The sequence below is a fragment of the Angustibacter sp. McL0619 genome, from assembly GCF_049994355.1.
In the GTDB taxonomy this organism is placed as follows: Bacteria; Actinomycetota; Actinomycetes; order Actinomycetales; family Angustibacteraceae; genus Angustibacter.
Map to the genome: position 1 here is coordinate 3,232,288 of NZ_CP188257.1, position 57,671 is coordinate 3,289,958.

Annotated in this window: 43 protein-coding genes (2 of these 43 only partly in view); 14 read left to right on the forward strand and 29 right to left on the reverse strand. The window is 72.5% G+C overall.

The window, feature by feature from the left end:
• Positions 1 to 572, forward strand: partial view of a hypothetical protein gene (locus ACPPVT_RS15035; protein ID WP_426561605.1) — the 3' portion only. The gene continues 76 nt to the left of window position 1, outside the view; 572 of the gene's 648 nt are visible here — the last part of the coding sequence; its start codon lies off the left edge, out of view; the stop codon is at positions 570 to 572.
• A gap of 660 nt (positions 573 to 1,232) precedes the next feature.
• Here the strand turns inward: ACPPVT_RS15035 and ACPPVT_RS15040 are convergent.
• Genes ACPPVT_RS15040 through ACPPVT_RS15050 form a run of 3 tightly spaced genes read right to left on the reverse strand, consistent with a single transcriptional unit; the run spans position 1,233 to position 3,602 of the window.
• Complete coding sequence (locus ACPPVT_RS15040) at positions 1,233 to 1,517, reverse strand: ubiquitin-like small modifier protein 1 (protein ID WP_426561607.1); 285 nt, start codon at positions 1,515 to 1,517, stop codon at positions 1,233 to 1,235.
• Position 1,518: 1 nt separating this feature from the next.
• Entirely contained in the window at positions 1,519 to 2,619 is a 1,101-nt protein-coding gene (locus tag ACPPVT_RS15045; protein ID WP_426561609.1) for an exo-alpha-sialidase, read from the reverse strand.
• Positions 2,616 to 3,602: a 2-hydroxyacid dehydrogenase gene (locus ACPPVT_RS15050; RefSeq protein WP_426561611.1), complete on the reverse strand. Its 987-nt coding sequence runs from the start codon at positions 3,600 to 3,602 to the stop codon at positions 2,616 to 2,618. The genes ACPPVT_RS15045 and ACPPVT_RS15050 overlap by 4 nt, the downstream gene beginning before the upstream one ends.
• A 52-nt stretch (positions 3,603 to 3,654) precedes the next feature.
• Between ACPPVT_RS15050 and ACPPVT_RS15055 the strand changes: the two genes are divergently transcribed.
• Entirely contained in the window at positions 3,655 to 4,836 is a 1,182-nt protein-coding gene (locus ACPPVT_RS15055; protein WP_426561613.1) for a PQQ-dependent sugar dehydrogenase, read from the forward strand.
• Between the two features lie 72 nt (positions 4,837 to 4,908).
• On the opposite strand, the gene gatB is transcribed toward ACPPVT_RS15055, so the two are convergent.
• The 11 genes from gatB to ACPPVT_RS15110 form a co-directional block, all read right to left on the reverse strand.
• On the reverse strand, positions 4,909 to 6,441 hold the full coding sequence (gene gatB / locus ACPPVT_RS15060) for an Asp-tRNA(Asn)/Glu-tRNA(Gln) amidotransferase subunit GatB (RefSeq protein WP_426561615.1): 1,533 nt from the start codon (positions 6,439 to 6,441) through the stop codon (positions 4,909 to 4,911).
• Positions 6,438 to 7,961 carry an Asp-tRNA(Asn)/Glu-tRNA(Gln) amidotransferase subunit GatA gene (gene gatA / locus ACPPVT_RS15065; RefSeq protein WP_426561617.1) on the reverse strand — a complete coding sequence of 508 codons (1,524 nt, stop codon included), beginning with the start codon at positions 7,959 to 7,961 and terminating at the stop codon, positions 6,438 to 6,440. The genes gatB and gatA overlap by 4 nt, the downstream gene beginning before the upstream one ends.
• Positions 7,961 to 8,302, reverse strand: a complete 342-nt coding sequence (gatC, locus tag ACPPVT_RS15070) for an Asp-tRNA(Asn)/Glu-tRNA(Gln) amidotransferase subunit GatC (RefSeq protein WP_426561619.1) — start codon at positions 8,300 to 8,302, stop codon at positions 7,961 to 7,963. The genes gatA and gatC overlap by 1 nt, the downstream gene beginning before the upstream one ends.
• 10 nt (positions 8,303 to 8,312) lie before the next feature.
• Positions 8,313 to 10,379: a putative bifunctional diguanylate cyclase/phosphodiesterase gene (locus ACPPVT_RS15075; RefSeq protein ID WP_426561621.1), complete on the reverse strand. Its 2,067-nt coding sequence runs from the start codon at positions 10,377 to 10,379 to the stop codon at positions 8,313 to 8,315.
• 96 nt (positions 10,380 to 10,475) lie between these two features.
• Positions 10,476 to 12,575 (reverse strand): NAD-dependent DNA ligase LigA, encoded by a 2,100-nt coding sequence (gene ligA, locus ACPPVT_RS15080; RefSeq protein WP_426561623.1) that lies wholly within the window; start codon positions 12,573 to 12,575, stop codon positions 10,476 to 10,478.
• Positions 12,576 to 12,631: 56 nt separating this feature from the next.
• The gene (locus ACPPVT_RS15085; protein ID WP_426561625.1) at positions 12,632 to 13,582 is read right to left on the reverse strand and encodes a site-2 protease family protein; all 951 of its coding nucleotides are present in this window, start codon (positions 13,580 to 13,582) and stop codon (positions 12,632 to 12,634) included.
• Between the two features lie 93 nt (positions 13,583 to 13,675).
• Complete coding sequence (locus ACPPVT_RS15090; protein ID WP_426561627.1) at positions 13,676 to 14,659, reverse strand: methionine synthase; 984 nt, start codon at positions 14,657 to 14,659, stop codon at positions 13,676 to 13,678.
• The gene (gene mnmA, locus ACPPVT_RS15095; protein WP_426561629.1) at positions 14,656 to 15,732 is read right to left on the reverse strand and encodes a tRNA 2-thiouridine(34) synthase MnmA; all 1,077 of its coding nucleotides are present in this window, start codon (positions 15,730 to 15,732) and stop codon (positions 14,656 to 14,658) included. The genes ACPPVT_RS15090 and mnmA overlap by 4 nt, the downstream gene beginning before the upstream one ends.
• Positions 15,729 to 16,886: a cysteine desulfurase family protein gene (locus tag ACPPVT_RS15100; protein WP_426567169.1), complete on the reverse strand. Its 1,158-nt coding sequence runs from the start codon at positions 16,884 to 16,886 to the stop codon at positions 15,729 to 15,731. Before ACPPVT_RS15100 ends, mnmA begins: the two co-directional genes overlap by 4 nt.
• Before the next feature lie 154 nt (positions 16,887 to 17,040).
• On the reverse strand, positions 17,041 to 17,997 hold the full coding sequence (locus ACPPVT_RS15105) for an electron transfer flavoprotein subunit alpha/FixB family protein (protein WP_426561631.1): 957 nt from the start codon (positions 17,995 to 17,997) through the stop codon (positions 17,041 to 17,043).
• A gap of 35 nt (positions 17,998 to 18,032) precedes the next feature.
• Positions 18,033 to 18,833: an electron transfer flavoprotein subunit beta/FixA family protein gene (locus tag ACPPVT_RS15110; RefSeq protein ID WP_426561633.1), complete on the reverse strand. Its 801-nt coding sequence runs from the start codon at positions 18,831 to 18,833 to the stop codon at positions 18,033 to 18,035.
• A gap of 205 nt (positions 18,834 to 19,038) precedes the next feature.
• Between ACPPVT_RS15110 and ACPPVT_RS15115 the strand changes: the two genes are divergently transcribed.
• The 4 genes from ACPPVT_RS15115 to ACPPVT_RS15130 all read left to right on the forward strand — a co-directional run bounded on the left by ACPPVT_RS15115 (position 19,039) and on the right by ACPPVT_RS15130 (position 23,426).
• The gene (locus ACPPVT_RS15115) at positions 19,039 to 19,833 is read left to right on the forward strand and encodes a class I SAM-dependent methyltransferase (protein WP_426561635.1); all 795 of its coding nucleotides are present in this window, start codon (positions 19,039 to 19,041) and stop codon (positions 19,831 to 19,833) included.
• Positions 19,830 to 21,359: a 1,4-alpha-glucan branching protein domain-containing protein gene (locus ACPPVT_RS15120; protein ID WP_426561637.1), complete on the forward strand. Its 1,530-nt coding sequence runs from the start codon at positions 19,830 to 19,832 to the stop codon at positions 21,357 to 21,359. The genes ACPPVT_RS15115 and ACPPVT_RS15120 overlap by 4 nt, the downstream gene beginning before the upstream one ends.
• A gap of 1 nt (position 21,360) precedes the next feature.
• Entirely contained in the window at positions 21,361 to 22,542 is a 1,182-nt protein-coding gene (locus tag ACPPVT_RS15125; protein ID WP_426561639.1) for a glycosyltransferase family 4 protein, read from the forward strand.
• 86 nt (positions 22,543 to 22,628) lie between these two features.
• On the forward strand, positions 22,629 to 23,426 hold the full coding sequence (locus tag ACPPVT_RS15130; RefSeq protein WP_426561641.1) for a hypothetical protein: 798 nt from the start codon (positions 22,629 to 22,631) through the stop codon (positions 23,424 to 23,426).
• A gap of 43 nt (positions 23,427 to 23,469) precedes the next feature.
• Here ACPPVT_RS15130 and ACPPVT_RS15135 read toward each other — a convergent pair whose 3' ends face one another.
• From ACPPVT_RS15135 to ACPPVT_RS15150, 4 genes are all read right to left on the reverse strand, one after another.
• Positions 23,470 to 24,171, reverse strand: a complete 702-nt coding sequence (locus ACPPVT_RS15135) for an acyltransferase (RefSeq protein ID WP_426567170.1) — start codon at positions 24,169 to 24,171, stop codon at positions 23,470 to 23,472.
• A 52-nt stretch (positions 24,172 to 24,223) separates the two neighbouring features.
• The gene (locus ACPPVT_RS15140; protein WP_426561642.1) at positions 24,224 to 25,219 is read right to left on the reverse strand and encodes a class I SAM-dependent methyltransferase; all 996 of its coding nucleotides are present in this window, start codon (positions 25,217 to 25,219) and stop codon (positions 24,224 to 24,226) included.
• Positions 25,219 to 25,998 (reverse strand): enoyl-CoA hydratase/isomerase family protein, encoded by a 780-nt coding sequence (locus ACPPVT_RS15145; protein ID WP_426561644.1) that lies wholly within the window; start codon positions 25,996 to 25,998, stop codon positions 25,219 to 25,221. Before ACPPVT_RS15145 ends, ACPPVT_RS15140 begins: the two co-directional genes overlap by 1 nt.
• 73 nt (positions 25,999 to 26,071) lie before the next feature.
• Positions 26,072 to 26,512 carry a T3SS (YopN, CesT) and YbjN peptide-binding chaperone 1 gene (locus tag ACPPVT_RS15150; protein ID WP_426561646.1) on the reverse strand — a complete coding sequence of 147 codons (441 nt, stop codon included), beginning with the start codon at positions 26,510 to 26,512 and terminating at the stop codon, positions 26,072 to 26,074.
• Between the two features lie 63 nt (positions 26,513 to 26,575).
• Here ACPPVT_RS15150 and ACPPVT_RS15155 point away from each other — a divergent pair, with 63 nt between their 5' ends.
• Complete coding sequence (locus tag ACPPVT_RS15155) at positions 26,576 to 27,535, forward strand: quinone oxidoreductase family protein (protein ID WP_426561648.1); 960 nt, start codon at positions 26,576 to 26,578, stop codon at positions 27,533 to 27,535.
• Between the two features lie 66 nt (positions 27,536 to 27,601).
• A complete protein-coding gene (locus ACPPVT_RS15160) occupies positions 27,602 to 28,720 on the forward strand; it encodes a hypothetical protein (protein ID WP_426561650.1) in 1,119 nt (372 codons plus the stop codon).
• Positions 28,721 to 28,745: 25 nt separating this feature from the next.
• Here the strand turns inward: ACPPVT_RS15160 and ACPPVT_RS15165 are convergent, their stop codons facing one another.
• Positions 28,746 to 29,183 (reverse strand): nitroreductase family deazaflavin-dependent oxidoreductase, encoded by a 438-nt coding sequence (locus ACPPVT_RS15165; protein ID WP_426561652.1) that lies wholly within the window; start codon positions 29,181 to 29,183, stop codon positions 28,746 to 28,748.
• Between ACPPVT_RS15165 and glgX the strand changes: the two genes are divergently transcribed.
• Positions 29,182 to 31,392, forward strand: coding sequence for a glycogen debranching protein GlgX (gene glgX, locus ACPPVT_RS15170; RefSeq protein ID WP_426561654.1), 2,211 nt, complete (start codon positions 29,182 to 29,184; stop codon positions 31,390 to 31,392). The two genes, ACPPVT_RS15165 and glgX, sit on opposite strands and share 2 nt — an antisense overlap.
• Before the next feature lie 18 nt (positions 31,393 to 31,410).
• Here glgX and glgP read toward each other — a convergent pair whose 3' ends face one another.
• The gene (gene glgP, locus ACPPVT_RS15175; RefSeq protein ID WP_426561656.1) at positions 31,411 to 33,996 is read right to left on the reverse strand and encodes an alpha-glucan family phosphorylase; all 2,586 of its coding nucleotides are present in this window, start codon (positions 33,994 to 33,996) and stop codon (positions 31,411 to 31,413) included.
• A 173-nt stretch (positions 33,997 to 34,169) separates the two neighbouring features.
• Here glgP and ACPPVT_RS15180 point away from each other — a divergent pair, with 173 nt between their 5' ends.
• From ACPPVT_RS15180 to pgm, 5 genes are read left to right on the forward strand one after another with little or no spacing between them, the layout of a single operon-like run.
• Positions 34,170 to 36,158: an alpha-1,4-glucan--maltose-1-phosphate maltosyltransferase gene (locus tag ACPPVT_RS15180; RefSeq protein WP_426561658.1), complete on the forward strand. Its 1,989-nt coding sequence runs from the start codon at positions 34,170 to 34,172 to the stop codon at positions 36,156 to 36,158.
• Entirely contained in the window at positions 36,158 to 37,909 is a 1,752-nt protein-coding gene (gene treS / locus ACPPVT_RS15185) for a maltose alpha-D-glucosyltransferase (RefSeq protein ID WP_426561660.1), read from the forward strand. Before ACPPVT_RS15180 ends, treS begins: the two co-directional genes overlap by 1 nt.
• Complete coding sequence (glgB, locus tag ACPPVT_RS15190; protein WP_426561662.1) at positions 37,902 to 41,582, forward strand: 1,4-alpha-glucan branching protein GlgB; 3,681 nt, start codon at positions 37,902 to 37,904, stop codon at positions 41,580 to 41,582. Before treS ends, glgB begins: the two co-directional genes overlap by 8 nt.
• A 58-nt stretch (positions 41,583 to 41,640) precedes the next feature.
• Positions 41,641 to 43,254: a diguanylate cyclase domain-containing protein gene (locus ACPPVT_RS15195; protein ID WP_426561664.1), complete on the forward strand. Its 1,614-nt coding sequence runs from the start codon at positions 41,641 to 41,643 to the stop codon at positions 43,252 to 43,254.
• 27 nt (positions 43,255 to 43,281) lie between these two features.
• Positions 43,282 to 44,928 carry a phosphoglucomutase (alpha-D-glucose-1,6-bisphosphate-dependent) gene (gene pgm, locus ACPPVT_RS15200; protein ID WP_426561666.1) on the forward strand — a complete coding sequence of 549 codons (1,647 nt, stop codon included), beginning with the start codon at positions 43,282 to 43,284 and terminating at the stop codon, positions 44,926 to 44,928.
• 3 nt (positions 44,929 to 44,931) lie between these two features.
• On the opposite strand, the gene ACPPVT_RS15205 is transcribed toward pgm, so the two are convergent.
• The 9 genes from ACPPVT_RS15205 to ACPPVT_RS15245 form a co-directional block, all read right to left on the reverse strand.
• A complete protein-coding gene (locus tag ACPPVT_RS15205; RefSeq protein WP_426561668.1) occupies positions 44,932 to 45,915 on the reverse strand; it encodes a co-chaperone YbbN in 984 nt (327 codons plus the stop codon).
• A 32-nt stretch (positions 45,916 to 45,947) separates the two neighbouring features.
• The gene (locus ACPPVT_RS15210) at positions 45,948 to 46,967 is read right to left on the reverse strand and encodes a hypothetical protein (RefSeq protein ID WP_426561670.1); all 1,020 of its coding nucleotides are present in this window, start codon (positions 46,965 to 46,967) and stop codon (positions 45,948 to 45,950) included.
• Positions 46,964 to 47,707, reverse strand: a complete 744-nt coding sequence (locus ACPPVT_RS15215) for a hypothetical protein (RefSeq protein ID WP_426561672.1) — start codon at positions 47,705 to 47,707, stop codon at positions 46,964 to 46,966. The genes ACPPVT_RS15210 and ACPPVT_RS15215 overlap by 4 nt, the downstream gene beginning before the upstream one ends.
• 148 nt (positions 47,708 to 47,855) lie before the next feature.
• Complete coding sequence (locus ACPPVT_RS15220) at positions 47,856 to 49,595, reverse strand: acyl-CoA mutase large subunit family protein (RefSeq protein ID WP_426561674.1); 1,740 nt, start codon at positions 49,593 to 49,595, stop codon at positions 47,856 to 47,858.
• 221 nt (positions 49,596 to 49,816) lie between these two features.
• A complete protein-coding gene (locus tag ACPPVT_RS15225) occupies positions 49,817 to 50,323 on the reverse strand; it encodes a MarR family winged helix-turn-helix transcriptional regulator (RefSeq protein ID WP_426561676.1) in 507 nt (168 codons plus the stop codon).
• A gap of 20 nt (positions 50,324 to 50,343) precedes the next feature.
• On the reverse strand, positions 50,344 to 51,012 hold the full coding sequence (locus ACPPVT_RS15230) for an ABC transporter ATP-binding protein (RefSeq protein WP_426561678.1): 669 nt from the start codon (positions 51,010 to 51,012) through the stop codon (positions 50,344 to 50,346).
• A complete protein-coding gene (locus ACPPVT_RS15235; RefSeq protein WP_426561679.1) occupies positions 51,009 to 51,887 on the reverse strand; it encodes an ABC transporter ATP-binding protein in 879 nt (292 codons plus the stop codon). The genes ACPPVT_RS15230 and ACPPVT_RS15235 overlap by 4 nt, the downstream gene beginning before the upstream one ends.
• Positions 51,888 to 51,915: 28 nt before the next feature.
• Complete coding sequence (locus ACPPVT_RS15240; protein ID WP_426561681.1) at positions 51,916 to 55,089, reverse strand: FtsX-like permease family protein; 3,174 nt, start codon at positions 55,087 to 55,089, stop codon at positions 51,916 to 51,918.
• On the reverse strand, positions 55,086 to 57,671 hold the 3' portion of the coding sequence (locus ACPPVT_RS15245; RefSeq protein WP_426561683.1) for an FtsX-like permease family protein. It continues 525 nt past the right edge of the window; only the last 2,586 of its 3,111 coding nucleotides appear in the window; its start codon lies beyond the right edge, outside the window; the stop codon is at positions 55,086 to 55,088. Before ACPPVT_RS15245 ends, ACPPVT_RS15240 begins: the two co-directional genes overlap by 4 nt.

Sequence of the window (57,671 nt, forward strand, 5' to 3'; positions counted from 1 at the left end):
ACACCGGCGTCGTCACCTCGCCCACACCGACTGCGAACCGCGAATGCCAGCGGCTGACCAACGATGAGGTCGATACACTCGCCGCCGACCACCTGACCGGCCCGGACGAGACCGCCATCGCCGGTTTGCAGTCGTGCGTGTGGCACACCAAGGACAACAGCACAGCGGTGACAGTGACACACGTGGATGCCAGCGTTTGGGCCACGAAGCTCCCAGCTCTCCTGGACCAGGTGGAGAAGGGTGGCCTAGCGAAGAATGAGAAGACCCAGGAGCAGCTAGCCAACGTCCGCGGCGTGTTGGAGGCCGGCGGAAGCATGGACGCGGCCACCGCCTGCCAGATGTTCAGCACATTGCTGGAGATGCAGGGACAGCCAGCGGGTACCACCCGGTCGGTGTTCTTCTACCCGACCAAGGCGCATCCTCAGGCCATGACCGGACAAGCGTGTGAGAATGGCGTCTTCACCAACGTCTCCGTGGCCCGCCCGGACTTGAAGGGCACAACCGAAGAGGGCCATCGGGTCCTGGCCGCGCTCATATCGGCGGCAGGTTCGGATGGCAGCGTAAACGGCTGAGACCGCGGACGAGACAGGGCGCGTCACCACTAGCGATGGGCACCGGACCGCTCCAGATGTCCCAACGTCCCGCGCAATGAAGCGCGGCGACTGCTGTGGTTGGTGATCGCTGTGTCTACCGGCCCAGCATCATCCAGCGATGTGCCGGGATCCGTTCACTCGGCGGCCCACACGCCCTCGGTCGCGCACTTGGCCGGGATCACCGCATGTCCGATCTTGACGTCGTGCGTGGCCGGTGTGTCACGCAAGCGGCCGCCACCGAAGTGGATGTGATCGTCGAGCGGCGTGAATACGGGTGATCATCTCAATGCGACCTGAAGGGGTCCAGAGCCGATCGAACGACAAACCCCGCGCACCGCCCTCAACGCGGTTACGGATGACGTCTGGGGTGGATTCCGTGAAGTGGTCGCTATGACAGCCACTTTGCGGAATCCATAGCAGAGCCCATGCGACTCAAGGGCGAGTCTCGGCCGTCGCCGCGCGTGCTGCGAGTCATGCGGCCCGTGGTGCGATCGAAGCGGCCGCGATCACGACCACCGCGCTCGCATCACACCTCGCGTCTCGGGTCCAAGCGGACGACGGGATCGCGGCTGAGAGTTGAAACCTGGGCTCGCGGACCCGTGAATCCGATACCCGCGCCGACTCCGGGTCAGGCGCGGGTCAGCCGCCGGCGACCGAGGGCAGCACGTGCAGCACGGCGCCGGCTCGTAGTTCCGTGTCCACCCCACTCAGCGCACGCACGTCGTCCCCGTCCACAAAGACGTTCACGTGTCGGCGCAAGGCCCCGGTCTCGTCGCGCAGCCGCCGTCCGAGCTCGGGCCAGCGACCGGCCATCTCGGCGACCGCCGCGCGGACGTCGGCGCCGTCGGCGAGCTCGAGCCGCACCTCGTCGGCGCCCTGCGCATGCTCGCGCAGCACCCCGGGCAGCAGCACCTGCACCTGCATGTCAGTCCTGCACCACCGCAGCACGCACGCAGAGCACGTCCGGCAGATTCTCGGCGACGGTGGTGAACGTGCGTCCCTCGTCGCCGCTTGCGTACACGCTGCCGGCGCGGGTGCCGAAGTACACCCCGACCGGGTCGAGGTCGTCCACGCAGGCCGCGTCCCGCAGTGGCGTCACCCAGCAGTGGTCGGGCAGGCCGGACTCGCTCGCCGTCCAGCTGTGCCCGGCATCGTCGGTGCGCAGCACCCGCAGCTTGCCTTGCGGCGGAACACGTTCGGCGTCAGCCACCAGAGGCACCACCCACGCGCGGTCACGATCCCGGGGATGCCCGAGCGCGACGAAGCCGAAGTCGGCGGGCAACCCGTCGGCGATCGAGGTCCACTGCTGACCTCCGTCGTCCGAGCGATACACGCCGTGGTGGTTCTGCGCGTACATCCGCTGACCGTCCTGGCCGGCCGGTGCGACCTTGTGCACACACTGGCCGAACTCCGGGTAAGGGTCCGGCATGTGCGAGACCTTGATCCCGGAGTTGTACGGCCGCCAGCTCTGGCCGCCGTCCTGGCTGCGGTAGACGCCACCGGTGCTCATCGCCACGGTGACCTCGCTGTCGTCGCTCGGGTGCGGCAGGACGGTGTGCACCGCCGCTCCCCCGAAGCCCGGGTACCACTGCGGTCGGTGCGGGTGGTCCCACAGGCCCTCGACCAGGGAGAACGTGCTGCCACCGTCGGTGCTGCGCCACAGGGACGTCGGCTCGCACCCCGCCCACACCAGGCCCGGGCGGGCGGCGGTGTCGGGATGGATCTGCCAGACCCGTTCCAGCGAGGCGCCGCTGCTCTCGGGGAAGACGATTGCGCCGCCCTCGTGCTCGGTCCAGGTCTGGCCGAGGTCCTCGCTGTGCTGCACCGTCGGTCCCCAGTGCTCGGACCGCGCGCCGACCAGCAGCCGTGGTGCACCCCCGCGGGCGTCGATCGCCACCGAGGGCACTTCCGTGGCGAGCAGGTAGGGACCGTCCACCTTCCAGGCCTCGCGGTCGTCGCTGCGGGCGAGCCAGAGCCCCTTGCGAGTGCCGATGGCCAACAACACCGATGTCTGCATGCCACTCATGACCGCGCCTCTCCCGCGAACTCATCGCCGAACTGCCCACGGACCACGATGCCGCGCAACGGCCGCCCCGTCGAGAGCCGGTCCAGCTGCTCGCGCAGCATCCGGCCGGCCCTGGGGGTGAACGCGCTGGTCGCTCCACCGACGTGCGGGCTGATCAGCACGCCGGGCGCCGACCAGAGCGGGTGCCCCTCGGGCAGCGGCTCCGGCTCGGTCACGTCCAGCCCGGCCAGCAGCCGGCCGCTGTTCAGCTCCGCGACGAGGGCGTCGGTGTCGACCACCCCACCCCGTGCGACGTTCACCAGCACCGCGCCGTCCGGCATCGCCGCCAGGAAGTCGGCGTCCACCATGGCTCGCGTGGCGTCATTCAGCGGGACGGTCAGCACGACCACGTCGTGCTGGGGCAGCAGGTCGGCCAGGGCGCCGACGCCGTGCACCTGCTGGACCCCAAGCGCCGCCTCCTCCGGCCGCGGGGCCCTGGCTCGGGATGCCACCGCGGTCACCTGGGCCTCGAAGGCGGTCATCCGCCCGGCGACCGCACGGCCCACGCCGCCGAACCCGACCACGAGGACGCGACGGTCGGCCAGCGCACGCCGGCGCTGCGGCGCCCAGCGCCCGTGCTCGGCGTCGCGGACGAAGTCCGGGAAGCCGCGCAGGACGGCCAGGGCGAGTCCGACGGCCAGCTCGGACGTCGAGCTGTCGTGCACCCCCACGGCGTTCGCGAGGGCGACCCCCTCGGGCAGCAGCGGCAACATCGACTCGTAGCCGGCCGTGAGGGTCTGCACCAGGCGCAGGTTCGGTAGCGCCGCCAGCACCGGCCGCCAGTCACCGACCTCCATGTACGGCGGGACGACGACCGAGATCTCCTCGGGTCGCTCGGCCGGCGCGGACAGGTCCCAAAGCCGGACGCGCACCCCGTCCGGCGGCGATCCCACCGCGTCGACGAAGTCCTGCTCGGGAAGCGTCACGACCCATGGCTGGTCCACCCGCCTCACGCTAGACGAGCGAGCCGAGATCGGAGAGGTCAGACTGAGCGGCATGCACCTTCGGGCCAGCGCTGCGGCGGGCACCCTCGTGCTGCTGCTGGCCGTCGCCTGCTCCGGCACGGACGACGCGGCCTCGCCGGCGCCGACCTCCGGCTCACCCAGCGCCACGACGTCCTCGCCGCCCGCCAGTGCGAGTGCGCCCTCCGCCTCGCCTTCCCGGTCGCCACTGGCCGTGCCGGCCACGTCGGTCGCCGGGGTCAAGGTCGTGGCCACCGGACTCGACGTGCCCTGGGGGCTGGCCCGGCAGGACGACGGGTCGTACCTGGCCAGCCTGCGCGACGAGGCCCGCATCGTGCGGGTGGCTCCGGACGGAAAGGTGGCGCGCGTTCCCGGCACCGGACCGGACGGCACCATCCCCGGCGTCCAGCCGGACGGCGAGGCTGGCCTGCTGGGGATCGCGTTCGCACCCGGTGACCAGAGCGTGCTCTACGCCTACCTGACCGCGGCCGGCGACAACCGGGTGGTGGCGATGCGCTACGCCGGCGGTCGCTTGGGAGCACCGACCCCGCTGGTCACCGGTATCCCCAAGGCGGACCACCACGACGGGGGCCGGATGGCGTTCGGTCCCGACGGGATGCTCTACGTGACCACCGGCGACGGTGGGGTCACCTCACGCGCCCAGGACCGGTCCAGCCTCGGCGGCAAGATCCTGCGGGTCACCAGGACCGGCGCTCCTGCGCCCGGCAACCCCTTCCCCGGTTCGCGGGTCTGGTCCTACGGCCACCGCAACGTGCAGGGCCTCGGCTGGGACGACCACGGCCGGATGTACGCCAGCGAGTTCGGCCAGGACACCTGGGACGAGCTCAACCGGATCCTGCCCGGCCACAACTACGGTTGGCCGCAGGTCGAGGGCATGGGGGACGCGGCCGACGTGCGCCGCGGGTTCACCCCGCCGCTCGTGGTCTGGCCGACGGACGACGCCTCGCCGAGCGGACTGGCGATCGGCCGGGGCGCGGTCTGGCTCGCCGCGCTGCGCGGGCAGCGGCTGTGGCGGGTGCCGCTGAACGCCGACGGCGCGACCGGGCAGCCGACGTCGTTGCTGCACAACGAGTACGGGCGGCTGCGCACCGCGGTCTTCGACCCCGACGGCACGCTGCTGGTGTTCACCAGCAACACCTTCCGCGGCAGCCCTGGCCCGGACGACGACCGACTGCTCCGGCTGACCCTGCACTGACCCTGCACTGACCCTGGGCTGAGCCTGCGCTGACGCTGGGACCGCCCAGCAGGGCAGGCCAGGCCCCCCCAGTCAGGTCAGGCGCTCGAGCACCAGCTCGCGCACCCGACCAGCGTCGGCCTGGCCACGCATCTCCTTCATCACGGCCCCGATCAGGGCCCCGGCGGCCGCGACCTTGCCATCCCGGACCTTCTGCGCGACGTCCGGGTTGGCCTCGATCGCGCGGTCGATGGCCGCACCCAGCGCGCTGTCGTCCGAGACCACCTCGAGGCCGCGGACGGTGACCACGTCCTCGGGCGAGCCCTCGCCGGCCAGCACGCCGTCCAGCACCTGCCGGGCGATCGTGTCGTTGATCCGGCCAGCGTCGACCAGGGCGGCGAGCTCGGCGATCTGGCGTGGCGTGATGGCCAGCTCGGTCAGCTCGACCCCGTCCGAGTTGGCCCGCCGGGCCAGCTCGCCGGTCCACCACTTGCGCGCGGCCGACGGTGCGGCGCCCTCCGCGACGGTCGCCTCGACCAGCTCGGTGGCCGACGCGTTGACCAGGTCACGCATCTCCAGGTCGGTGAAGCCCCAGTCCTGCTGGAGGCGGCGGCGACGCTGGTCGGGCGGCTCGGGCAAGGTGCCGCGCAGCTGCTCCACCCAGGCCGCGTCCGGCGCCACCGGCACCAGGTCGGGCTCGGGGAAGTAGCGGTAGTCCTCGGCGTCGGACTTGATCCGCCCGGACGTCGTCAGGCCCGAGTCCTCGTGCCAGTGCCGGGTCTCCTGGACGACCTTCTCGCCGGCCGTCAGCCGAGCGCCCTGCCGGGTCATCTCGTACCGGACGGCGCGCTCGACGCTGCGCAGCGAGTTGACGTTCTTGGTCTCCGTGCGGGTGCCCAGCGGCACCGACTCCTGGGCCAGCGGGTCGGACGCCTTGGGCCGCAACGAGACGTTGGCGTCGCAGCGCAGCGACCCCTGCTCCATCCGGACGTCCGAGACCTCGAGCGCGCGCAGCAGGTCGCGCAGCGCAGATACGTAGGCGCGGGCCACCTCGGGCGCGCGTTCGCCGGTGCCGGCCAGCGGCTTGGTGACGATCTCGATCAGCGGGATGCCGGCCCGGTTGTAGTCGACCAGCGAGTAGTCCGCGCCGTGGATGCGGCCGGTGGCGCCGCCCACGTGCAGCGACTTGCCGGTGTCCTCCTCCATGTGCGCGCGCTCGATCGCCACCCGGTAGGTCGTGCCGTCGTCCAGCTGCACGTCGAGGTAGCCGTTCGTGGCGATCGGCTCGTCGTACTGGGAGGTCTGGAAGTTCTTCGGCATGTCCGGGTAGAAGTAGTTCTTGCGCGCGAACCGGCCCCACGGCGTGATGTCGCAGTGCAGGGCGAGCCCGATCCGCACGGCCGACTCGACCGCCGCCGCGTTCACCACCGGCAGCGCGCCGGGCAGCCCGAGGCAGACCGGGCAGACCTGGGTGTTGGGCTCGGCGCCGAACTCGGTGCCGCAGCCGCAGAACATCTTGGTCCGGGTGGACAGCTCGACGTGCACCTCCAGGCCCAGCACCGGGTCGAACCGGGCCAGCACCTCGTCGTAGTCCAGGACCTCGTCGCTCACCCGCGTCGCGCTCATGCCGACACCTCCAGCTCGGGGGCCTGGGAGAGCAGCGGGCCCCCCCAACGTTCGGCCAGCATCGCCTCCAGCGCCGCTCCGACGCCGTACAGCCGCTCGTCCGCGGTCGCCGGCGCCAGCAGCTGGACGCCGACCGGCAGCCCGTCCTCCGGCGCCAGGCCGGCGGGCAGGGACATCCCCGGGACGCCGGCCAGGTTCGCCGGGATCGTGGCCACATCGTTGAGGTACATGGCGAGCGGGTCGTCCAGCTTCTCGCCGAGCCGGAACGCCGTCGTCGGCGCGGTCGGCGAGATCAGCACGTCCGCCTTGGCGAACGCCGCCTCGAAGTCGCGTGCGATCAGCGTGCGCACCTTCTGCGCCTGCCCGTAGTAGGCGTCGTAGTAGCCGCTGCTCAGCGCGTAGGTGCCGAGGATGATCCGGCGCTTGGCCTCGTCGCCGAAGCCGGCATCGCGCGTCGCGGCCATCACCTGCTCGGCCGTCGGCGCGTCGACACCCTCGGGCAGGACCCGCAGCCCGTACCGCATCGCGTCGAACTTGGCGAGGTTGCTGCTCGCCTCGCTCGGCAGGATCAGGTAGTACGCGGCCAGCGCGTACTCGAAGTGCGGGCAGGACACCTCGACGACCTCTGCGCCGGCGTCGGTCAGCAGTGCGACGGCCTCGTCGAAGCGTTGCCGCACACCGGCCTGGTAGCCCTGGCCTCCCAGCTCGCGAATCACCCCGACCTTGACGCCCTTGACGTGGGCGCGGCGGGCCCACTCGACCGCGGACGGCGCGGGCGCGTCGATGCTCGTCGAGTCCCGCGGGTCGTGCCCGCCGATCACCTCGTGCAGCAGCGCGGCGTCCAGCACCGTGCGGGTGCACGGGCCGGCCTGGTCCAGGCTGCTGGCCAATGCGATCAGGCCGTAGCGGGACACCCCGCCGTAGGTCGGCTTGACGCCGACGGTGCCGGTGACCGCGGCGGGCTGGCGGATCGAGCCGCCGGTGTCGGTGCCGATCGCCAACGGCGCCTCGAAGGCCGCGACGGCAGCAGCCGAGCCGCCACCGGAACCGCCCGGGATGCGGTCCAGGTCCCACGGGTTGCGGGTGGGACCGTACGCGGAGTGCTCGGTCGAGCTGCCCATCGCGAACTCGTCCATGTTGGTCTTGCCGAGGATGACCAGGCCGGCGCCCTTGAGCCGCTCGACCAGGGTCGCGTCGTACGGCGGCACCCAGCCCTCGAGCAGCCGCGAGCCCGCGGTGGTGGGCAGCCCGCGGGTGGCCACTACGTCCTTGACCGCGATCGGAACGCCGGCCAGCGGGTGCAGGGACTCCCCCGCCGCGCGACGGGTGTCCACATCGGCGGCCGCGGCCAGCGCCTCGTCCCGCGCGACGTGCAGGAACGCGTGCACGGCGGGGTCGACGGCGTCGATCCGGTCCAGGTGAGCCTGGGCGACCTCGACCGCGCTCACCTGACCGCTGCCCAGGGCCTGCGCCAGCTCGCTCGCGCTGCGGCGGGTCAGGTCTGCGTCCAAGGCCGCCATCAGTCCTCCTCCAGGATGCGCGGCACGCGGAAGCGTTGCAGCTCGCTGGCGGGCGCACCGGACAGGGCCTCCTGCGGGGTCAGGCACGGTGCCGGCTCGTCCGGCCGGGTGACGTTGGTCAGCGGCAACGGGTGCGACATCGGCGGGACGTCGTCGGCCGCGACCTCACCGACCCGTGCGACCGACTCGAGGATGACGCCGAGCTGGCCGACCAGCCGGTCGAGCTCGGCGTCGGTGGCTTCGATCCGGGCCAGCCCGGCCAGGTGCGCGACGTCCTCGCGGGACAGCGTCGACGGCTCCGAGGCCACGGCGGAGGTGGGGTCGGTCGGTGGTTCGGACATGCGCGCCAGTCTAGGGGTGGGTCGCGGGGACCCTCTCCAGCAGTCGCTCGGCCAGCCACTCGGTGGCTTTGGGTCCCGGCATCGGCCGGGCCAGGAACCAGCCCTGAGCCGTGTCGCACGCCATGTCCTTGATGGCCCGCCAGGCCACCTGCGTCTCGATGCCCTCGGCGACCACGTGCAGGCCCAGGCCGTGTGCGAGGCGGGTGGTGGCGCGCACCACGACCGCGTCCTCCTCGACCACGGCCGCGCGGCTGACGAAGCTGCGGTCGATCTTGATCTCGGCCAGTGGCAGCTCGCGCAGCAGACGCAGCGAGGACCAACCCGTGCCGAAGTCGTCCAGCGAGAGCCGCACGCCCAGGTCGCACAGCGCCTGCAGCGTCAGCCGGGCCCGGTCCATGTCGGCCGTCAGCACCCGCTCGGTGATCTCCAGGGTGAGCAGCTCGGCCGCCAGACCGTGCCGCTCGAGGGTCTGCGCGAGCCGGATCGGCATGGTGGCGTCGAGCAGGTCGCGGAACGAGACGTTGACGGCGACCGGCACCGTCATGCCCTGCCGTCCCCAGTCCGCCACCTGGGTCAGCGCGAGGTCCAGGATCACGTCGGTCAGCCGGTGCATCAGGCCGGACTGCTCGGCCACCGGGATGAACTCGTCCGGTGGGACCAGGCCACGGACCGGGTGGTTCCAGCGGACCAGCGCCTCGACGCCGGTGACCGTCTGGTCGCGCAGGCTCGCCTTGGGCTGGTAGTGCAGCTCGATCTCGCCCTGCTCGATGGCGTTGCGCAGGCCGCTGATCAGGCCGATCCGGGACGTCGAGTTGGCGTCCCGCGCCGAGTCGTAGACCTCGACGCCGGTGCGGTCGGCCTTGGCCAGGTACATCGCGACGTCCGCGCGGGAGAACAGCACCTCGTACTCGGTCGCGTGGTCCGGCACCAGGGCGACGCCGATGCTGCCCTCGATGTCGATCAGCTGCCCGTCGATGACCAGCTCGGCATCCAGTGCGGCACGCACCCGCTCGGCGATCGTCACGGCCGCGTCGACGTCGCGAACCCGACGGGTCAGGACCGCGAACTCGTCGCCGCCGACGCGGACGACGGTGTCCTCGGGACGCAGGGTGTCCTTGAGCCGCCGGGCGACCTGCCGCAGCACCTCGTCGCCGACCGGGTGGCCCAGGACGTCGTTGACCTCTTTGAAGCGGTCGAGGTCGAGCAGGAACAGGGCGCACGGCTCGCCGGTGCGCAGCGTCTCGGCGATCGCCTCGGAGGTCTCGGTGATCAGCCGCTTGCGGTTGGCCAGCCCCGTCAGGTCGTCGTGCTCGGCCAGGTGCTCGCTGCGCAGCGAGGCGGCGGCGCTGCGGTGGATCGCGTACATGGGCACGACGGTGAGCGCCACGAACGCGGGTGCGTGCTCCATCAGGACGGCGATCAGCGGGGCCAGGCCGAACTGGGCGGCCGACACCGTCGACTGGAAGCGCAGGTCGGACAGGAACTGGCGCCACGGCGAGACGCCGACGCTCATCCCGATGGCCGTGGCTACCAGTAGGTCGTTGACCACGAAGCAGCAGACCCCGACGACGACGATGACCAGCAGGTCGCCGATGCTGCGGGGCGTCCAGGTCGAGCTCAGGGTGGGGTGGATGCCGGCCGCCGCCAGCACCAGCCAGCCGGCCGCGGCGCTCAGCACGTACTGCGCCACGTTGAACAGGTTGCGCACCATGGCCTTGCGCGCGATGAGGCCGGCCAGCATGGCGGCGATCGCGTGCAGGATCACGGCCGGGACGAGGCCGAAGTGCAGCAGGACCGGGAACACGAAGGTGGTGGAGAGGGTGACTCCGAGCGGATCCGCCACCGAGGAGCCCATCACCGGCCGGATCTCGCCGAGCACGACCAGCACCAGGCAGGTGCCCAGGGCCAGGATCTGGCCGGCGTCCATGGCGCTGATGTCGCCGCGGGACACCGTGCTGATCGCGTAGGCGAGAAGGCCGATACCGGCGGTGATCACGACCGCCAGGTACGTGAGGAACAGCCGCGGCCTGGGCGCAGAGCGCAGCAGGTGGTTGCGCGCCTCGTCGGCACCGCTCACGTACAGCCCCACTCCTCGGTATGAGCGCCTTGAGGCTGGCGCGCAGACGTCTCGACACCTGTGCCATCGGCAGCGGGGGGCGGTTCCTGAGAGATCTCAGGTCACGGCGTCCGGCCCCTGATCCAGCAGGCGTCGGAAGCCCGCCTCGTCGAGCACCGGGACGCCGAGCTGGACGGCCTTGTCGTGCTTGCTGCCGGGGCTGTCGCCGACCACCACGAAGGCGGTCTTCTTGGACACCGAGCCCGAGGCCTTGCCGCCTCGGGCCAGGATCGCCTCCCTGGCCTCGTCCCGGCTGAACCCCTCGAGGGAACCGGTGACGACCAGGGTCAGCCCCTCGAGCGTGCGCGGCACGGAGTCGTCGCGCTCCTGCGCCATCCGCACGCCGTCACGGGCCCACTTCTCGACGACCTGGGCGTGCCAGTCGACCTCGAACCACTCGCGGACCGCCTCGGCGATGACCGGCCCGACGCCGTCCACGGCGGCCAGCTCGTCCTGGCTCGCTGCCCGGATGGCGTCGATGCCGGCCAGCTCGGTAGCCAGTGCGCGGGCCGCCGTCGGCCCCACGTGCCGGATCGACAGAGCCACGATCACCCGCCACAACGGCTGCCGCTTGGCCTTGACGAGGTTCTCCAGCAGCTTGTGGCCGTTCGCGGACAGCTCGCCGTCCTTGCGGGTGAACAGCGGCACCGTGCGCAGCTGCTCCTCGGTTAAAGCGAACAGGTCACCCTCGTCCTGCACCACACCGGCGTCCAGCAGGGACTGCGCGGCTTCGAAGCCCATGGCCTCGATGTCGAAGGCCCCTCGCGAGGCGACGTGGAACAGCCGCTCGCGCAGCTGGGCCGGGCAGGACCGGGAGTTCGGGCAGCGGATGTCGACGTCCCCCTCGCGCTGCTGCGCCAGCGTGGTGCCGCAGGACGGGCACTCGGTGGGCATCACGAACTCCCGGGCGTCGTCCGGGCGTAGGTCGATCACCGGGCCCAGCACCTCCGGGATCACGTCACCGGCCTTGCGCAGCACCACCGTGTCGCCGATCAGCACGCCCTTGCGGCGCACCTCGTCCGCGTTGTGCAGGGTGGCCATCTCGACCGTGGATCCGGAGACCAGCACCGGCTCCATCACGGCGAAGGGTGTGACCCGACCGGTGCGCCCGACGTTGACCCGGATGTCGAGCAGCTTGGTGGTGACCTCCTCCGGTGGGTACTTGTAGGCGATAGCCCAGCGAGGCGCTCGGCTGGTGGAGCCCAGCCGCCGCTGCGCGGCCAGCTCGTCGATCTTCACCACGATGCCGTCGATGTCGTGCTCGAGGTCGTGGCGGTGCTCGCCGTAGTGCTCGACGAAGGCCAGCACGTCGTCCACCGTCTCGAGCACCTTCGCCCGGTCGCTGACCGGCAGCCCCCAACCGCCGAGCAGCTCGTACGCCTGGGACTGCCGGGTGAGGTCGATGCCATGGGTGTCGAAGCCCCGCCGGGCGCCGATGCCGTGCACGAGCAGGTGCAGCGGCCGGGTCGCGGTGACCCTGGGGTCCTTCTGCCGCAAAGACCCGGAGGCCGCGTTGCGCGGGTTGGCGAACGGTGCCCTGCCGGCCTCGACCAGGCTGGCGTTGAGGTCGGCGAAGGCCTCGGTCGGGAAGAAGATCTCGCCGCGCACCTCCACCAGCTCGGGGACGCCGTCGCCGTCGAGCTGCCCGGGGACGTCGCGCAGCGTCCGGACGTTGAGCGTGACGTCCTCCCCCGTACGGCCGTCGCCGCGGGTCGCCGCCCGCACCAGCCGTCCGCTCTCGTAGACCAGGTCGATCGCCAGGCCGTCGATCTTCAGCTCGCACAGCCACGTCACCGGCGTCCCGGCCGCCTGAGCCGCGCGCTCCATCCACGCGCGCAGCTCGTCGAGGCTGAAGACGTTGTCCAGGCTGAGCAGCCGCTCGAGGTGGTCGACCGCGGCGAAGTCCGTCGAGAACGTGCCGCCGACGACCTGGGAGGGACTGTCCGGCGTCCGCAGCCCGGGGTGCTGCTCCTCGAGCGCCTCCAGCTCGTGCAGCAGCCGGTCGAACTCGCCGTCGCTGACCGTCGGCGCCTCGCGGATGTAGTAGGCGAAGCGGTGGCCGCGGATCTGCTCGGCCAGGTCCGTCCAGCGGTGCCGGGCGTCGTCCGGGATCTCGTCCAGCTCGACGGAGGGCGCGGGCAGCTCGGCGTCGGTCACGTGCGTCATTCTGCACCGCGGCACCGACAGTGAGGGGGTCGACCAGGTGGGCGGGTTCAGCGAGGGATGTAGGTGACGTGGATGCCCCAGAGGCAGGTCAGCGCCACAGCGGCATACGTGACACCGATGGCCAGGCGCACGTTCGGCTCGACCTCGTAGTACGAGCCGGCCTCGCCGTTGCGGCGCTCTCTCCACCGCCGGACCATCTCGACGACACCGAGGAAGAGGACGAAGACCAGGACGGGGGACGGCATGAAGTACAGGACCGCGAGGGCGCCCGCCATGCCGACCCACCAGACAGCCGGGTGCAGCGCGCCGGCGATGCGACCACCGTCCAGCGGGAGCATCGGTAGCAGGTTGAACAGGTTGAGGAAGAAACCCGCGAAGGCAAGGGCCTGGAGCAGCCGGGAGTCGAACGCCTGCGAGAGCGCGTACGTGGCCAGCGACGCCGCCAGGCCGAACCCGGGCCCGGCAAGCGCACCGATGGACTCCTGGGTGACGCTGCGCGGCATCTCCTTCATCGTGACGAAGGCGCCCATGAAGGGGATGAACGTCGGGGCGGAGACCTTCACGCCCTGGGCGCGGAGCACGATGACGTGACCGATCTCGTGGACCGCGATGAGGGCGACGAAGCCGACGGCGTACCACCAGCCGAAGATGAACGCGTAGGCGGCGACGCTGATCGCCATGGAGGCTGCGACCTTGAACTTGACCAGGAACGCGAGGGCCTTGAGGCCGAACAGCATCTTGAACAGGCCGCCCTTGGCGGCGGCGCCGGCACCGGCGGCTGCGGGGCCGGCCGCCTTCTTGCTCGTCCCGAGCCAGGTGCGCTTCGTCTCGTCCGGTCCGCGGTGGGCGGGCGAGGCGTTGAGCGACTCGTAGGGGTGCGGTACCGGTCCGACCGCGCCGTACGGCACGGGCTGCGCGGGGCCACCAGCCGGGCGGGGCGGTGCGAAGAAGCCGTACGGGTCGTCGGCGGGACCGGGGCGGGCGGTGGGCTCGGACACGAGTCCATGGTGCCTGCAGGACGAGCACCGGCGGTCATCAGGTTCTCTGTTTCGCCGAAAACGGCCGAGAAATTGACCCGTCTGGCCGCCTGCTCAGCCCTGAGCGCGCTCGGCCAGCTCGCGGGCGGTCTCACGCGCACGGGTCAGGGCGGCGCGGGCGCCGTGCGGGCTGGCCCCGGCCAGCCCGCAGGTCGGCGTCACCACCACCTGCTCCAGGTCACGGACCGGCAGGCCGACGTCGGACCACCACCGAGCCACCCGAGCCGACAGGGTGGCCGCGCCGGGCAGCTCACCGAGCGTCGGCACGACCCCGGCCCACAGCGCCACGCCGGCCTCGACCGACGCCGCCACCGACTCCCAGCCGGCCGGACCGAGCAGGGTGACGTCGACCGCAATCGCCTGTGCGCCGGCGTCACGCAGCAGCCCGATCGGGACGTCGGGCGCGCAGCAGTGCACCGCGGTGGACCCACCCGCCTCGACCGCGGCGGCCAGCACGCTCGCCAGGCCCTGCTGCACCTCGAGCGCCGGCACGGCGCGCAGCCGACCGAAGCCGGACGCGGTGGGCACCCGCCCCTCGAGCACGGCGGGCAACGCGGGCTCGTCCAGCTGGACGACCGGCTCGGCTCCCGGAACCAGCCGGACGACGTCCGCGACCAGCTCGCGCACCGTCTGAGCCATCGACTCGAGCAGGTCACGGGTGGCACCGCGGTCCACGACTGCCCGCTCGCCACGAGGCAGCCAGACGGTCGAGGCGAGGGTCCAGGGCCCGGCCAGCTGCACCTTGAGGAGCCCGGCGTAGCCGTCGAACGCAGAGGCCATCCGGTCCAGGTCCTCGCGCCAGAACGCCTCGGCGCGGGCCTGGTCGCGGCCGGGCCGGTCCACCAGCCGCCAGCCGCCGGGCTGCAGGTCGATGGGCAGGCTGACCAGCCTCGCCGCGGCCCGTCCGATCAGGTCCGCCCCCGGGCCGCGGGACGGCAGCTCGGGCAGGAAGGGCAGCTCCGTGAGCTCGCCCCGGACCACCGCGAGCGCCTCGGCCACATCGGTGCCGGGCCAGGATCCGATCCCGGTCGCGCTCACCGCCGGGTGGCCGTGATGGTTGCCGACCCGACCACTCGGGTGCCGCTGTACAGGACGACGGCCTGCCCCGTCGCGACGCCACGGATCGGCTGGCGCAGCTCGACCTGCACCGAGCCGTCGGGCCGCACCTCGGCGACGGCCGGCACCGCCTCGCCATGGGCGCGGACCTGTGCGGTCACCTCGACCGGACCGTCGGGCACGGCACCGCACCAACGCTGCCGGTCGCCGACCACCACGCGGACGTCCAGCGCCTCGGCGGGGCCGACGACGACGGTGTTGGTCACCGGCTGGATGTCCAGCACGTAGCGCGGCCTGCCGTCCGGCGCGGGGCGGCCGATCGAGAGTCCCTTGCGCTGTCCGACGGTGAACCCGTAGGCGCCCTGGTGCTCGCCGAGCACCTCGCCGGACTCGTCCGTCACCTGACCCGGGCGCGATCCGAGCCGGCGCTCCAGCCACCCCCGGGTGTCGCCGTCCGCGATGAAGCAGATGTCGTGACTGTCCGGCTTGTCGGCGACCGCGAGCCCGCGGCGGGCGGCCTCGGCCCGGACGTCGACCTTGTCGGTGTCGCCGAGCGGGAACATCGCCCGGGCCAGCTGGTCGGCGGTCAGCACGCCGAGCACGTAGGACTGGTCCTTGCCGTGGTCCACGGCGCGGTGCAGCTCCGGCCCGGACTCCCCCGCCCGGACCTGGGCGTAGTGCCCGGTGCAGAGCGCGTCGAAACCCAGCGCTACCGCCTTGTCCAGCAGCGCCGAGAACTTGATGGTCTCGTTGCAGCGCAGGCACGGGTTGGGGGTGCGGCCGGCCTCGTACTCCGCGACGAAATCCTCGACGACGGCCTCGGCGAACTGCTCGGACAGGTCCCACACGTAGTACGGGATGCCGAGGACGTCGGCCACCCGGCGCGCGTCGTGGGCGTCCTCGACGGTGCAGCAGCCGCGGGCCCCGGTGCGCAACGTGGCCGGGTTGCGGGACAGCGCCAGATGGACGCCGACCACCTCGTGGCCAGCCTCGACCGCACGCGCCGCGGCCACGCCGGAGTCGACCCCGCCGCTCATCGCGGCCAGGACCCTCATCGGCCGGCCCCGGCGGCGGCCACTGCCCCGGCGCCACGGGCCCGGGCCACCGCGGCGGGCAGCGCGGCCAGCACGGCGGCGACGTCCGCCTCGGTGGAGGTGTGACCGAGCGAGAGCCGAAGCGCGGAGCGCACCTCTGCCTCCGGCATGCCCATCGCGAGCAGGACGTGGCTGGGCTGCGGTACGCCGGCCTGGCAGGCCGAGCCGGTCGAGCACTCGATGCCCTGGGCATCGAGGAGGTAGAGCAGCGAGTCGCCGTCGCAGCCCTCGAACGAGAGGTTGAGCAGTCCGGGCAGCCGACCGGCCGGGTCGGGGTCGCCGTGCACGACGAAGTCCGGGACCTGGGCGCGGATACCCGCGACCAGCGCCTCGCGCAGCGCGGTCAGCCGGACCCGGGTGCCGGCCAGCTCGTCGGCCGCGATGCCAGCGGCCACGGCGAACGCGCGGATCGCCGGCTCGTCCAGGGTGCCGCTGCGAACCTGACGCTCCTGGCCGCCGCCATGCACCAGCGGGGACAGCTCGGCACCGCGGACGGCGACCAGCGCGCCGACGCCGACCGGTCCGCCGATCTTGTGGCCGGTGACACTCATCAGGTCGAGCCCGCTGCGGGCGAAGTCGACCGGCACCTTGCCCACCGCCTGCACGGAGTCAGAGTGCACCGGGATGCCGTGCTCGTGGGCGATCTGGACCACCTCGGCGACCGGCTGCACGGTGCCCACCTCGTTGTTGGCCCACATCACGCTGACCAGCGCGACGGACGCCGGGTCCTGCTCGATCGCGGCCCGCAGGGCATCCAGCCGCAGCCGGCCCACCGCGTCCACGGGCAGCCAGACCGCCTCGGCACCCTCGTCGTCCACCAGGGCCTGGGCGGCGTCCATCACCGCGTGGTGCTCGATCGAGCTGACCAGCACGCGGTGCCGGCGCGGGTCGGCGGCCCGGCGGGCGCGGTAGGTGCCCTTGACCGCGAGGTTGTCGGCCTCGGTCCCGCCGGAGGTGAAGACGACCTCGCTCGGGCTGGCGCCGACGGCCCGCGCCAGCTGCTCGCGGGACTCCTCGACGACCCGCCGGGCCCGCCGCCCGGCCGTGTGCAGGGACGACGGGTTCCCGACGACGGACAGCTCGGCCACCATCGCCTCGATGGCCTGGGGCAGCATCGGCGTGGTCGCCGCGTGGTCGAGGTAGACGCTCACCGTCTCAGTCTAGGTCGCTTGCTCACCTCGGCCCGCCTTGCTCAGCTCGACCCGCTCCGCTGGCGCGGATCGGCGGTCTGAGCTGAGCAAGGCGGGCGCGGGTGAGCAAGGGGTCAGGTCAGCTCTTGGCCTTCTCGATCGCCTCGGTGGCCTGCGGCAGGACGGTGAACAGGTCGCCGACGACGCCGAAGTCGACCAGCTCGAAGATCGGTGCCTCCTCGTCCTTGTTCACCGCGACGATCGTCTTCGACGTCTGCATGCCGGCCCGGTGCTGGATCGCGCCGGAGATGCCGTTGGCGACGTAGAGCTGCGGGGAGACCGTCTTGCCGGTCTGGCCGACCTGGTTGGCGTGCGGGTACCAGCCGGCGTCCACCGCGGCGCGAGAGGCGCCGACCGCGGCGCCGAGCGCGTCGGCGAACGCCTCGACCGGCCCGAAGTCGCCGTTGGTGCCGCGACCGCCGGAGACCACGATGGCGGCCTCGGTGAGGTCCGGGCGGCCGGTCTTCTCGCGCGGCTTGCGCTCGATGATCGCCGCGCCCTTGGCGGCGTCGGAGATGGTCGGCTCGAAGGCCTCGTCCGCGGCCGCGGACGGCGCGGCCTGCGGGGTGGCCGAGTTCGGCTTGACGGTGATGATCGGCGTGCCCTTGGTGACCTTGGCCTGCACCGTGTACGAGCCGGCGAACACCGACTGGGTGGTGGTCAGGTCGGCGGCCACCGCGACCGCGTCGGTGATCAGGCCGGAACCGGTCTTGATCGACAGCCGGGCTGCGACCTCCTTGCCCTCGCCGCTGGACGCGATCAGCACCGCAGCGGGCGAGGTGCGCTCGACCAGCTGGGCCAGCGCCTCAGCGGTCGGCGCGACCAGGTGGTCGATGACGTCGGCGGACTCGATGCGGTAGACCTTCGCGGCACCGAACTCGGCCAACGTGTCCTTGGCGGCGGCGAAGGCAGAACTGTCCCGCGCCACGAACACCGCGGACGGCTCGCCGAACTGGCGGGCGATGGTCAGCAGCTCGGTGGTGGTCTTGCGGACTGCCCCGTCGACGTGGTCGACGAGCACGAGTACTTCGCTCATCAGGCTCTACTCCTTGTCAGGAAGGTCAGACGGGGTCAGACGAACTTGCGGGACACGAGGAACTCGGCGAGCTTGGCGCCGCCGTCCCCTTCGTCGGTGACGACCTGGCCGTGCTCCCGCGGCGGGCGGGCGGTGACGGACTCGACCGTCGTCCAGGCTGCGCCGAGGCCGACCTCGCCGGCGTCGATGCCGAGGTCGGCGATCCCCCAGGCGTGCACCGGCTTCTTCTTGGCGGCCATGATCCCCTTGAACGAGGGGTAGCGCGGCTCGTTGATCTGGTCGGTCACGCTGACCACGGCCGGCAGGCTCGAGGTGATGGTCAGCGTGGACGCGTCTCCGTCGCGGCGGATCGTGACGCCGTCGCCGGAGACGGTGACCTCGCTGGCGTAGGTGACCTGCGGCAGGCCGAGGCGCTCGGCGAGCATCGCCGGGACGACGCTCATCGCGGCGTCGGTGGAGGCCATTCCGGTGAGCACCAGGTCGACCTTGGTCTCGGCGCCGAGCTTCTCGATCGCCTTGGCCAGCACCAGCGACGTCGCGGCGGCGTCCGAGCCGGCGATCGCGTCGTCGCTGACGTGCACGCCGGCGTGGGCGCCCATCTGCAGCGACTTCTTCACTGCCTCGGCGGCCTGCTCAGGGCCGACGGTCAGCACGGTCACCTGGTCACCCTCGGCCCCGCTGGCCTCGACGATCTTCAGCGCCTCCTCGACGGCGTACTCGTCGAGCTCGGACAGCCGGCCGTCGACGCCGACCCGGTCAGTGGTGTGGTCGGAGTCCTCGAACGTGCGGTCCGCTTGCGCGTCCGGCACGTACTTCACGCACACGACGATGTTCATGGTCGGGTCTCGACCTCCACTGTGCTCGACCGGCGCCTGCCGGAGGGGGACCGGATCGTCCCTCGATGTCGGGGAACAGCCTGCCAGTCGCGTCCGGTGAGGACACCACCGGTCCGACCGGTCGCCGGAGCATGATGTTACCGGTGGGTAATGTGATGGCAAGCGGTGAGCCGGTGAGGCCCGTCACACTGGGCCCGAGAAAGGGGTGAGCGCGATCGACCAGCACGCACGCGGCCTCGCGCTGACCGGTGAGCGCACCGGGCCAGGCATCTGGCACGAGAGCTACTGGTATGCCCGGCATCTGGCGGCGTACCGGTTCGTGGCCTCTGCCATCGCGCGCAGGGCCGTGGCAACGGCGTTCGCCAGGGCGGACGCAGCTGCCCCGATCACGCTGGACGCGGGCTGCGGCGAGGGGTACGGGATCGAGGTCCTGCGTGACTGTGGCAGTCCAGTCGTCGGCCTCGACTACGACCCCGATGTCACAAGGCACGCCGGCCGAGGCACGGACCGGAACGTGCTGCGCGGCAACGTCGTCCGGCTCCCGCTGGCCGCCGGCTGCGTCGATGCCGTCGTCTCGCTGCAGGTGGTCGAGCACATCTGGACGCCCTTGGAGCTGGTCGACGAGTTCCACAGGGTGCTGCGCCCCGGCGGCCTGCTCGCGCTCTCCACCCCGAACCGGCTCAGCTTCTCCCCCGGGCTGCAGCGCGGAGCCCGGCCCACGAACCCCTTCCACGTCCGTGAGTACGACGGCGAGGAGCTGCTCGAGTTGGTCGGTACGCGGTTCGCCGAGACCGAGCTGCTCGGGGTGCACCGCGGGCCACGGTTGGTCGAGCTGGACGAGAGGTACGGCTCGTTGACCGCTGCTCAGCTCGCCGCCCCGCCGGAGCTCTGGGACGGCGCGCTGGCGGCCGCGGTCCGGTCGGTGCGGCCCGAGGACTTCGTGGTGGGTCGCGCGGCGGACGACGCACTGGACCTGCTCGTGCTGGCGAGCCGCGCGTGAACGAGGTCGGCAGCTTCGCGCTGGTGCTGCACAGCCACCTGCCGTGGCTGGCGCACCACGGCCGCTGGCCGGTGGGCGAGGAGTGGCTGTACCAGGCGTGGGCCGGGTCCTACCTTCCGCTGACCAGGATGCTCGGCGAGCTGGCCGACGTCGGTGCTCGGGACGTACTGACCCTGGGCGTGACACCGGTGCTGGCGGCTCAGCTGGACGACCCGGCTTGCGTGGCTGCAGCTGCGACCTGGGTCGGCATGTGGCAGGCGCGCGCCGTCGAGCTGGCTGGCCGGGGCGACCCGGCGCTGCGCGACCTGGCGAGCCGGGAGTACCGCGCCGCGGCCCGTGCCGCCGAGCAGCTGTCGACCCCTTGGCGGCACGGCGGCTCGCCGGTGCTCCGCTCCCTCGCGGACGCCGGAGTGGTCGAGCTGTTGGGCGGTCCGGCGACGCATCCGTTCCTGCCGCTGCTCGACGAGCGGGTCGCGCGGTTCGCGCTGGCCGCCGGCCTGGCGGACGCGCGCAGCCGGTTCGGCGCGTTCGGTGGCGGGATCTGGGCGCCGGAGTGCGGTTACTCCCCTGGCCTGGAACGGGTCTATGCGGATGCCGGGGTGACCCACTTCCTCGCGGACGAGGCGACGCTGGCCGCGGCCGGGCGATCGACCTCGGCCGCCTGGCGGGTGCGGGGCCGCGAGGTCGCGGTCTTCGGTCGCGACCTGTCGGTGACCGACCGGATCTGGAGCTCGCGGATCGGCTACCCCACTGGCCCTGAGTACCGCGACTTCCATGCGGTGGACGAGCACAGCGGGCTGCACCTACACCGGGTCACCGGATCCGGCGTCCCATCGTCCGGCAAGGGGCGCTACGAGCCGGGCCGGGCGGCGCTGGCCGTCGAGCGAGACGCCCAGGAGTTCGTGGCGCGGGTGCGCGACCGGCTGACCGAAGTCGCTGACCGCGACCGCCGCCCCGGGCTGGTCGTCGCCGCCTACGACACCGAGCTGTTCGGACATTGGTGGCACGAAGGTCCGGCCTTCCTGGCCCGGGTGCTGCGGTTGTTGCCTGCGGCGGGCGTGCGACTGACCACCTTGCGCCGGGCGCTCGAGGACGGTGCGGTGCGCGGTGACATCGACCTGCCTGCCGGGTCGTGGGGTGCCGGCAAGGACTTCCGGGTCTGGGCCGGGCCGACGGTGGAACCCTTGGTGGACGAGGGTTTCTGGGTGCAGCGCCGCCTGCTCGACGTGCTGGATGCGGAACGCCTCGGCCGCCGGTTGCTGGTGCGGCGCCCGGACCTGGACCAGCTCGCACGCCAGGCGCTGCTCGCCTTGTCCAGCGACTGGGCGTTCATGGTCACTCGCGACCAGGCGGCCGACTACGCCTGGCGGCGAGCCGACGAGCACCGTGCCGCGTTCCACCGGCTGGCCGAGCTGGTGCAACGGGGCGACCGGCAGGGTGCCACCGAGGAGGCTGCCCGGCAGCGGACGACGGACGGACCCTTCGGCGACCTGGACGCCAGAACCCTTCTGCGGCAGGGTTCCTGAGGTGCGCGTCCTGCACCTGTCCTGGGAGTACCCGCCGGTCGTGCACGGCGGGCTGGGCCGGCACGTCGACGCGCTGACCCGTGCCCAGGCTGCCGCCGGCGACGAGGTCGGCGTCGTCTGCCTCGCCGACGACCTGACGGCCGGGCACCGCGCGCAGCCGCAGGCACCAGCGCTCGAGGTCCGCGACGGCGTCTGGGTGCGGCGGGTGCGCGCACCCGTGGTTGCCGACCCGGTGGCCGACCTGGCGTCGTCGATGGCAGTGGTGCAGCAGCGGATGCGCTCCACGGCAGCGGGTCTGGCCGCCGACGTGGTGCACGCGCACGACTGGATGGTGGCCGATGCGGCGCGCGCGGTCGCGGACGACCTCGGCTGCCCGATGGTGCTCACGGTGCACGCCACCGAGCTCGGACGGCGCGAGGGTCGGCTCGATGGCCCTGTGCCGCAGGCGGTGCACGAGGCAGAGTGCCGGGCCGTCGTCGCGGCGGACCGGGTGGTGGTCTGCTCCACCCCGATGGTCGACGAGGTGGTCGAGCACGGCGCAGAGCGGTCGGCGGTCTGCGTGGTGCCTGGCGCCGTCGAGGGCTCCCGCTGGTGCACCTCGCCGGCGCAACGTGGGTCTGCGCGGGCTCGGTTCGGCGCGAAGGGTCCGCTGGTCGTGGCCGCTGGACGGCTGGAGTGGGAGAAGGGCTTCTCGACGTTGTTGCGGGCCATGCCTGCGGTGTTGGCCGCACATCCGGCGTGCAGCGTGGTCCTGGCCGGAACCGGCTCCTACGAGCCGCAACTGCGCGCCCTGGCCGGCGACCTCGGACTCGACGGGTCGCTCGAGCTGCCCGGGCGTCTTGGTACGCCGGACCTGGCCGGCCTGTTCGCTGCTGCGGACGTGGTCGTGGTGCCGAGCCGGTACGAGCCGTTCGGCCTGGTGGCACTGGAGGCCCAGGCAGCCGGGGCAGCGGTGGTCGCGACGGCGGTGGGCGGGCTGGGCGAGATCGTCGAAGACGGTAGGACGGGGCGCCTGTTCGCACCCGGCGACGTCGACCGCCTCGCTGCGATCCTGACGGTCTTGCTGGGCGATCCCGCTGGGGTCGCAGGCCTGGCCGCTGGCGGTACGGCCAAGGCTCGGCAGCGCACCTGGGCCGGCGTCGCCGACGCTCTGCGCTTCGTCTATCCGGACGCGCCCGGCTGAAACGTCTGCCTCCGGGCACCGGCAGCGAGCCGGCGAGATTCGAGGCTCGGTGGCGATACCCATCGCAGGCTGGTCTGCTGGGGTCCATGGCTGACGAAGGCACGCTCAAAGGAGCCTTGCAGGAGGCCGGGGCCACCGCGCTGGGCCAAGACCATCGTGACGATCCCGTCCTGCCTGGTTCGGGCGGCCCGGCGGGCAATGCGCGCCTCACGGCGTGGACCGGGATGGTCCTGCTCGTGCTGTTCATCGCGGAGCTCGTCACGTTGCTCGACGTTCGCGGTCTGATCAGCTGGCATCTGGCGCTCGGCGTCCTGCTCATCCCGCCTGCGCTGCTGAAAACCGGGACGACCGGCTGGCGGATCGTGCGCTACTACGCGGGCAATCCGCCGTACCGGTCGGCCGGCCCTCCCCCGCTGTTGTTGCGCGTGCTCGGCCCACTGGTCGTCATCACCACATTGGCAGTGCTGGGGTCCGGGGTGATTCTGGTCCTGGTCGGCGAGTCAGCCAGCCGGCAGCACGCGGTCACGCTCGCGGGACAACGAGTGGATCTGATCACGTTGCACCAGGCGGCGTTCGCCCTCTGGTGTGTCGTTACGGGATTGCACTTGCTGGGCCGGATGGTCCCTGCCTGGCAGCTGACTCGCACCACCCGAACCCACGTGCCTGGAGGCCCGTGGCGAGTCGCGGCCCTGCTGGTGGCGGCGTTGCTTGGCGGCCTCTGCGTCGTATGGGTGTTGCTGGGCTCGGGAGGTTGGCACGATCCGGCGCAGCACCGGCCGCCGCACCAGGCCGTCAGGGTGCACGGCGCGGTGGAGGTTGGCGCACGGTTCCTGTGGACAAGCCACGATCGTGTCAACGTCGCATCGCGGGTGATGCGACGTTGACACGATGCCGTGGCTGAGCATGTTGGCCGCGCGCCGCCCACGCTCAGCCCTCCCCCGCCGCCCGGTGCTTGCGGGCCATGTCGGCCAGCGCCTGGCGTGCCGGCGCTCCCGCCTCGTAGGCAGCCTGCCGGTCACGCACCACCCGCCCGGGGATGCCGGCGACCACGACCCCGTCCGGGAACTCCCCGCGCGCCACGGCGTGCGCGGCCAGCACGCAGCCGCGCCCGAAGGTCGTGCCGCGCAGCACGCTCGCCTTGACCCCGATCCACGAACCGGCACCGATCCGCACCGGCGACTTCACGATCCCCTGGTCCTTGATCGGCACGTGCACGTCCTCGGTGACGTGGTCGAAGTCGCACACGTACACCCAGTCGGCGATCAGCGTGCCGGCGCCGATCTCGACGTCCAGGTAGCAGTTGATCGTGTTGTCCCGCCCGAGCACGCACTTGTCGCCGATGGTCAGGGTTCCCTCGTGCGCCCGAAGCACGTTGCCGTCACCGAGATGCACCCACGAGCCGAGCACCAGCCGCCCGTACCCCGGCCGGGCCCGCAGCTCGACCCGCCTGCCCAGGAAGACCATCCCGTGCGTCACAACGTGGGGGTAGCGCAGCCGCAGCACCAGCAGCCGCCAGTAGCGCACCAGGTACCACGGCGTGAAAGCCTTGTGCCGCAGCACCCACCGCAGGCTCTCGCCGGTCAGGTAGCGCGCCTGTCTGGGGTCGCGCCCGTCACGCAGCCGGAGCATCCACGCACCGAGGACGCCGTCCGGAACGGTCCAGCTGGTCCGCACCGCGTCCTCAGCCCGGCTTGGTGCCCGTGACGGCCACGTTGTAGAAGAAGCGGTCCGGCACGACCTTGCTCAGTGCCCGGTCCACGGTTCCCAGCCGCTGCCACGAGCCGAAGGCGAAGCGCGCCCAGCCCCACCCGAGCCGCTCGGGGTTGACCGCCGCCTCGAAGGTGCGCACCGGCCAGCCGAGGAACGCCGCGGCGAGCTCCTCGGTCACGGTCCGGACGTCGACCGCACCCGCGCGCAGCACGGTGCGGGCCAGCTCGTCCGGGTCGAAGGTGTGCAGGTCGACCACCCACTCCAGCGCAGCGGCCCGGGACGACTCGTCCAGCTCCTCCCGGGACCGGGACCACTTGTCTCGCAACGGCTTCAGGCGCGTGACCCGGGTGGTCGCCTGCCAGGTCAGCCGCCCGAGGTTGCGGGCGTACCAGCTGCCGATCCGGGTCGGCTCGCCGGCGATGACGAACCGGCCGCCCGGCCGCAGCACGCGCAGCATCTCGCGGAAGGCCAGCTCGACGTCCGGGATGTGGTGGATCACCGCGTGACCCACCACGACGTCGAAGGTGTCGTCGTCGTAGGGCAGCCGCTCTGCATCGGCCACCCGACCCTCTACCGTGAAGCCGAGCAGCTCGGCGTTGCGCTGGGCGGCCTCGACCATCCCAGGGGACAGGTCGGTGACGTGCACCTCGTCGAGCACCCCGGCCTGCTTGAGGTTGAGCGAGAAGAAGCCGGTGCCCGCACCCACCTCGAGCGCCTTCCGGTAAGGCCAGCCGCGCTCCCCCGCGACCGCCGCGAACCGGTCCCGGGCGTAGTCGATGCAGCGCTCGTCGAACGAGATGGACCACTTCTGGTCGTAGGTCTGCGCCTCCCAGTCGTGGTACAGCACCTGGGCGAGCTTGGTGTCCTGCCAGGCGGCCTCGACCTGGGCCGCGCTGGCGCGAGGGTTGGCGCGAGGGTTGGCGCGAGGGTTGGCGCGGGGGCTGGCGTGCGGGTGCGGCTGGCTCATCACTTACCTTCGAACGTCGCCTTGCCAGGGCCGTCCTCGACGAAGGACCGCATGCCCTCGGCGCGGTCCTGGGTCGCGAACAGTGCGGCGAACTGCAGCCGTTCGATCTCCAGCCCGGTGTCCAGGTCGGACTCGAGCCCGCGGTCGATCGCCTCCTTCGCCGCACGTAGCGCGTAGGCCGGCCCGCCGACGAAGCGGCCCATCATGGTGCGCGCGGCCGAGTAGACGTCATCCGCTGCCACCACCTGGTCGACCAGGCCGATCGCCAGCGCCTCCGCGGCGTCCACGAACCGGCCGGTGAAGATCAGGTCCTTGGCCTTCGCCGGGCCGACCAGCCGCGGCAGCCGCTGGGTGCCGCCGGCGCCGGGGATGATGCCGAGCAGGATCTCGGGCTGGCCGACCTTGGCGTTGTCCCCGCAGATCCGGAAGTCGCAGCAGAGCGCGAGCTCCATGCCGCCACCGAGCGCGTAGCCGGTGATCGCCGCGACGGTGGGCTTGGGGATCCGCGCCACGGCACTCAGCGAGGACTGCAGCGCACCCGAGCGGTCCGCCATGTCGGTGTAGGACATCTGCTGCATCTGCTTGATGTCCGCGCCGGCCGCGAAGACCTTCTCGCCGCCGTAGACGATCACCGCGCTGACGTCGCGACGGTCGCTCGCCTCCAGCGCGGCGTCCCGGATCTCCTCCTGCACCTGGGCGTTCAGGGCGTTCATCGGTGGCCGCTCCAGCCGGATCGTCCCGATGCCGCCATCCACCTCGAGCCGGACGTACTCGCCCACGAAAACCTCCCGCTTTCGCCGTCTCGCGACGGTCGTCGAACCCGCGTGCTGCTGGTCGATGGAGCCTAACCGGCTAGCTGCCCTGGATCTCGCCGAGTGCCTCGTGCCAGAGGTTGACCGCGGTCAGCACGAGCTCCAGGGACGAGGTGACCACCAGCTGCAGCGGCGTCCCGGTCGTCACCAGGTGGTCGGCCGACACGATCAGGATCCGGTCACCCAGGGTGGTCTTGGCCACCGAGAGCCGGGACGAGACCGAGTTGCAGGCTCGCAGCATGGACAGCTCGTCGGCGTCCACGTCGTCCAGCCGCCACTGTCCGAACACCCGCAACACCGTGATCTCGCCCTCGGTGCAGCGCACGTACAGCTGCTGCCCCTGCACCTTCACCGCGACGTCGCCGTCGTCGTCGATGTCTGGGCGGTAACCCTCGTCGAGCAGGACGTCGAGCACGCGGCCGCGCAGCGGGCGCTGGTCGGAGGGGGGCGGGAAGTCAGGCAGGGACGTCGGGTCGGTCATGCGTCCACGGTAGTCGTGCCCGAAGGGCGGAATCACTACCGACCGGACGAGGTTGGCCCGGTCATGAGCCCATCGCGCGCCCGAGCCGTCGTCGCCACCGCCTACGGAGGACCGGAGGTGCTCGAGCTCGTCGAGGTCGACATCCCGGACCCAGGGCCGGGGCAGGTCGTCGTCGACGTCCGTGCCGCCGGGACCAACCCGGCGGACGTGAAGTCGTACGCCGGCGTCTGGGGCAAGGACCCGGCGGCGCTGCCGCTGCGGCTGGGCTACGAGGTCTCCGGGGTGGTCAGCGCGGTCGGTCCGGACGCCGAGGGACCGCTGGGGGCGATCGCGGTCGGCGACGAGGTGGCGGTGTTCCGGATCGCCGGTGGCTACGCGGAGCGGGTGCTCGTGCCGGCGTCCGCCGTGCTGCCCAAGCCAGCCGCCCTGAGCTGGTCCCAGGCCGCCGGACTGCTCCTGACCGGCGGCACCGCCACCCACACGGTGGTGGCCACCGGGGTGCGGGCCGGGGAGACCGTGCTGGTGCACGGCGGGACCGGTGGGGTGGGGCTGATGGCGGTGCAGCTAGCCGTCGACGAGGGAGCCACCGTGGTCGCGACGGCCAGCCCGGGCGGCCACGACCTGCTGCGCGACCTGGGCGCCGTGCCGGTCCGGTACGGCGACGGCCTGGCCGACCGGGTGCGGGCGCTCGCCCCGGGCGGGGTGGACGCGGCCATCGACACGGTGGGCACCGACGAGGCCGTCGACGTCTCGCTGGAGCTGGTCGCCGACCCGCAGCGGATCGCGACCATCGCCGCGTTCGGACGGGCGGCGTCGGCCGGCATCAAGCTGCTCGGCGGCGGGCCGGGTGCAGACCCGGGCGAGAACATCCGGATGCCCGCCCGGTCCAGGCTGCTGGAGCAGGCCGGCACCGGTCGGCTGCGCGTCCTGGTGGCCGACGAGTTCGCGCTCGCCGACGTGGCGGCGGCGCACCGTACGCTGATGGGTTCTCACGCACCGGGAAAGATCGTCCTCGTCACCTGAACGCAGCATCAAGGCACCTCGCGCGAGTGTCGAATCGCTCGTTGTCGTCCCAGAGGAGCCCCTGCCATGAACTGTCCCGCCTGCCGGACCGACCTGCCTGCCAGCGCTCGCTCATGCCCGACCTGCGGGTCGGTCATCGCGTTCGCACCCGACGTGCCGGAGGCCCGGCTCGGCACTCCACTGCCGCCCTGGGAGCAGGAGGCGATGCGGGCCCGGCGCCCTTCCCTCGGCTACCAGCAGCCGGCCCGCCCGGCGGTGGCTCTGGCTCGCCCCGGCCCCTCCGTCGTGCGTTCCCCGAGCCGGGCGCGCCAGCCGGGCAGTTCGATCGGGGCGGCGGCCCCGGTCCCACCGCTGCTCGAGGGCGCGACGCTGCGACAGCTCGGCGGTCAGCTGCTCGCGGTGCGCGGCTGGGCGGCGGTGTTCGCCGTGCTGGCGGTGCTGCCGCTCCTGCTGCTGCCGGTGGCGCACGGCGAACCGTCCCGCACGACCTGGTTCTTCGCCGGCTACTTCGCGTTCGCGTGGGGTGCCGCCATGTACTGGATGATCCAACCCGGCCGCACGGACCTCTGGCTCGCCGTCCGCGTGGTGGGGACCGTGGTGCTGGGTGGCGGACTGCTCTCGGTCGCGGTCGAGCGCGCCTTCGCCCCCGACCTGCACCAGGTGGGGTGGGCCCTCGTCCTGGCGCTGCTCGAGGCGATCGTCACGGCGGCGCCACTGGTGGTGTTCCTGCTGATGGGCTCGATCAGCAGCACACCGCGCGCCTACCTGTTCCTGGGCGCCGTGTCCGGGCTCGGCTTCGCCGTGGTCGACAGCGTGCTGCGCCCGGCCGCGACACCCCCGCCGTCGCCCGTCGCCTCGTGGCACCTGCTGAACGGCACCCTGGTGCACGGCTGCTTCGCCGCGGCGCTTGCCTACACGATCGCCGCGGCAGCCACCCGGCGCGAGCGGGCTGTGGCGCTGGTGGCGGTGGGCACGGCCGTCGTCGGGACCCTGCACGGGCTCGGCACGCGCTGGTCGGACGGCTGGGTCGGTGCGGTCACCGGCGTCATCGCCGTCCTCGCCTTCGTGGCCTGCGCACGCACCGGTGACGCCATCACCGAGGCGATGGACGGCGAGCCGGCGCTCGCCCACGTGCAGCTGGAACGCACGGACGCCGGGCCGCGCGGGTCGCACCGTTCGACGTGACCTCACCCTGCGGGCGCAGGGCTGCTCAGCCGGTCGGCTCCAGCACGAACACCGGGATCAGCCGGCTCGTCTTGGTCTGGTAGGAGGCGTAGTCCGGCCAGACCTCGAGCGCTCGCGCCCACCACGTCTCGCGCTCCCCGCCGGCCAGCTCGCGCGCCGTCATGTCCCGCGGTGCCGGGCCGTCCTGCAGCTCGACGTGCGGGTCCGCGGCCAGGTTGTAGTACCAGAGCGGGTTCTCCGGGGCGCCACCCTTGGAGGCTACGACGGCATAGCGTCCCTCGTGCTCGACCCGCATCAACGGAGTCTTGCGCAGCTTTCCACTGCGCGCACCCCGACTGGTCAGCACGATGATCGGCACGCCCTGCAGCGTGTTGGCCTCCTGGCCACCGGAGCTCTCGTACTGCTCGACCTGGTCGCGGGCGTGCTGATAAGGGCTCGGCTCATAGGTTCCGTTCAGCGGCATGACTGGGCCAACACCAGCACCCGGTCGGCGATTCCGCACAGTGTGCGACAGACTGCCTGGGGTGAGCGGGCGCAGGCGGGACCACGAGGGACCGGCCCGGCTCGGGGTGTGGCTGCGACCGGACGACCAGGGCGCGGCGCCTGGCGCGGACGTCGCCGTGTACGCCTCGCACGCCGAGGCCGTCGAGCTGTGCGTCTTCGACGGCCCCGGCCCCGGTGCCGGTGAACGCCGGATCGAGCTGACCGAGCGGGTGCACGGCGTGCACTTCGGCTTCGTACCCGACCTGGCCGCTGGCACGGCGTACGGGCTGCGCGCGCACGGACCCTGGGACCCCGCCCGCGGCCTGCGGTACAACCCCGACAAGCTCCTGCTCGACCCGTATGCGCGGGGCATCGCGGGCGAGGTCACCTGGCGCCCGGAGGTGTTCGGGCACGTCGTCGGCGAGGACCTGGCCGGCGATCCCGAGGTCCGGGACGCGCACGACTCGGCGGCGTTCGTGCCACGCGGGGTGGTGCTGGACGACGGCTTCGACTGGGGCGAGGACAGTCCGCCGTCCGTGCCCTGGTCGCAGACGGTGCTCTACGAGGCGCACGTGCGCGGCCTGACCCGACTGCACCCCGGCGTTCCGTACCACCTACGCGGCACCTACGCGGGGCTGGCCCACCCGGCCACCATCGAGCACCTGACCCGGCTCGGCGTCACGACGGTCGAGCTGCTGCCGGTGCACGCGTTCACCAGCGAGCCGGCCCTGGCCCGACGGCACACCTCGAACTACTGGGGCTACAACACGCTGGGCTTCTTCGCCCCGCACGCCGCCTACTCCAGCGCGAGCGTTCCGGCGGGGGTGCTCACCGAGTTCAAGGGGATGGTCCGGCTGCTGCATGCCGCCGGCCTCGAGGTCGTGCTGGACGTCGTCTACAACCACACCTGCGAGCAGGGCCGCGACGGCGCCACCCTGTCCTGGCGGGGCCTGGACAACCGCGCCTACTACCGGCTGGACGACAACGGCCGCGACGTCGACGTGACCGGCTGCGGCAACACCCTGGACTTCCGCCACCCCCGGGTCGTCCAGCTTGCCCTGGACTCGTTGCGCTACTGGGTCGAGCACTGCCACGTGGACGGTTTCCGGTTCGACCTGGCCACCGCGCTGGCCCGCGGCCGGGACGACGGCTACGACCCGGACCACCCGTTCCTGGTCGCCATGCGCAGCGATCCGGTGTTGTCCCGGGTCAAGCTCATCGCCGAGCCGTGGGACGTCGGCCCGCACGGCTGGCGCACCGGGCAGTTCCCGCCGCCGATGACCGAGTGGAACGACCGCTTCCGCGATGCGGTCCGCACCTTCTGGCTGCCGGACGGCGCGCGAGCCCTACGCGGCGAGCCGGGCCACGGGGTCCGCGAGCTGGCCACCCGGCTGAGCGGTTCGCAGGACCTGTTCGGCGTCGGGGACCGCGGCCCGCTGGCGTCGGTGAACTACGTCGCAGCGCACGACGGGTTCACCCTCGCCGACACCACCGCGTACGAGTACAAGCACAACCAGGACAACGGCGAGGGCAACCGGGACGGCCACGACGACAACCGGTCGTGGAACCACGGCGCGGAGGGCACCAGCGATGACCCCGACCTGCTGGAGCGGCGGCGACGTTCGCTGCGCAACCTGCTCGGCACCGTGCTGCTGTCCACGGGGGTACCGATGCTCGCCGCCGGGGACGAGCTCGGGCGCACCCAGCGCGGCAACAACAACGCCTACAGCCGAGACGACCTGGTGTCCTGGCTCAACTGGGACCTGGCCGACTGGCAGCAGGACCTGCTGGCCACCACGACGCAGCTGCTGCGGCTGCGCCGCGAGCACCCCGCCTTGCGCCAGCGCGCCTTCTTCGGAGGTCGCCCGGTGCACGAGGACGGCACGTTCGACCTCGGCTGGTTCGACGCCGACGGCCGGGCGATGGACGAGTCGCGCTGGCACGAGCCCAGGACCCGGGTGCTGCAGGCGTTCCTGCACGCTGCACCGGCGGGCGGGCGCTCGCTGCTGCTGGTGCTGTGCGGCGCCGGGCAGGACGTCGAGGTCACCCTGCCCGGCCCGCCGTGGGCGTCGTCCTACGAGCTGGTCTGGAACAGCGCCGAGCCCAAGCCGGTCGACCCGACGTCCGGGCACGACGGTGTGCAGCAGGTCACTGCGCTGTCCATCCGGCTGTATGCCGCGACGCCCTGAGCCGGGCTGCGACCCGGCTCAGGCGTTGACCACCAGGCCGAGCTCGGTGGGGCTGGCCAGGCCGGCGTGCGAAGGCAGCACGCGCACGGTGTACCCGAACGCGCCGGTCCGGGCGAGCTTGATGTCTCCCTCGAACCGGTGCCGGCCGCCTTCGTAGCTCTCGGCGTGGTGCAGGGTGACCAGCTGGGTGTCGGTCAGCTCGTCCTGGTAGGACACCCGGCCGTGCACCACCTGCACCTGCACGTCCCCAGCGCCCAGACCGTCCAGCGACACGAAGGCCTGCACGGACAGCACGTCCCCGACCTGCGGGGCGTCGCTGACGCCCGAGGACTCGACGTGGTCGACCCGCACGGAGTCCCACGCCGAGCGCACCCGCTTCTTCCACGCCGCGAGCTCGCGCGCACCCGGGTGCCCGTCGCCGTCCAGGGCCCAGCCGGCCCGGGCCGCCGGGGTGTACAGCTGCTCCACGTAGTCGCGCACCATCCGGGTGGCGAGCACCTTGGGGCCGAGCGAGCGCAACGTGTGGCTGACCATCTCGAGCCAGCGGCCCGGCAGACCGGTGTCGTCGTCGCGCGCGTAGAACCGTGGTGCCACCTGACCCTCGATGAGGTCATAGAGCGCAGCGGCCTCGAGGTCGTCGCGGTGCTCGGGGTCGTCGACGCCGTCCGCGGTCGGGATCGCCCAGCCGTTCTCGCCGTCGTACCACTCGTCCCACCAGCCGTCCAGGATCGACAGGTTGAGGCCGCCGTTCAGCGCCGACTTCATGCCGGACGTGCCGCAGGCCTCGAAGGGGCGCAGCGGGTTGTTCAGCCAGACGTCGCAGCCGGGGTAGAGGTACTGGGCCATCGCGATGTCGTAGTTGGGCAGGTAGACGATCCGGTTGCGCACCTCGGGGTCGTCGGCGAAACGCACCATCTGCTGGATCAGCGACTTTCCCTTGTCGTCGGCCGGGTGCGACTTGCCGGCGATGACCAGCTGCACGGGTCGATCCGGGTGCAGCAGCAGGGCCTTGAGCCGGTCCGGGTCGCGCAGCATCAACGTCAGCCGCTTGTACGTCGGCACCCGCCGGGCGAAGCCGATGGTCAGCACGTCGGGGTCCAGCACGTTCTCGATCCAGCCGAGCTCGGCGCCGCTGGCGCCACGTCGCAGCCAGGACGAGCGCAGCCGCCGGCGCGCCTCGAGGACGAGCTGCTCGCGCATCTCGCGGCGGGCGTTCCACACCTCGGTCGCCGGGACGCGCGGGACGTCGTCCCAGACGTTGGCCTCGGCCACCAGCCGGGTGCCGAGGTACTTCTCGGCCAGGTCGAACACCCGGTGGTCGACCCACGTGGGGGCGTGCACGCCGTTGGTGATCGACGTGATCGGCACCTCGCGGTCGTCGAAGCCCGGCCACAGGCCGTCGAACATGGTGCGGCTGACCTCGCCGTGCAGCTGGGAGACGCCGTTGGCGCGGCCGCCGAGTCGAAGACCCATCACGGCCATGTTGAACACCCCGGACTCGCCGCCGGGGTAGTCCTCGGCGCCGAGCGCGAGGATGCGCTCGACCGGGACGCCGGGCAGCGCGCTGTCGCCACCGAAGTAGGTCTGGATCTGGTCGGTGCCGAAGCGGTCGATACCGGCCGGCACGGGCGTGTGCGTGGTGAACACGGTACCCGCCCGAACCGCCTCGAGCCCCTCGTCGAAGGTGAGCTTCTCGGACTGTACGAGCTCGCGGATCCGCTCCAGCCCGAGCAGGCCGGCGTGGCCCTCGTTGCAGTGGTAGACGTCCGGCGCCGGTGCACCGGTCAGCCGCGACCACAGCCGCAGCGCACGCACGCCACCGATGCCGAGCAGCATCTCCTGCTGAAGGCGGTGCTCGCCTGAGCCGCCGTACAACCGGTCGGTGATGCCGCGGGCCGCCTCGTCGTTGGCCTGCACGTCGGAGTCGAGCAGCAGCAACGGCACGCGGCCGACCTGCGCCTTCCACACGTGGGCCACGAGCTGGCGACCGCCGGGCAGCGCGACCCGGACCTGGCAGGGTGTGCCGTCGGGCTCGCGCAGCAGCGCCAGCGGAAGGCCGTCCGGGTCGAGCACCGGGTAGGTCTCCTGCTGCCAGCCCTCCCGGGACAGGGACTGCTTGAAGTAGCCGGTCTTGTAGAACAGCCCGACGCCGACGATCGGCACGCCGAGGTCGGAGGCGGCCTTGAGGTGGTCGCCGGCCAGGATGCCGAGCCCACCCGAGTACTGGGGCAGCACGGCGGTGATGCCGAACTCGGCGGAGAAGTAGGCGATGCTGCGCGGCGCGCCGGCGTTACCGGCCGCGGCGGCGTGCTGGGTGTACCAGCCCGGTCCCTGCAGGTAGCCGTCCAGGTCGGCGGCGGCCGCATCGACCTTGGCGACGAACGCCGGGTCGGCAGCGAGCTCGGCCAGCCGGTCCGGGCCCAGGTCACCCAGCAGTGCGACCGGGTCGTGCCGGACTGCGGCCCAGCGCTTGGGGTCCAGATCGGCGAACAGGTCGCGGGTCGGCGCGTGCCAAGACCATCGGAGGTTGCTGGCCAGGTCACCCAGGGGTGCGATGGCCGACGGCAGGACGGTGCGGACGCTGAAGCGCCGGATTGCTCTCACTGGTTCAGGGTAGTACGACCCCGGTGAGGATTCCGACCCCGTCAGTGGGTTTCTTGCAACATACCGCAAGATGTTTCAGATGGTGGACGCGCCGGTTCATCCCGTCCGCGAAGATCGGCCGTGAAGATCAGCGGGGGTCGCGGGGCCGTCTCGACCTGGGTAGCGTCGGCCCGGTGATCGGTCGCATCCCCATCCTGTCCGTGTCCCCGGTGGTCGACGCCGGACGCTGGCCCGCCCGTGCTGTGGTGGGCGAGGCAGTGCCCATCCGCGCCACCGTCTTCCGCGAGGGGCACGACGCCGTCGCCGCCACGGCGGTCCTGGTGGACCCGACCGGCGCCGAGCGCGAGCGCCGCGCGATGACCCTGATCGCACCCGGGTTGGACCGCTGGGAAACCGACGTCGTCCCGGACGGCGAGGGCGACTGGACGTTCCGGGTGGAGGCCTGGTCCGACCCGTACGGCACCTGGGAGCACGACTCGGTGATCAAGGTGGCGGCCGACGTCGACACCGAGCTGATGCTCACCGAGGGCGCGCTGCTGCTCGAGCGGGCCGCGGGCGCCAAGGGCCGGCCCAAGGCGCACGCCAAGGCGCTCCAGGACGCGGCGACCGGGCTGCGCGACGCCTCCCGGCCGGCCCAGGCCCGGCTCGCCGCCGGCACGTCCGCGGCGGTGCACGCCGCGCTCGCCGCGGACCCGGTGCGCGAGATGGTCACCGCCAGCGCGGACTACGTGCTTCGGGTGCAGCGTGAGCTGGCCCTGGCCGGGGCCTGGTACGAGTTCTTCCCCCGCTCCGAGGGCTCGCGGTTCGACAAGAAGACCGGCACCTGGTCCACCGGCACGCTGCGCACCGCGGCCGAGCGGCTCCCCGCCATCGCCGCGATGGGTTTCGACGTCGCCTACGTCACGCCGGTGCACCCGATCGGGACGACGAACCGCAAGGGCCGCAACAACACGCTGGACCCGCTGCCCACCGACCCGGGCTCGCCGTACGCGATCGGCTCGAAGGACGGCGGCCACGACGCGATCGAGCCGACGCTGGGCACCTTCGAGGACTGGGACCACTTCGTCGAGCAGGCCCGCGCCGCCGGGCTGGAGGTGGCCCTCGACCTGGCCCTGCAGTGCAGCCCGGACCACCCCTGGGTGGGCGAGCACCCCGAGTGGTTCACCACCCGGGCCGACGGCACGATCGCCTACGCCGAGAACCCACCCAAGAAGTACCAGGACATCTACCCGCTGAACTTCGACAACGACCCGGACGGCATCTACGCCGCGGTGCTGCGCGTCGTCCTGACCTGGGTCGAGCACGGCGTGACGTTGTTCCGGGTCGACAACCCGCACACCAAGCCGGTTCGGTTCTGGGAGTGGCTGATCGCCGAGGTCAACGCCGACCACCCGGAGGTGATCTTCCTTGCCGAGGCGTTCACCAAGCCGGCCATGATGCACACGCTGGCCAAGGTGGGCTTCCACCAGTCGTACACCTACTTCACCTGGCGCAACACCAAGGACGAGCTCACCGAGTACCTGACCGAGCTGAGCGGCGAGACGGCGGACTACATGCGGCCGAGCTTCTGGCCGACCACGCACGACATCCTCACCCCGTACATGCAGTACGGCGGGCGGGCCGCCTTCAAGCTGCGGGCGGCGCTGGCCGCGACCATGGTGCCCACGTACGGCATCTACGCCGGTTACGAGCTGGTGGAGAACGTCGCACGGCCGGGCGTCGAGGAGCAGATCGACAACGAGAAGTACGAGTTCAAGCACCGGGACTGGGCGGCGGCGCAGCAGGCCGGCACCAGCCTGGCGCCGTGGCTGACCCGGCTCAACGACATCCGCCGCGCCCATCCCGCCCTGCGCCGGCTGCGCAACATCGACTTCCACCTGACCGGTGACGACAACGTGATCTGCTACTCCCGCAGGCTGACCGCGGCGCAGTCCCCCACCGGCCGCGAGGACCTGGTCATCGTGGTCGCCAACCTCGACCCGCACGGGATCCGGGAGACGATGGTTCACCTGGACATGCCGCTGCTGGGCATGGGCTGGCACGACGGGTTCGCCGCCCACGACCTGGTCACCGAACGCACCTGGCACTGGGGTGAGAACGTGTACGTACGCCTCGACCCGCACGAAGAACCCGTGCACGTCGTCCACGTGAGGGGGCTGTAGTGGAAGGGCTGAACCTGTCCTCGCCCGGCCTGCGGCACGACCCGAACTGGCACAAGAAGGCCGTCTTCTACGAGGTGCTGGTCCGCGCGTTCTCGGACTCCAACGGGTCCGGCTCGGGCGACTTCACCGGGCTCATCAACCGGCTGGACTACCTGCAGTGGCTCGGTGTCGACTGCCTGTGGCTGCCGCCGTTCTACGCCTCCCCGCTGCGCGACGGCGGCTACGACATCGCCGACTACTGCTCGGTGCTGCCGGAGTTCGGCACCATGCCGGACTTCACCGAGCTGGTCAGCCAGGCGCACGCGCGCGGACTGCGGGTCATCGTCGACCTGGTGATGAACCACACCAGCGACCAGCACCCGTGGTTCCAGGCCAGCCGGTCCGACCCGGACGGACCCTACGGCGACTACTACGTCTGGACCGACGACAACACCAAGTACCAGGACGCGCGGATCATCTTCGTCGACACCGAGACCAGCAACTGGACGTTCGACCCCGTTCGGCGGCAGTACTTCTGGCACCGGTTCTTCAGCCACCAGCCGGACCTGAACTTCGACAACCCGGCCGTGTGGGAGGCCATGTTCGACGTCGTGCGGTTCTGGATGGACCTCGGCGTCGACGGGTTCCGGCTGGACGCCATCCCGTACCTGTTCGAGGACGAGGGCACCAACTGCGAGAACCTGCCCGCCACCCACGACTTCCTGCGCAAGCTGCGCGCCATGGTGGACGAGGAGTACCCCGGCCGGATCATGCTCGCCGAGGCCAACCAGTGGCCCAAGGACGTCGTCGAGTACTTCGGCACGGACGAGGACCCGGAGTGCCACATGGCGTTCCACTTCCCCGTCATGCCGCGGATCTACTACGCGATGCGCGACGAGTCGGCCCGCCCGATCCTGGACATCCTGGCCGACACCCCCGAGCTGCCGTCGCACGGTCAGTGGGGCACGTTCCTGCGCAACCACGACGAGCTCACCCTCGAGATGGTCACCACCGAGGAGCGCGCCGCGATGTACGGCTGGTACGCGCCGGACCCGCGGATGCGCGCCAACGTCGGTATCCGCCGCCGGCTGGCCACCCTGCTGGACTCCTCGCGCGCCGAGATCGAGCTGGTCAACGCCATGCTGCTGTCGCTGCCGGGCAGCCCGTGCCTGTACTACGGCGACGAGATCGGCATGGGCGACAACATCTGGCTGGACGACCGCGATGCCGTGCGCACCCCGATGCAGTGGACCCCGGACCGGAACGCGGGCTTCTCCGTCGCCGACCCCGGCAAGCTCTACCTGCCGACCATCCAGTCCCTGGTGCACCACTACAACACCGTGAACGTCGAGGCCCAGCTCGCCTCGCGCAGCTCGCTGCTGCACTGGACCCGCGCGATGCTGGCGATCCGCAAGCGCCACCCGGTGTTCGGCCTGGGCCGGTACGTCGCCGTGGAGAGCTCGAACGAGTCGGTGCTGGCCTTCCTGCGCGTGCTGGAGGACGACCCCCAGGGCGGCGGCGAGGCGCCCGAGACCGTGCTGTGCGTGAACAACCTCGCGCAGACGCCCCAAGGCACCCGGCTGCGGTTGGTCGACCACGGCGGCTGCACGCTGGGCGACCTGTTCGGCGGTTCGGGGTTCGCCGCTGTCCCGGAGGACGGCGACCTGTCCCTGTCGCTGGGCTCGCGCGACTTCTTCTGGCTGCGAGTGGAACCCGGCGACGGCCGGGACGGCCGCGACAGCCGCGACAGAGCCGAGGCTGATCGTGGCTGAACCGAGCGCGGCGGCCACCGCCACCATGAACCCGCCCTTCGCACAGCTGCTGCCGCCCTGGGTCTCCACCCAACGCTGGTACGCGGGCAAGGGGCGCACCCCCCAGCTGCGACGGATCGGCGGGCTGCGCTGGCAGGACCCGGCCGGGCAGGTAGGGATCGAGACCTGGCTGCTGGCCGACACCGTCGGCGACCGGACCGTCGTCTACCAGGTGCCGCTGACCTACCGCGACGAACCGGTGCCCGGGCTCGAGCACGCGCTGGTCGGAGTCAGCGAGCACAGCACCCTGGGCACCCGGTACGTCTACGACGGCCCCCACGACCCGGCCTTCGTTCAGGCGGCGCTTGACCTCGTGCTGCGCGAGAGCACCGTCGTCTCGGACGGTCCGGCCGGCACCGGCGAGGGCACCGGGTACCGCCAGCCGGACGTCACCGCGCCGGCCGTCGGACACCTGGTCGACAGCCGTGTCCTGGGCGCCGAGCAGTCGAACACGAGCGTGGTGCTGCAGATGGCCGCGGCCGACGGCACGCTGGCCCGACCGTTGCTGCTCAAGCTGTTCCGGGTGCTGCACGCCGGCCCCAACCCGGACGTCGTCATCCAGTCCACCCTGGCCGACGCCGGTTCCACCCTGGTCCCACGTCCGATCGGCCGGGTCGGCGGGCGGTGGACGACGGATGCCGGCCCGGTCGAAGGGCACCTCGCGTTCCTGCAGGAGTTCGTGCCCGGTGCCCAGGACGCCTGGCAGCAGGCCGTCGCGGCGGTCGCGGACGGCGTCGACTTCACGCTGGCCGCCCGCGAGCTCGGCGCGACCGTCGCGCGCGTGCACGCCACGCTGGCCTCGACGCTGCCCAGCCGGCCGCTGGACGACGTCGCGGCGGCCGCGCTGGCCGATGAGCTCCTCGTCCGGCTGGACTGGGCGGCGCGGCAGGCGCCCGAGCTGGCGAGCCGGACCACGGCCGCCCGCGACCTGCTGTCCGCCGCCGGCCACCCAGCGAACCACCCTGTGCTGCAACGGATCCACGGCGACCTGCATCTGGGTCAGGTGCTGGACGGCGGCGACCTGGGCTGGCTGGTCATCGACTTCGAGGGCGAGCCGCTGCGCCCACTGGCCGAACGCAGCCGACCCGACCTGGCGCTGCGCGACGTCGCCGGGATGATGCGCTCCTTCGACTACGCGGCCGGACACCTCGTCGTCGGCCCGGACGCCGGCGACCCGTCGGCCGCCGAGCGGGCGGCGAGCTGGGCGTCCGCGTGCCGGGACGCGTTCTGCGAGGGATACGCGGACGTGTCCGGCCACGATCCGCGCGAGTCCGGCGACCTGCTGCGCGCGCTCGAGCTGGACAAGGCGCTCTACGAGGTGGCCTACGAGGCCGGCAACCGGCCGGCCTGGCTACCGATCCCGCTCGCCGCAGTGGACCGACTGCTGGCGCAGACCTCCGAGGCCGAGGAGCACACGGTGTCTGACACCGCCCCACAGATCAGGCCGGTTCCGCACAGCGAGCTCGCCGAGCTCGTGCACGGCTCGCACGGCAACCCGCACGGCATCCTCGGGCTGCACCCCTACCGGGGCAGCCTGACCCTGCGCACCCTGCGACCGCACGCCCGCGAGGTGGTGGCGGTGCTGGCCGACGGGACCCGCTGGCCGCTGACCCACGAGTACGACGGCGTCTTCGTCGGCGTGCTGCCCGGCGAGGACGTCACCGACTACCGGCTGGACGTCAGCTACGACGGTGGGGACGGCTCGCCGGTCACGTTCCCCACCGACGACCCGTACCGCTTCCTGCCGACCCTCGGCGAGGTCGACCTGCACCTGATCGGTGAGGGCCGGCACGAGCAGCTGTGGACAGTGCTGGGGGCCCACCAGCGCACCTACCCCGGACTGATGGGCGACGTCACCGGAACCTCCTTCGCGGTCTGGGCGCCGCACGCCCGCGGCATCCGGCTGGTCGGCGACCTGAACCACTGGGACGGTGCCGGGTACCCGATGCGCTCGCTGGGCTCGACCGGGGTGTGGGAGCTGTTCGTCCCCGCGGTCGGTCCCGGCACCCGGTACAAGTTCGAGATCACCGGCTCGGACGGCGTCCGGCGACTGAAGGCCGACCCGATGGCGCAGGCCACGGAGGCGCCGCCGTCCACCGCGTCGGTGGTGACCCGCAGCGAGTACACCTGGGACGACCAGGCGTGGATGACCCGCCGGGCGCAGACCAACCCGCACACCGGGCCGATGAGCACCTACGAGGTGCACCTCGGCTCCTGGCGACCGGGTCTGAGCTTCCGCGACCTGGCGCAACAGCTGACCGACTACGTCGTGGAGACCGGGTTCACCCACGTCGAGCTGCTGCCCGTGATGGAGCACCCGTACGGGCCGTCCTGGGGGTACCAGGTCACCGGCTACTACGCGACGACCGCGCGGTTCGGCAGCCCGGACGACTTCCGCCACCTGGTGGACACGCTGCACCAGGCGGGGATCGGGGTCATCCTGGACTGGGTGCCCGCGCACTTCCCCAAGGACGCGTTCGCGCTGGCCCGCTTCGACGGTGAGCCGCTCTACGAGCACCCGGACCCGCGGCGCGGCGACCAGCCCGACTGGGGTACGCACATCTTCGACTTCGGCCGGCCCCAGGTTCGCAACTTCCTGGTGGCCAACGCCGTCTACTGGTGCGAGGAGTTCCACGTCGACGGGCTGCGGGTCGACGCGGTCGCCTCGATGCTCTACCTGGACTACTCGCGCAAGGACGGCGAGTGGCTGCCGAACGAGTACGGCGGCCGGGAGAACCTGCAGGCCGTGCAGCTGCTGCAGGAGACCAACGCGACGCTCTACAAGCGCGCGCCGGGCGTGGTGACGATCGCCGAGGAGTCCACGGCGTGGCCGGGCGTGACCCGGCCGACCCACCTGGGCGGCCTCGGTTTCGGGCTGAAGTGGAACATGGGCTGGATGCACGACTCGCTGGAGTACGTCCAGCACGAGGCGATCCACCGCCAGTGGCACCACCACCAGATGACGTTCTCCCTGATGTACGCGTGGAGCGAGAACTTCGTGCTGCCGATCAGCCACGACGAGGTCGTGCACGGCAAGGGGTCCCTGCTGCGCAAGATGCCGGGTGACCGCTGGCAGCAGCTGGCGAACGTGCGCGCCTACCTGGCCACGATGTGGGCGCACCCGGGCAAGCAGCTGCTTTTCATGGGCTGCGAGTTTGCCCAGGAAGCCGAGTGGGCCGACGCGCACGGCCTGGACTGGTGGCTGCTCGACCAGCCCGCCCACCGCGGCGTGCACTCGCTGGTTCGCGACCTGAACGCGGTCTATCGCGACGTGCCGGCGCTGTGGTCCCAGGATCTGTCCCCCGACGGCTTCCGCTGGATCGACGCCAACGACGCTGCCGGCAACGTGTTCTCTTTCCTGCGCTTCGGCGCATCGCCGGGCGACGACGTCCTGGCGTGCGTGGTGAACTACGCCGGGACGCCGCACCACGACTACCGGGTCGGGCTGCCCTTCGCCGGTCACTGGCGTGAGGTGCTGAACACCGACGCTGACCTCTACGGTGGGTCCGGCGTCGGCAACCTCGGCGGCGTCGACGCGGACGACCAGGGCTGGCACGGTCTGCCCGCTTCGGCACGGTTGAGCATCCCGCCGCTCGGCGCGGTCTGGCTGCTGGGGAGCCCTGCTCAACCCTGAGTCCGCCGGTGCCGATGCATCAGGAGCCGGACCGCGGCGTCTGCGGAGAGGAGCAGCCGTGGTGCACCCGTCTGTCCCCAGCTCCGCGGCGCAGGCCGTCAAGGCGCTGCACGAGCTCGTGCTGCAACCAGGTGCGCACTACCAGGATCTGCTGGCGGTGCCTGCCGAGTTCGCCATGCTCGCGATCGGCGCGGACACCGCCTCGCTGTCCCGCTGGGAGCGCGATCGAGGCATCATGCGCACGTTCGTCAACGTCGGGGCCGGCATCGACCCCGCCCGCCGCCAACCCACCGACGAGGCCTACGAGGTGGCCACCGACGCCGCGCTGAGCCGGGTGCTGACCGGCGGGCCCTCCTGCTACAGCACCGCCTCGCCGGACCTGCACGAGAGCGCCAGGGCGCTGCTCGCGGTCAGCCACAACGAGTCCGCGCTCAGCCTTCCGCTGCAGGTGGACGATCGGCTGTGGGGCGAGCTGTGGGTGGGCCGCCGGGACCAGGGCCTGACCCGCGAGCACCTCGAGCTGGCTACCGAGGTGGCCCGCGAGGTGTCCACCATGGTGTCCATCGTCGAGCGGCTTCAGCGGATGGCCCGGATGGCCTTCGAGGACGCGCTGACCGGGGTCGGCAACCGCCGCGTGCTGGAAGAGGCCCTGGACGAGCTGCTCGCGCCGGACGGACCCGGCACCACCGTGGTGATGTGCGACATCGACGGGCTCAAGGAGCTGAACGACACCCTCGGGCACGCCGCCGGCGACCGGGCCATCGTCGCCACCGCCGACGCCTTCGCAGCCGGCGCCGCGCAGGTGCCCGGCTCGGTCACCGTCCGTCTGGGCGGCGACGAGTTCGTGGTGCTGCTGGCCGGCGAGCAGCGGGCCACCGCGATCAGCCTGGTCGAAGCCGCGGCGCACCGGCTCGGCATGCACGAGCCACCTGTCGAGATCAGCTGCGGCATCGCCGTGGCTTCGGGCGGGATGGCTCGCCGGACCGCTCTGGAGGCCGCGGACGGGGCCCAGTACGCGGCTAAGTCCCGAGGGGCGCTGCTGGTGGTCGCCGCGGACCTCGCCGACCTGGCGGACCAGCCGTCCGAGCGCCGCCGCGGCCGGCGCCGCCAGTATGACCGCCGCCAGCCTGCGCAGGACCTGGTCACCGGGGTGACCACCGTGGTCGGCGAGCTGGCCGAGGTGCTCAGCGATGCACCGGAGTCCGTCGGCGGCCGGCTGCGCTGGCTGGGCGAGCGGATGATCGCGCCGCTGGACCTGCAGGAGTGGTCGCTGAGCCGGGTGAACCTGGCGGGCGACCGGCTGCTGACCACGGACTCGATGGGCCTGCGCCGGCTGCCGATGCGGTCCGCCCAGCCCCACGACCTGCAGGTGGACGCGCAGTTCCGGCTGGACGAGTATCCGGACACCGCTCGCGCGATGGAGCTCGACGCCTGGTTCACGATCAGCGCGGACGACGACCTGGCCGACCGCAACGAGCGCGCCGTGCTGCAGTCCATGGGAATGCGGCACGTGGTGGCGCTGGGCTGCCGGGACGGCGACGCCGGCTGGCTGCTCGAGCTGTACTCGCAGGCGCCCGACCTGGACGTGCTCACCGTCGCCAGCCTGCTGGCCGTCGGGGCCAGCGCACTGCTGAACCGTCCGTTCCTACCGCTGGCCGACCTCGCGCCCTGAGGCCCGGCTGCTGCCAGGATGGGGCCCATGAGCGACCCCAGAGCAGGACAACCAGCACAGGCCAGCGACCTGGTGGACGTCGACGCGCTGCTCGCGGCGTACGCCGACCGGGTCCCTGACGTGGACGACCCGGACCAGCGCGTCGCGTTCGGCACCTCCGGGCACCGCGGCTCCAGCCTGGACACGGCCTTCAACGAGGCGCACATCCTGGCGATCACCCAGGCCATCTGCGAGTACCGCGCCGCGCAGGGAACGGACGGTCCGCTGCTGGTCGGCAAGGACACCCATGCCCTGTCCGGGCCGGCCTGGCGCTCAGCGCTCGAGGTGCTGGTCGGCAACGGGGTGCAGGTGCTCAGCGACGCAGCCCAGGAGTACACCCCGACCCCTGCCGTGTCTCGCGCCATCCTGCGGCTGAACGCGTTGCGGGGCAACGGGTCCGGCGCCGGTGCAGCGGACGGCATCGTGATCACCCCCTCGCACAACCCGCCCAGGGACGGCGGCTTCAAGTACAACCCGCCGCACGGCGGCCCGGCCGACTCCGACGCGACCGGGTGGATCCAGGACCGGGCCAACGAGCTGGTGCGGGCCGGGCTGGACGGCGTCCGGCGGGCCAGCGCCGCACAGGTCGCGGACGCCGTCACGACGTACGACTTCCTCGGTCCCTACGTCGCCGAGCTGGCCGACGTCCTCGACCTGGACGCCGTGCGCGAGGCCGGGGTGCGGATCGGCGCCGACCCGATGGGCGGGGCGAGCGTCGGCTACTGGGGGGCGATCGCCGAGCGCCTCGGCCTGGACCTGACCGTGGTCAACCCGCGGGTGGACCCGCAGTGGTCGTTCATGACCCTCGACTGGGACGGCAAGATCCGGATGGACTGCTCCTCGCCGTTCGCCATGGCCTCGCTGATCGGCAGCCGGGACGCCTACCAGATCGCCACCGGCAACGACGCGGACAGCGACCGGCACGGCATCGTGACCCCGGACGCCGGGCTGATGAACCCCAACCACTACCTCGCGGTGGCGATCCAATACCTGTACGGCTCTCGGTCCGGCTGGGATCCCGCTGCGGCAGTGGGCAAGACGCTGGTCTCGTCGTCGATGATCGACCGGGTCGCGCAGGACCTGGGCCGCCGGCTGATCGAGGTGCCGGTGGGCTTCAAGTGGTTCGTGCCCGGCCTGCTGGACGGCTCGGTCGGCTTCGGCGGCGAGGAGAGCGCCGGGGCCTCGTTCCTGCGCCGGGACGGCTCCACCTGGACCACCGACAAGGACGGCATCCTGCTGGCGCTGCTGGCCTCGGAGATCCTCGCGGTGACCGGGCGCTCGCCGTCCGAGCACTACCGGGACCTGGTCGCCCGGCACGGCGAGCCGGCCTACGCGCGGGTGGACGCGCCAGCCAGCCGTGACCAGAAGGCGTCGCTGGCCAAGCTGACACCCGAGGCCGTGACCGCCACCGACCTGGCCGGCGAGCCGATCACCGCCAAGCTCACCCGCGCTCCGGGCAACGACGCGGCGATCGGTGGGCTCAAGGTGTGCACGGAGTCGGCCTGGTTCGCCGCGCGGCCGTCCGGCACCGAGGACGTCTACAAGATCTACGCGGAGTCGTTCCGCGGACCCGAGCACCTCGCCCAGGTGCAGGACGCGGCCCGTGAGGTCGTCGGCGCAGCGCTCGGCAGCTAGCTGTCAGTAGAGCGCGGCGGACAGCGCACGGCGGGCGGTGACCACCCGTGGGTCGGCCGGCCCGACGACCTCGAACAGCTCCACCAGGTGCTCGCGCACCGCGTTGCGCTCGTCGCCGCTGGTGACCCGCACGGTGTCGACCAGGCGGGCGAACGCGTCCTCGACGTGCCCACCGAGCAGGTCGAGGTCGGCCACCAGGATCTGGGCCTGCGGGTCCTGGGGTGCGGACGCCGCTGCCGCACGGGCGGTCTGCGGGTCCACGCCGTCGGTCCGGCGCAGCAGGTTGACCTGGGACAGTCCGGCCTTCGCCTCGTCGTCGGCCGGCGACTGCGCGATGGCCTTCTCGTAGGCGGCGGCCGCAGCGTCCAGGTCACCGCGCTCGATCGCGTCGTACGCCTCGGCGTGCAGCGGCGGCAGCGGCGGCTCGTCCGGCGCCGGAGCGATGGGGCCGTCTTGCGCGTCGTCGTCCGGGGAGGCCTCGCCGGGAGCACCGGTACCGCCGGGCAGCGTGCCGGTCACCCCGTTCGCCTCGGCCACCCGAAGCAGCTCGTCCAGGTACGCGCGCACCTGCTCGTCGGGCAGCGATCCCTGGAACAGCGGCACCGGCTGCCCCTTGACCACCGCGACCACGCTCGGCACGGCCTGCGCCTGGAAGACCTGGGCCAGCCGGGGGTTGGTCTCGATGTCGACGCGCGCGAGCAGGAAGCGCCCGCCGTACTCGCCGGCCAGCCGCTCGAGCACCGCACTGAGCTGGGTGCTCTGCTCGGAGTAGGAGGCGCGCAGATCGACCACGACCGGAACGGTCAGCGACAGCTCGACGACGCTCTGGAACGACTCCTCGTCGGCCTCGACGACGAAGCCGGACGTCGGCCGGGACTCGCCGTTCGCCGCCTGCTCACGACGCTTGGCCTGGGCGGCGACGGCAGCGAGGTCGACGGCCCCGCGCAGGGAGATGGACGAGGCGGACGGGCCGGGAGGCTGGCTCATGGTGTCCGATTCTGTCAGACGGCAACCGGGGCTCAGGACCCGGTGACGGCCACCGGGTCCTCGGTGAACCCGAGCAGCTGGACCGGACCCTTGCCCTGCGGGGGAACTGCGAACACCACCATCTGCACGGTGCGCACGGTGGCGACCTTGGTGATCTTCTTCATGCCGCCACCGAGCGCCCGGTAGGCCGGCGGCGGGTTGATCACGCCGGCGCCCTTGCGCACCGTGAACCGGTCGAGGCGGTCGATGGCGGCGACGACCACGGCGCCGCCGTCCGCCGTCCGGAAGACCCGCATGCCGTTCTTCTGCGGCGCGTGGGTCTGGGTGAACACCGCGACGGCCTTGACGCTCTTGGCCTGGGCCGCGGCCTTGGCTCGGACGTCGGTGACCACCTTGTTGGCCGCGAACTTGGTCTTCTGCGGCCTGCCGGTCTGCAGCAGGGCCGCGAAGTCCTTCACGGCGGCGGTCGGTGTGGCGGCGAGGCCCGCGACGTCCGCCGGCAGCATCGAGGCGCCGCGGGTGTTCGGGGCGGTGGCCGGCAGCCCGACCCCCGGCAGCAGGTCGACCCGCGACGAGACCCGGAACGGCGACCGGACGTCGGGGCTGTCCAGGACGGCGATCTGCTGGGTCGACGCGCCGTCCGGCGTCCAGACCGCGATCACGGTGCGCGGGAAGGTTCGCCCAGCAGTCACCACGATGCGGGTGGGCTCGATGGTCGGCTGCAGCGCGCCGCCCGAGGTGTTCTTGGACGGGTCGAGCACCTTCTCGACCACGTAGCGCGGCGGCGCGGTCTGCAGAGCGAGGCCGGTGAACGCGGTCTGCGCGGCGTCCTGGGTGCGCAGGGCGTCCGCCCGCTGAGCCTGGCCGAGAGCGCGCTGGGAGACCCGGGTGGCCTGCTCGGTGGTGATCGCCGGCCGGCTGCTCAGCACGGCGGTGTTCGCCTGCAGGCCGAGCACCGACTGGGCCGCCGGCGCGCAGCCGGTCAGCAAGCCGGCCGCGGCGACGGCCGCGACGGACACCGTGACGGCCCGGTGCGTGGATCGACGGGTCATCGGCGTCTTCCGTTCGCTGGGGTCGCCCTGCGGCGCCCGACGTGCTGCGGCTTGCCGCTCGAGCGGCTGGTGGTGCTGGCCGCGGCTGCCGCCTTGGGCTTGGGGTGCCGGGTCGCCGGGAGCGGGAACCGGCGAGGGGGACGGCTCGGTGCGCGCATCCGCATCGCCAGCACGATCGCCCCCAGCCCGGCCAGCAGCAGCAGCGTCGGCACCCAGTACCAGAGCACCCGGCTCCAGCCGAGGCGAAGGGTCAGCGCGGGCAACGGCTTGCCGTCGGCCCGGGTGATCACCACCGTCTCGGCCCCCGGCCGAGCCTGGTAGCTGAGCGCTGCCGAGCCCGCGGCCGCGGCGCTGGACTGCCAGATGTCGACGGAGCCGGGGGCAGGCAGCAGGTCGTTGCCGTTCAGGTGGCTGGTGGCCAGCCCGCGCGCGCCGTCCATGCCGGTGACCAGGAACCGGTCGGTGCTCTCCAGCAGCGAGCGGGTGTCGTCCGGGCGGGCGCGGCCGATGAAGAGCTGGACGTTGTCGTCCGCCGGGTCGGCGACGTCGGCCCGCACCGAGATGCGCGGGCCCATCACGGCCGCCAGGGCGGGGTCGACGACCACGGCGCTGCGACCGGCGGGAACGGAGACCGCGCTGCGCCAGGTGCCCTTGGAGCCGAGCAGGACGACCCCCATCACCGCGAGGATGACCAGCACGAGCCCGACGAGGGTCAGGGCCCCCGTGATGGCTCGCTTCATCGACTCAGTGCTCCTCGTGCTCGGATCAGGGCGCTTCTTACCGGTTGGCTGGCAGCCCGGGCAAGTCCCCTAGGGTAGCCCGGCCGCAGGGCTGCTTCGAATCGGAACGGGCGTCCTCACCGAACCTCCAGATGCCCTCACCGAACATTCAGAACCTGGCAGGCTCCCGGTAGTCGCCCCAAAGGTCCTTCAGCGCCTCGCAGATCTCGCCGAGCGTCGCCTCCGCCCGCACGGCGTCCAGCATGGCCGGCAGCATGTTCGTCTCGCCGCGCGCGACGTCCACCATGGCCGCGATCCGCAGCTGGACCAGCTCGTCGTCCCGGTCGGCGCGGCGCTGGCCGAGCACGCGCACCTGCTCACGCTCGACCTCGTGGCTGACCCGCAGGATCTCCAGCTCGTGGGTGAGGGAGTCCGTGTGCACGTTGACCCCGACCACTTTCTTGTCGCCCTTCTCCAGGGACACCTGGTACTGGAACGCGGCCTCGGCGATCTCGGCCATGAACCAGCCGTCCTCGATGCCACGCAGGATGCCGCTGGTGATCGGGCCGATCTCGTGCTCGACGCTGCCGTCGTCGGCCCGGTCGCGGCCGCGCTCGCCCAGGTCGCGGATGCGCTCGAAGATCGCCTCGGCCTCGGCCTCGATCCGGTCGGTCAGGGCTTCGACGTACCAGCTGCCCCCCAGCGGGTCGGCCACGTTGGTCACGCCGGTCTCGTCCATCAGCACCTGCTGCGTGCGCAGCGCGATCTCGGCCGACTCGTCGGTGGGCAGCGCCAACGTCTCGTCGAGGGCGTTGGTGTGCAGCGAGTTGGTGCCGCCGAGCACTGCGGCGAGCGCCTCGACCGCCGTCCGCACCACGTTGTTGTACGGCTGCTGCGCGGTCAGCGATACCCCGGCGGTCTGGGTGTGGAAGCGCAGCCACTGCGCGCGGTCGGTCTTCGCGCCGTAGGTGTCGCGCAGCCAGCGGGCCCAGATCCGACGCGCGGCGCGGAACTTGGCGATCTCCTCGAAGAAGTCCACGTGCGCGTCGAAGAAGAAGCTCAGGCCCGGGGCGAACTTCTCCACGTCCAGTCCGCGCGAGAGGCCGAGCTCGACGTACGCGAAGCCGTCGGCCAGCGTGTACGCGAGCTCCTGCGCGGCCGTCGACCCGGCCTCGCGGATGTGGTAGCCGCTGACGCTGAGCGGCTTGTAGGCCGGGATGTTGTGCGCGCAGTACTCCATCAGGTCGCCGATCAGGCGAAGGTGCGGCTCGGGAGCGAACAGCCACTCCTTCTGCGCGATGTACTCCTTGAAGATGTCGGTCTGCAGTGTGCCGTCGAGCACGCCGAGGTCGACTCCCTGCCGCTCGGCCGCCACCAGGTACATGCAGAACACCGGGACCGCGGGGCCACTGATCGTCATCGACGTCGTGACGTCGCCGAGCGGGATGCCGGCGAACAGCCGCTCCATGTCGGCGGCGGAGTCGATCGCCACGCCACAGTGGCCGACCTCGCCCAGGCTCATCGGGTCGTCGGAGTCGCGGCCCATCAGGGTGGGCATGTCGAAGGCGACGCTCAGCCCGCCCCCGCCACGGCCCAGGATCATCCGGTAGCGCTCGTTGGTCTGCTCCGCGTTGCCGAAGCCGGCGAACTGGCGGATCGTCCAGGTGCGTCCGCGGTAGCCGGTCGGGTAGAGGCCGCGGGTGAACGGGAACTCACCGGGCCAGCCGATCCGCTCCATGCGCGGGTCGACGGCGCCCTGCGGCGGCCCGTAGACCGGCTCGAGGGTGCTGCCGGACAGCGTGCTGAAGTCCGCGTCGCGCACCTTGCCGGTGCGGGCGGCCGCGTCGTACCGCTCCTGCCAGCGTCGTCGTCCGGCCTCGATCGGGTCGCTGTCCTCGTGGGCGCTCATGGCCCCAATTTACTAGGACGTCCTACTACTTGTCACCTGCCCCCCTGCGCGCCCCCTCCACGCCCCCTCCACGCCCCCTGCGCGCCCCCCTGCGCGCCCCCAGCGGGCCCCCACTTGTGACGCGTTATTGGGGTCTCCGGGCCGGTTGAGACCCCCAGAGCTCCCCACAAGTGGGGCATGGGCGGACGGAGGGCGGGGATGGGGCGGCGGCAGGCGGGGATTCAGTCGGTGAAGTCGGACGCCGCGACGCGCACCTTGCGCAGCAGGTCGAAGAGCTGGACGCGCTCGGCGGAGTCCAGAGCCTCGAGCCCGAAGTCCAGCCGGACCAGGTCGTCGGTCGCTGCCTGGACGACCCGCCGGCCCTCGTCGGTGATGCCGGCCAGCGTTCCGCGACCGTCCTGCGGGTTGGGCGTCCGCTCGACCAGGCCAGCCTGCTCCAGGCGCTGCACGATGTTCGTCACGGACGTCGGGTGCACCATCAGGCGCTCGCCGATCTTGGACAGCGGCAGTCGCCCGGTGCGGCTGAACGTCAGCAGCACCAGCGCCTCGTAGCGCGCGAAGGTCAGGCCGTGCGCGCGCAGCGCCTCGTCGTACCGCGCGATCAGCAGCTGCTGCACCCGCATCACGGACGTCGCCGCGGCCATCGAGTCGTCCGCCCCCCAGCGCTCGCGCCACAGCTGCTGGGCGCGTGCGACCGGGTCGAAGCTGAGACGCAAGGCTTTGGGCACGAACGGAACCGTACCGTGGCTCAGGCTGGTAGCGGGCGGACCCACTGCGGCACACCGGCATCCAGGTGCAGCTCTCCGTCGCAGGCCGCGGCCGCCTCCGGGTCGTGCGTGGCCAGCACCACGGCCGCACCGCGGGCCGCCTCCTCGCGCAGCAGCTCGACGACCCTGCCCCGGTTCACGGCGTCCAGCTCGCTGGTCGGTTCGTCAGCCAGCAGCACCCGACCGGCCTGCGCTAGCCCGCGCGCCACCGCGACCCGCTGCTGCTGCCCACCGGAGAGCTCCTCGACCAGCTGGTGACCCGAGCTGCCCAGCCCGACGGACTCCAGCGCGGCCGCTGCCGTGACCCTGGCCGGCTCCGGCTCGACGCCAGCAGCCAGCAATGGCACCACCACGTTCTCGCTCGCGGTCAACACCGTGGCCAACGCGTTGCCCTGCGGCACCACGACCACGCCGAGCGCCACCGCGCCGTCCCGGGTGAGCACCGGCTCGCCGTCCACCGAGACGCTGCCGGAGTCGCCCGGCCGCAGCCCGGCCAGCGCCCAGAGCAGCGTGGTCTTGCCCGCACCGGACGGCCCGGTCACCGCGAGCACCTGACCGGAGCGCACGCGCAGCCCCGCGCCGTCCAGGACGGTGCGACCGTCGACGGCGACCGTCAGCCCCTGCGCCTCGATGTGCACCTGCTCGCTCATCCGGCCACCCCGTCGATCTGCTCGGCGCCGGCGGCGCTCTCGTCATGGTCCTCGCGGATCAGCCGCACCGAGCCGTCCGGCTCCAGGTGCACCCGCAGCAGCGACCCCGGCGGAACGATCTCGAGCACGTCCGGCGGCAGCGCGAGCGAGCCGTCCCGGCCGACGACCGCGAAGTCCTCGCCGCGACGTCCCTCGGCGCCCACCCGGCCGTCCCGGATCGTCACGGTGCGCCGCAGTCGCATCGCGACCTCGGGGTCGTGGGTCACCGCGACGACGGTGGTCCCGACGATCCGGTTGACGTCCTCGACGGCGGCCAGCACCTCGTCGCGACCCTCGTGGTCGAGCTGGCTGGTGGGCTCGTCGAGCAGCAGCAGTCCGGGCCGGGCGCCCAAGGCGACGCCCACCGCGAGCCGCTGCCGCTGGCCGGGTGAGAGCTGGGCCAGCGGCGTGCGTGCGTGGTCGGCCAGCCCGACCAGGTCGAGCACCTCCATCGGGTCCGGCAGGTCCTTGCGCTTGGCCGCGCGCGCCCCGCGCTGGGCGAACCGCACGTTGTCCACCGGCGAGGCGTAGGACAGTAGGTTGCGCATGGCGCCCTGGACGACGATGCCGACGTCGCTGGCCCGCATCCGCGCCAGCCCGCGCTCGTCCAGCCGGGTCAGGTCGTGCTCGCCCACCCGCAGCCGTCCGGCGCTCGGGCGCAGCAGCCCGGCCAGCAGGTTCAGCAGGGTCGACTTGCCCGAGCCCGACGGACCCAGCAGCCCGACCACCTCGCCCGAGGCGATGTCCAGGTCCACCCCGGACAGGGCGACCACGTCGTTGCCCTCCAGCCGGTAGATGTGCACCAGCCCGTGGGCCGACACGTCCAGTCCGCTCATCGGCCGACTCCTCTCAGTGCCCAACGTCTCATCGCCCACCGTCCCTGATCCGCTCCGAACCGCTGCTGCGCAGCTGGCGCACCGCCACGCCGACCGCGAGCACCGCCAGCCAGGCGCACACCGCGAGCACGGTCCACCCGAAGGCGACCAGGTTCGGCGAGGTGTCCGGCGTCAGGACCTTCGAGTCCTCGTCCGCCATCGGCAGCACCGGCAGGACGACGACTGCGGCCACCGCGGCGGCGCCGACCGCGGCCACCGCCGCGACCAGGACGCCGGCCAAGTTCTCCACCAGCAGCCCGCGCCGCAGCAGTCCGCGTCGCACCCCCACCGCGCGCAGCGAGGCCAGCTCGACCGACCGCTGCCGCGAGCCGACGAACGCGGCGACCAGCAGCGCCCCCGTGGCGACCAGCACGGCGACCGCACCGCAGGCGAGGAACAGCAGCAGGGCCAGGACGGCGCCCTCCTTCTGGAGCTGGTCCTCGGCCTGCGCGGCCGTCGTCCGCGCGACCACCTGCACCCCGGATCCGGCCAGCGCGGTGCGCAGCGAGCGCTCGGCGGTGGGGTCGTCGCGGGACAGCCAGACCTGCTGCTCCGTCGGCTGCGGGGTGGCGACGCTACGCAGCATGAGCTCGAGGTCGACCATGCTCGCGTCGCGGCCGGCCTGGGGGATGAACTCGGTCCGGCCGGCGTCGCCGACCCGGGTCAGCACGCCGTCCGGACCCGTGACGGCGACGGTCCCGTTGGTGACCGCGGCGTCCTCGCCGAGCAGCGCAGGCACCGGGTACGGCGCGTCGCCGTGCATCACCCGGGCCGGGAAGCCGACCGGAGTCACCGCCTCGATCTTCAGCGCCGAGCCGGGCGTCAGGCTCGCGCGGGCTCCCCCGAGGTCCTCAACCGGCGGGCGCCAACCCGCGCGGTCGGTGAATCGGCCGTCGACCGGTGTGAGCTCGGCCGCGCTTGGACCGGCCGACAGCCCCCTCAGCGAGAAGGTGACCTCGCCGGTGGTGATGTCCAGGCCGGGGTGGCTGACCGTCAGCGCGACCAGCCGGCACCCGGCCGAGCACGAGTCGGGCACGGTGCCGGTCAGCGAGTGCCTGCCGGGCTTCAGCGCGCCGAGCCGGACGTCGGTCCAGCCGTCGGGGGTCTCGACCGTGGCCGACAGGTCGAGGTCGGAGGGGCTGTGCACCGACGCGACGTCCACGTCGGCCCGGAAGGCCCCGGGGCGCACCGTGATCGGGTCGACCAGCTTCGGCGAGAGGATCGCGGCCAGGTCGTCCGGGTCGCGACCGGCGAAGCCGGCCACGGCGTGCGCCCTGGTCCCGTCGACCGCTATCGACGGGCTCGAGTCGTCGTCCGGGGGCAGCCGGAGCACCGCCATCGCGTACGAGCCACCGGGGTCGGCGGCGCGCACTGCCGGCAGCAGCCCGCGCGCGGTCGGTGCCTGGACGTCCAGGACGACGGCCGCGCCGGTCTCGGCGAGCGCGCGCGCCTCACGTTCGCGAGCAGCGACGGTCCAAGCCTGCACGCCGATCAGCAGCAGGCAGATGGCGGCGGCCAGCACGCCGGTGGTCCGGGCCGTACCGGCGCGGCGGGCCACCCCGGCCCATCCGTAGATGGCCGCGGGCCGGCCCCGCTCGAGGGACCGCACCGTGCGGCGTCGGGACACGAACCGGACCAGCCGGGCAGCGACCAGGGCACCGGCCAGGGCGATGATCCCCGGCGCGGCCGACGCGACCGGCCCGGGGGCCGCGTCGGGCGCCACCGCAAGCTGCACGATGCCGGCCACCACCAGGGCGAGCACGGCACCCTCGACCGCGCCGGCTCCGCGGGTGCGGCTCGAGCCCGGGACCCGGCGCAGCAGGTCGGCGACGTGGCCGCGCGCGACTCCCCGAGCCGCCACCGCGGCCGCGACGATGCCGCCGACCACACCGAACAGCGCCGAGGCCACCACCCAGCCGGTCACCTGCAGCGAGGTGCCCGGCTCGAGCAGGTGCTCGGCGACCAGGTGGACCAGCCACCAGCCGAGCACCGACCCGATCGGCGCGGACACCAGGAGCAGCACCACGACCTCGGCCAGGCCGAAGCGCACGGTGCGCCCGGGAGTCAGACCGCGCAGCTTGGCCAGGCCCAGCTCGGGGGCGCGCTCCTGCGTCGCCGAGCTGACGACGTGGGCCAGGATCACCCAGGCGAGCAGCACCAGCTGCAGTGCGGCCAGCGGCGCCGCGACCCGCACGACGTCGCTGCGCCGCTGCGACTCCTCGATCAGCGACGGCAACTGGCTCGTCACCGTGACGAGCCGCTTGCCGAGCGCGGATCGCGTCGCTACGACCTGGTCCGAGACGTGCTGGGCGGACGCCAGGTCGATCTCGCCGGGCGCCACCGGTACGTCGACCGTGTACGACAGGACGTGCAGCTTCTTGGCGCCTCCCGGGCCGAGGAAGGCGAAGTCCGTGACCGCCGGGTCCTCGGACAGCCCGTGCGGCCGCTCGATCGGGTAGTAGGGGAACAGGTTCTGCCCGACCCAGTAGTCGTCGGCCACGTCGAACGGCGCCATGGTGCCGACCAGCGTCAGGTGCGCCGTCCCCTGCGAGCCATCCGGGTTCTGGACGTCGGTGAGCCCGGTGTCGAAGGTGTCACCGATCTTCAGCCCGAGCAGCTCAGCGCTGCGGCTGGTCATCGCGACCTCGGTCGGCGCGGTCGGACAGCGTCCGGTCGTGACGGGCAGGTGGTCGCACAGGCCCGCGCGGTCCATCAGCGGGACCACGACGGCTCCGCCGGCCTGGGGGCCCTTCGTGGGCAGGGTCTGCGAAGGCGTCAGCTGGGAGGTGACGGGCGTACCGAACACCGGCGGCGGCAGCATCGCCTTGAGCTGGTTGACCGTGTCGTCCATCTGCTGGGCGCGTGACGTGTCGTCGGTGTCGAGAACGGAGGGCCCCCCGAGGCGAGGGCCGGCCGCGTTGGCGGACACGTCCGCGTGAACGCTGCGGGCGTACACGTCCGAGCGGGTGAGCGCGCCGCGGGCGATCGACTCCTGCGCCGCGCGCGAGTACAGCGGGGCAACGACTGCGGCGGTCGCGGCGACGATCGCGAGCGCCAGCACGATGGCCGCCGTGGCCCGGCGGTAGGCGATGCCGCGCAGGGCCAGGCGAAGCCCGGTCAACCGCCCCTGCGGCCGCCCGCGGCGGGCCGCTCGCCTGCTCACAGGCCCTCCCGCAGCAGGTCCGGGGTGGCCTGCCGACCGAGCCGGACGCCGAGCCCGACGCAGACGGCGACCAGCACGACGGCGGCCAGGGCGGTCGCCGCGAGGACGGACGGCCAGCCGGCCGACAGGTCGGGTGCGGGCAGCCCGCTCTGACCGGGCGCCCGGGACAGGCTGAGCCAGGCGCCGATGGCGCCGAGCGCCGCACCGGCCAGGACGCCGACCAGGGCGACCAGGAGCTGCTCGCTGACCGCGGCGCGCCGCGCCGTCCGAGCGTCCACGCCGACCACCCGCAGCCCGGCCAGGTCGTACGCACGGGTCCGACCGGACGTCGAGACGGCCACCGCGAGCACCGCGGCGGCGAGCAGCAGCGCGACCAGGCCGATCATCTGGGTCAGGTGCAACGACAGCCCGCTGCCCTGTCGGGCCAGCTGACCCTGCAGTGTGCTGAGCCGCGTCACGCCGGTGACCTGGACGCCGTGCCCGCGCAGCGCGGCCACCAGCGCGGCCTGCCGGTCCGGGTCGTCCTGCGAGAGCCAGACCTGGGTCCGGGCGGTGGGCGCGAGCAGGCCGGAACGCTGCTTGGCGTGCTCGGCGGAAAGCAGCAGCGCCGGGGAGACCGCGCCGGGCACGCGGTCCAGCCGGACCGCGGCGTCGTAGGAGCTGTCGCCGCCGGTGGGCGCCGGCCCGTCCACCTGGCGGTCGGCCGGCAGGAGGGGGTCGTTGATCGCGCCCTGCCCGTAGGGGGACGCGCTGACGTCCTTGGTGGCCGCGACCGGAATGGTGAGCGGCTGGTCCAGCCTCTCGAGCAGGATCGAGTCGCCGAAGCTGCGCTGGGAGGCGTGCAGCGCCTGACCCGCGGGCTCCACCGAGTTCTGGGAGAAGCTGATCGACTCCCAGCCACCGTCGCGGGCCTTGAGGTCGACCGCCCTGGCGTTCGCGGTCAGGCCGTTCACGGTGAGGTCGAGCTGCGCCGTGCCGAGGTCGGACGGGTCGCGCTCGGCGGCGATCATCCGGAGGTCGCAGCCGCCCGCGCACTGCACCGGTGCCGTGAGCCGCTGGTCGCCCTCGCGAAGCTGACCGAGGTCGACCCGCTGGATCAGGCCGGACGGCGGCACGATCGTGGCGGTCAACCGCATGGGCCGGGTCAGGCCCTCGGGCACGGAGAAGCCGGTCACCTCCTCGGGCTTGGGGGTGAAGGGCGCCGACCGGAAGTCCACGTCGGCGGTGAGGGTGGTTCCGGTGAACCGCACCGGTGGCGAGGTCTTCGGGCTCAGCTTGGACAGGTCGGGCGCCCCGTGCCCGGCCTGGCCTGAGTCGTCCCAGAACGCCACCTTGCTCAGCCTCGGCAGGTCCGCGACGAGCGTCTTGACCCCTGCCCCGGACGGACTGGGCGCCAGCACCACGTCTGCGGCGTACCGACCGGACGGGTCTGCCGCGGCGACCGCGGCGGACAGGGCCGGCGGCTCCACCTGCTGGGTGTCCAGCACGACCTCGGCGCCGAGCGTGCGCCGGGCGGCGGAGGCACGCTGGTCGGCGCCCACTGCGCTCGCCGCCCCGGCGAAGACCAGCAGTGCGACCGCGACGGTCTCGATGGCGACCAGTCGGCGCAGCGCCGGCCGTCGCGCGATGGCCAGGCAGGCCAGCCCGGTGGTCAGGTGACCGCGGCGCAGCCTACGACGACCCACCCAAGCGGCCACCGGTACGACGATCTGGGACAGCAGCAGCCCGCCGGCCAGGGCGAGCAGCCCGGGCGCGATCAGCGCGGTCGGCGACTGGGCGTCGTCACCCAGCAGGGTGACCAGGCCGGCCACGCACAGGGCCACCACGACACCGTCCACGATCCCGGCCCGCAGGGTGGAGCTGCGCGGCGGGACCGAGCGCAGCAGCGTGACCAACGGCTCGCGGACCGTCGGCACGGCGGCGAATACCACCGCGACCAGGCCGACCGCGATCGAGGCCAGCACCGCCACCGCCTCCGGCCAGCTCGGCACCACGCGGATCCCAGGCAGCAGCCAGTGCCCGGCGGCCACCTGCGCGAGCTGCCATCCGGCCAGCCCGCCCACGACGCAGCCGACCACGACGACACCGCCGAGGTCGCGCACCAGCAGTCCGGCCGCGTGGCTGGGCAGCTGCCCACGCAGTCTGGCCAGGGCGACCTCGGGCCTGCGCTGCTCGGTGGTCGCCGCGGCCACGTAGGCGAGGACGACCAGGGCCAGCAGCACCGCCTGCAGCGCGACCAGCGGCAGCGGCGCCCGAGCGTCGGCGCGCGCGGCGGACGCCTGGTCGAGCAGCTGCGGGAGCTGGGTCTGGTTGCTCGCGTGCGCCGCGGACGCTTTGGCCTGCAACGCCTTCAGGTCGGATCGGACCCGCTGCTCGTCGCGCACGTCGAGGCCGTCGACGGCCAGCGGGACGTCGACGGTGCTCTCCAGCGTCCGCCAGGGAGCGGCGCGCAGGGTGGGCCAGTTGACGAAGACAGCGTCGCCGGAACGGACCTGCTGCTCCCCCGTGCTGCTGGTCGGGCTGTGGGTGGCCAGCGGGCGGGAGAAGAAGTAGGTGTCGGTGTCCTCGGCCTGCGCGTAGAT

Excerpts from the sequence above, each read along its gene's own strand:
- ACPPVT_RS15040 (WP_426561607.1), bottom strand. The coding sequence starts at position 1,517 with ATGCAGGTGCAGGTGCTGCTGCCCGGGGTGCTGCGCGAGCATGCGCAG.
- ACPPVT_RS15045 (WP_426561609.1), bottom strand. The coding sequence starts at position 2,619 with ATGAGTGGCATGCAGACATCGGTGTTGTTGGCCATCGGCACTCGCAAG.
- ACPPVT_RS15055 (WP_426561613.1), top strand. The coding sequence starts at position 3,655 with ATGCACCTTCGGGCCAGCGCTGCGGCGGGCACCCTCGTGCTGCTGCTG.
- gatB (WP_426561615.1), bottom strand. The coding sequence starts at position 6,441 with ATGAGCGCGACGCGGGTGAGCGACGAGGTCCTGGACTACGACGAGGTG.
- gatA (WP_426561617.1), bottom strand. The coding sequence starts at position 7,961 with ATGGCGGCCTTGGACGCAGACCTGACCCGCCGCAGCGCGAGCGAGCTG.
- gatC (WP_426561619.1), bottom strand. The coding sequence starts at position 8,302 with ATGTCCGAACCACCGACCGACCCCACCTCCGCCGTGGCCTCGGAGCCG.
- mnmA (WP_426561629.1), bottom strand. The coding sequence starts at position 15,732 with ATGAGGGTCCTGGCCGCGATGAGCGGCGGGGTCGACTCCGGCGTGGCC.
- ACPPVT_RS15100 (WP_426567169.1), bottom strand. The coding sequence starts at position 16,886 with ATGCTGCCCCAGGCCATCGAGGCGATGGTGGCCGAGCTGTCCGTCGTC.
- ACPPVT_RS15105 (WP_426561631.1), bottom strand. The coding sequence starts at position 17,997 with ATGAGCGAAGTACTCGTGCTCGTCGACCACGTCGACGGGGCAGTCCGC.
- ACPPVT_RS15110 (WP_426561633.1), bottom strand. The coding sequence starts at position 18,833 with ATGAACATCGTCGTGTGCGTGAAGTACGTGCCGGACGCGCAAGCGGAC.
- ACPPVT_RS15130 (WP_426561641.1), top strand. The coding sequence starts at position 22,629 with ATGGCTGACGAAGGCACGCTCAAAGGAGCCTTGCAGGAGGCCGGGGCC.
- ACPPVT_RS15135 (WP_426567170.1), bottom strand. The coding sequence starts at position 24,171 with ATGCTCCGGCTGCGTGACGGGCGCGACCCCAGACAGGCGCGCTACCTG.
- ACPPVT_RS15140 (WP_426561642.1), bottom strand. The coding sequence starts at position 25,219 with ATGAGCCAGCCGCACCCGCACGCCAGCCCCCGCGCCAACCCTCGCGCC.
- ACPPVT_RS15150 (WP_426561646.1), bottom strand. The coding sequence starts at position 26,512 with ATGACCGACCCGACGTCCCTGCCTGACTTCCCGCCCCCCTCCGACCAG.
- ACPPVT_RS15155 (WP_426561648.1), top strand. The coding sequence starts at position 26,576 with ATGAGCCCATCGCGCGCCCGAGCCGTCGTCGCCACCGCCTACGGAGGA.
- ACPPVT_RS15160 (WP_426561650.1), top strand. The coding sequence starts at position 27,602 with ATGAACTGTCCCGCCTGCCGGACCGACCTGCCTGCCAGCGCTCGCTCA.
- glgX (WP_426561654.1), top strand. The coding sequence starts at position 29,182 with ATGACTGGGCCAACACCAGCACCCGGTCGGCGATTCCGCACAGTGTGC.
- ACPPVT_RS15165 (WP_426561652.1), bottom strand. The coding sequence starts at position 29,183 with ATGCCGCTGAACGGAACCTATGAGCCGAGCCCTTATCAGCACGCCCGC.
- pgm (WP_426561666.1), top strand. The coding sequence starts at position 43,282 with ATGAGCGACCCCAGAGCAGGACAACCAGCACAGGCCAGCGACCTGGTG.
- ACPPVT_RS15205 (WP_426561668.1), bottom strand. The coding sequence starts at position 45,915 with ATGAGCCAGCCTCCCGGCCCGTCCGCCTCGTCCATCTCCCTGCGCGGG.
- ACPPVT_RS15210 (WP_426561670.1), bottom strand. The coding sequence starts at position 46,967 with ATGACCCGTCGATCCACGCACCGGGCCGTCACGGTGTCCGTCGCGGCC.
- ACPPVT_RS15215 (WP_426561672.1), bottom strand. The coding sequence starts at position 47,707 with ATGAAGCGAGCCATCACGGGGGCCCTGACCCTCGTCGGGCTCGTGCTG.
- ACPPVT_RS15220 (WP_426561674.1), bottom strand. The coding sequence starts at position 49,595 with ATGAGCGCCCACGAGGACAGCGACCCGATCGAGGCCGGACGACGACGC.
- ACPPVT_RS15230 (WP_426561678.1), bottom strand. The coding sequence starts at position 51,012 with ATGAGCGAGCAGGTGCACATCGAGGCGCAGGGGCTGACGGTCGCCGTC.
- ACPPVT_RS15235 (WP_426561679.1), bottom strand. The coding sequence starts at position 51,887 with ATGAGCGGACTGGACGTGTCGGCCCACGGGCTGGTGCACATCTACCGG.